Here is a 57671-nt window from a genome sequence, read left to right on the forward strand (position 1 = left end):
AGACACTGGTGCAACTGGACCTACTGGACCATCTGGATTAGGACTTCCAGCAGGATTGTATGCATTTAACTCCGCTGCAATTAGCATATCTCTTGGAGTTAATGACCCCGTCCCATTTAATACTGTTGGATCTCAGTTTGGTACAGCAATTTCTCAATTAGATGCTGATACTTTCCTCATAAGTGAAACTGGATTCTATAAGATTACTGTTATCGCATATACTGCATTAGTAAGTGTATTAGGTGGTCTTGCAATTCAAGTGAATGGTGTTGATATCCCTGGCACTGGAACAAGTTTAATCTCACTTGGAGCACCTATCGTTATCCAAGCAATTACACAAATCACAGTAACTCCATCAATGGTTGAAGCGATTGTTACAGGGCTTGGATTATCGTTAGCTCTTGGTACAAGTGCATCCATTATTATTGAAAAAATTGCTTAATTTTTACTTAGCAGTAAAACTGATATCAGTTTTACTGCTTTTCAATTATGAATTCAATCATGAAACATTCACTACTCACATAATCATATTGTTGTATGACATTTTGCGGGAGGCACCAATATGGAAAATAAATCCGCTATTCAGCTTTATCTTGAGTTATTAAAGAAAACAATTTTGTTTGAAATATGGTTAGAATATGAGGAGTACTTACCTGCATCTCTACATATATCAAAAGAACTTCAATTCGAGCCAGTTACCGTACCACTCCCTTTATTCATTAAGCAATATGCCGAAAATCATAACTTAAAAATTGTAAAGCCAGATGTTTCAAAAAGTGAACGTCATGATGGACTGGATTGGCCAAGAGCAGCACATAGTATGATTGGCCGAGAACGTATGAATCAGTTACATGATGCAATGGAAACCATTGTTCGTGAAAATATAGAAGGGGATTTTATCGAAACAGGTGTATGGCGCGGAGGTTCTTGCATTTTTATGAATGGCTTTTTACAAGCCAATAACATTACGGATCGCAATATTTGGGTTGCAGATTCATTTGAAGGTTTGCCAGCACCGGATTTAGAACAATATCCGAAAGACTACGGTGATTATTTACACACATTCGATTATTTACGTGTTTCTTTAGAACAAGTACAAGAAAACTTTAGAAAATATGATTTATTAAATGATCAAGTAAAATTTTTAAAAGGCTGGTTTAAAGATACTTTACCAACAGCACCAATAGAAAAGATTGCAATTGCAAGACTTGATGGGGATATGTATGAATCTACGATGGATGGTCTCGTGAACTTATACGATAAAGTTTCAACAGGTGGGTATATTATTATTGATGACTATGGACTACCAGCTTGTGCAGAAGCTGTGACGGACTTTAGAAATCAAAGAAACTTAAAAGCTCCTATTACTAAAATTGATATCTTTGGTGTATATTGGCGAAAAGAATAAGAAAAATTTTGATTATAAGGAGGTTCCATTCCTATTAATTAGTAACGCTCACTAATACTTGAATACATGAACCGTTTTAGGAATCTCCTTATATGTAATAAGCGGTCACATCTTATCCTCTTTCACTATCAAATAAAACTTTAATTTCCCCATACTCTTCGTTTTGAGGTGCGATTCGTCTGTAAATATCGAGATAATATGGATACTGTATTGATTTTCCTTTTTACTACAAGGAAGGAGTGTATTTATGAGCGAACTTGAAAAAGAAATAAAATTACTCCCCCCTCCTGAACTCGCCCAATATGTAGGTGGCGATTTTGAAAAGGTCGGTAAAGAATTCCTAAATCATTTCATTCAAATTGGGGCTTTAAAGTCAAACGAAAAAGTATTAGATGTAGGCTGCGGCGTCGGCCGAATGGCTGTTCCATTAATGAATTACTTAACTGATGATGGAGCGTATTATGGATTTGATTTATTTAAAGAAGGTATCACTTGGTGTAAAAATAATATTACAACTACCCGTAATAATTTTCATTTTGAACACGTTGACATATACAATCAATTTTACAATCCAGAAGGAAAAGAAGATGCCTCTCACTATAAGTTTCCACATGAAGACGAGACATTCGATTTCATCTTTTTAACTTCTGTATTTACGCACCTTCTCCCAATAGAATTAGAACATTACGTATCTGAGATTGCACGTGTATTAAAAAAAGACGGGAGATGTTTTATTACGTTCTTTTTAATAAACCCTGAGTCATCCTATTATTTAAATGCAGGACTAAGTACGTTAGGATTTTATCATCAAATTGAAAATTGTTATGTCGTAAATAAAGATATTCCTAATTTCGCAGTTGCTTATCCTGAAACAGATATTTGCGCTTTATTGAATAAATATGGCTTAGAGGTAATGAATAAACCACATTATGGTTTATGGTGCGGCCGACATGAATATACGAGTTATCAAGATATTGTTCTTACAAAAAAAAGCTTCTGAAAGGAAGTTACGTATGACAAATGAAAAAAATCTACCTCTTGTTTCCATCCTTATTCCCACCTATAATAGACCACATTATTTCAAAATCGCTCTAGAAAGTGCTTTGGCACAAACTTATCCAAACATTGAAGTTATTGTAGGAGACGATAGTACGAATGATGAAACTGAAAAATTAATGCATGAAAAATACTTACCAAACCATTCCCATATAACATATATCCGGAATAGTACTACTTTAGGACAATTCCATAATGACCTCATGCTCTTAGAACAGTCTAGTGGCGAATACATAAATTTCTTAATGGACGATGACTTATTCCATAGTAATAAAATCGAGAAAATGATGTTCTATTTCCAACAAGACTTAAATCAAAAACTCGCACTTATTACATCATATCGCACTTGGATTGATGAAAATGGAGATATAATTGAAAACCATCCCGCTGTAAATAGATTGTATAGCGAAGATACTCTGCTAAGTGGGATAGATTTTGGAAACCATATGCTTTTATCTGGACATAATATTATTGGTGAGCCTACGACTGTACTCTTTCGAAGGCGACTATTAACAGAACCTTTTGGTACTTTAAATGAAAGGAACTATTGTTGTAGTGTTGATATGGCCTCTTGGATGAGTTTACTTTCAAAAGGTGATGCATTTTATATCACTGAACCTTTAAGTTCCTTTCGCTTTCATGATGGACAGCAAGTACACCATAAATTACTTGAAGGATCTGAAGATTTTTCACATCTCGTTTTAACCTCAAAAAAGTATGGTTTCTTACAAGATTTCAATGATTATAGAACTAGTCTGCTCAAAGCCTATGAGTGGTGTATAGGCGCATTCGAGTTTTATAAACAATACCCCAATCTCATTCCAGATGCACATATACGTCTTTCTCATTGTTTAAATATCATTATAAAAGAGCTAAATCCACGATAGCTTTGCATAAGGGAGGAGCTATTCCTCCCTATTATGTATGACTTTACATAAATAGTGGAATAAATGTATGGACAATCTGCTTATATTACTTTTAGAATGACGTCATCAACATATTTACTAGGCAATAGAAAGGAATTCATACATTGAAAGATCCAAATTCTCAATATCAAATAGACTACGTATTGCTATTCATCTTATTTGCCATTGGGACTGTTAGTTGCTTTGCTATTGCAAGTGCGCAAGCCTCTTTACCACCATTTTTGCAAAACGTAAATTTTGTACTAAAGCAAATTCAATGGTATTTCATTGGATTTATTGCTATTGGCGTTATTATGATTATCGATTTCGATCGTTATCAAAAAATTGCTTGGTATTTATATAGCTTTGCATTGGTACTACTTATTGGACTAGAACTTCAAGTACCAGGTGCCGTTACAATAAAAGGTGCTACCGCTTGGTACAGGCTTCCAGGCATCGGAAATTTCCAGCCTTCTGAAATTATGAAATTATTTTTAATTATCGTCATTGGACGAATTATAGCAAATCACAATGAAAAATATTTTTCCAGAACAATACAGGGCGATTTTTTATTACTCGGAAAGATATTCGCAGCAAGTTTGCCACCACTACTCCTTATTGCAAAGGAACCGGATTTAGGGAATACGATGGTAATTTTAGCTATGCTCGCAGCAATGATACTAGTTTCCGGTATACGATGGCGTTTTATTTTCGGATTAGCCTCCGGCATTGTCACAGCGGGTTCTACATTAATATATATATTTTTTTCTCATACAGAGTTCTTTAAAACACACATTTTAAAAGAATATCAACTAAATCGCTTCTACGGCTGGTTAGCACCATACAAATATGATGCGCAAGGCTATCAACTAAGACAAGCATTCTTAGCTACTGGATCAGGGGAAATGCAAGGAAAGGGTTGGGAAAATGGACAAGTATATTTTCCAGAACCACATACAGATTTTATTTTCACTAATGTCGCTGAACAATTTGGTTTTCTAGGTGCAAGTGTCATTATTTCACTTTTTTTCTTACTCATTTTCCGGATGATTCATATCGCTTTAGAAAGTAATGATCCTTTCGGTAGTTATATTTGCGCTGGTACAATCGGAATGTTTACTTTTCAAGTATTCCAAAATATTGGGATGACAATCGGATTACTTCCTATTACAGGGATAACATTACCCCTTATGAGCTATGGAGGAAGTTCGCTGCTTACATACATGATTGCGATTGGATTTATTTTAAATGTTCACTCAAGAACAAAAATCTTTATGTTTAAATAAGCCACACAAAAAGCGGTACATTTTTATCTCTATCCTTTTTTAGATATACTAATTAAAAATATGATGGAGGTTTAAATATGAAATATGACATTATAGGGGATATTCATGGGTGCTTCCAAGAGTTTCAAAATTTAACGACGAAACTAGGATACAACTGGAATAGTGGCCTACCGATTCACCCTGACAAACGTCAGCTTGCATTCGTTGGTGATATTACAGATCGCGGTCCTCACTCATTACGTATGATTGAAATTGTATGGGAACTTGTCATAAATAAAAAAGAAGCTTATTACGCTCCTGGAAATCACTGCAATAAACTATATCGATTTTTCCTTGGGCGTAATGTAACAATCGCTCACGGACTCGAAACAACTGTCGCTGAATATGAAGCACTATCTTCTCATAAGCAAAACATTATAAAAGAAAAGTTCATCACCCTTTATGAGCAATCCCCTTTATATCACATACTAGATGAAAAAAGAGTCATCGTATGTCACGCTGGGATTCGGCAAGATTACATAGGAAGACAAGATAAAAAAGTACAAACCTTTGTATTATATGGCGATATTACAGGAGAAAAGCATGCTGACGGCTCACCTGTCCGTCGCGACTGGGCGCAAGAATATAACGGGAAAACTTGGATTATATATGGACATACTCCAGTAAAAGAACCTCGATTTGTAAATCACACAGTCAATATCGATACTGGTGCTGTATTTGGTGGAAAGCTAACCGGACTACGTTTTCCTGAAATGGAGACCGTTTCCGTCCCTTCCTCCCTGCCTTTTGTCGCTGAGAAATTCCGCCCAATTTCATAACTCCCCTTACTTAGTGCAATTCATGAATTGCGAGGGATTACCGTATTATTTAGGCATATCTCATATAAAAACTAGGTAATGTACTTAAAAAAAGATGCAATAAAGTGCATCTTTTTTTAAGTACACGGCATATACTGTCGCAGGAGGTGACAGAATGAAGAAAAAATCTTCTAAACAAAAAAGAAATTGCCCGCCTTTCTATCTGCCCATGTACGGAATTAACAATTGGTGTAGCATTCGAGCTGCAGCTCTAGAAGAACTGGACGAACAAGAATCATCAAAAAAAAGTAAAGCAAGAACAAAATATGTCTCTTTAGAAAATGCTGTAATGAGCCGCATAATCGATAATAGAAAAACAAAGATGCAGCAAAAACATAAACCTCTCTCTAATCATAATGAACAGGTAGTACAATCTGAGCAAACAGAGCAAAATACGGAAGAAAATATACCTGTAGCAATAAATAAAAAAGCGGAACCAGAAATTCCAGCTACTATTATAAATCAAGTAAAGAAAATAAAAGAAGCATTAGCTCCATCAAATGATATACAAACGGAAAAAGCTATTATAATTCAAACCCCTTCATCCGAAAATACAAAAGTTAAAAAAGGGAACCGGTATGCACATGCAGAGGGGCTTCACTCTAATGCAGAAGGTACAGCTTCACATGCAGAAGGGCTTCTTACACACGCAAAAGGTTCTTTCTCTCATGCAGAAGGATCAAAAACAAAAGCAACTGGACATAGTTCGCATAGTGAAGGAAGTGAAACGACAGCAGGCGGCTCTTATTCTCATGCGGAAGGAAAACATACAATTGCTTTAGGCGAAGCAGCACATGCAGAAGGAACCGCAACTATCGCTAACGGATTCTATTCTCATGCGGAAGGTATGCATACATCAACAGCTCATTTTGCAGGCAGCCATATTATGGGGCGCTTCGGCACGGCAGAAGAATCTTATTCTTGGTTTATTGCAAATGGTACAAATGACACCGACCATAATATCGGTGCAAAATGGCTTGCTCACAACGGAGAAATGTATATCGATGGTGCTTCTTACAATGCAAGTGGAACGGATTTTGCACAAATGTTTGAGACAGCAGATCATAGTTCTATTGATGTCGGTTATTTCGTTACATTTAGTAGCGAAGAAAAAATTCGAAAAGCTACTTCAAATGATTTATTCATATTAGGAATATCTAGTGCTACTCCTGCTCTCATTGGAAATAGCGGTGCTTTAAGTTGGCAAAAACGCTATAAAACAGATAGCTTTGGAAAACGTCAATATGTACGTACGGACACGCAAGACACACGACCTCTTTTAAATACAGAATGGGATCCAGCTTGTAAATATATATCAAGAAGAGACCGTACTGAGTGGCTTCCTGTCGGATTAATTGGACAAATGTTAGTACGTGATGACGGTACTTGTGAAACACACGGATACTGTCTTCCAAATGATGACGGTATTGCTACAAAAGCTGAAAATGGCTTTTTCATTATTAAACGTACTGGTGATAATCAAATTTTAATATTATTCCGCTAAAAAAAGGGAACAAAATTCTTCGTTCAGTAAGAATTTTGTTCCCTTTTAATTGTTATGTAAAGCGGATTGCATGTCATCTGGGATACCTACGGTAAAAGTCATTTCCTTTTCTAAAATAGGATGATAAAACGTCAAAGACGTACTATGAAGCGCTTGGCGTTTCATCACATCTCTTCGACCGCCGTATAAATCATCCCCGAGTAGCGGATGTCCTATATGCGCCATATGTACACGAATTTGATGCGTTCTTCCTGTTTCAAGCTCAAGTGCTACATGCGTCTTATTAGAAGAACTTTCCATCACTTTAAAATGAGTAACAGCCCTTTGACCATCTTCACAGACAGTTCGCTCAATAATACTATCCGCTTTTCGTCCGATTGGTGCGTCAATCGTCCCTATCTCTTCTAGGATCATTCCATGAACGAGCGCCTCATACGTTCGTTTCACTCCTTTTTGTTGATGCTGCTTTGATAAAAGGTTGTGAACGAATCGATTTTTTGCAATTAACATAAGTCCTGAAGTATCACGATCGAGTCTCGTTACAATGTGCACTGTACTTGCAAGGTTCTGTTTATCATAATGATATAACAGGGCATTTGCAACACTTCCTGACGGATGCTCCCTAGACGGAATTGTCGACATATATGCTTCTTTATTTACAACAAGCACTGCGTCATCTTCATATACAATATTTAAAGGAATATCTTCTACTTCCATCCCTTCACTTCTTTCCTCGAACGGAAAGAAAACTTGTAACTCTTCACCGGCTTGTAACTTGTGGCGAACACTCGCATGTTGACCGTTTACTTCAATAGCTCCGCCGTGAAACTTTATATCTGTTAAAGCAGCTTTCGAAATTCCTTTCGTTTTCAAAAACTCTCTAACTAAAGTCCCCTCATCTGCAAGCTGTATATCCCATTTCAATGTAAATCTGTTCAAATATATAAACCCTCTCTATTTATCTGCAACAAACGAGTCACGGACACGTTTCCAGAACGGGAACGGACGGAAACGAACAAATCGTACTTTCTCGTTTGCAACGCGATACTGAATTGATTTCACATCTTGATGAACCATCGTCAAATGATCCACCGTAATTTGCAAGTTCATTCCTGCAGCCGGCTTCAAAACGCATGTATGATGTTTCGGCAGTACGAGCGGCGAACCTACCGTACGAAATACACGATTGTTAATTGATGCCATTTCTGCAATTTGAATCGCTTCAATAGAAGGGTGAATAATCGCTCCGCCAAGTGCCTTATTATACGCAGTACTTCCTGAAGGAGTAGAAATACAAAGACCATCTCCGCGGAACGTTTCAAAATACTCTCCGCGTATTTCCACTTCTGTTACTAATGTTCCTTCTGCACTTTTTACAGTCGCTTCATTCATCGCCAAATACTGCGACTCTTTACTACCATTCACATAGCGAATAATCACCTCTAAAAGTGGGTATTCAACTACTTGGAACGGTGTTTTAGCAATCGCAATCACTAACTTCTCTACTTCCGTCGGTAACCAATCTGCATAGAAACCTAAATGCCCTGTATGTACACCAACAAATGCGGTTTCATCTAATCGATTATAGTAACGATGAAACGCATATAAAAGCGTTCCATCTCCCCCAACAGAAATTACAATATCAGGTTCCTTTTCATCCATAGTAAAACCAAAATCTAACAAGTATTCTTTCATCGTACTTGCTAATGTATCTGATGATTGATCGCCCTTTGACATAATTGTAAATTTCATCGCCCAACACCCTTTAGTTTATGATTCAGAATCTTTCGTTTCCTGCTTTCGTGAAAAGACCTTTTGCGCTTCTTGAATTTCAAGACGAATGGAAGACATTTCTTCATCTAATAAAAATGCCGCTTCCGCTGCACGTTGTAAGCGTATTTTAATATCTTCAGGAAAACGTCCACTATATTTGTAATTTAAAGAATGCTCAATCGTTGCCCAAAAATTCATCGCTAACGTGCGAATTTGAATTTCCACTAACACTTTTTTTTCTCCCTGTATCGTTTGAACAGGATAACTAATGACAACGTGGTAAGAGCGATAGCCGCTATCTTTCTTTTGCGTTACATAATCACGTTCTTCCACAATTTCAAAATCATTTCGTTTTCGAAGATATTCTACAACAGGCTTAATCTCATCAACAAATTGACACATCATTCGAAGGCCCGCGATGTCCTGCATATCTTCTCTGAGCCGGTCTAGCGGTACATTTCTCTTCTCCGCTTTATCAATAATACTTGCAACCGACTTTACCCTTCCTGTTACAAACTCAATTGGAGAATGCTCCGTTAACATTGCAAATTGAGTACGCATTCCTTTTAGTTTCACTTTCAGCTCCGCCACCGCTTGGTGATAAGGTGCTAAAAATTCTTCCCAATTACGATTCATTTCAACCACCACCAAAATCAATCCATTTGCTTATAGAAACACTTTTTCTACAGCAGTTACTAGTTCTTCTCCGTAATTTGCATTACCTTCAATATTTTCAACTAAATATTCTACTTCTTCTTTTAATCCTTCTAATTCTATTTCAACATCATTCACGTGAATAAACATCGCTGTATCTTTATTCATCGCTTCATGTATTGCTTCCCAGCATGTATGCGGAATACTTACATAAATGAAAGATGATTCGTTTTCTAAGATATATAAAAATGATAAATTGTCTGAGTCTACAAGTACGTGATTACGTGCACTTAGCTCCTTTACCTCTATTTCAGTATTTTCCGCACAAAAAATAAGCGCATTCTCTCTTGTTTCTACGCTCTTAACTTGAATTTTATTTTGCATGCTCGAACTCCTCCATCTCAACTTTCCTGTCTTACTTAACAGTATTATTGTATCATAACATGGACGCAAACAAATAAAACATTGAACCAAATTTGCGAAAAAGCGATAATGTGTAAAGAATTATTTTTCAAAAGGAGCGCATACAATGACACAAGAAATTGAAATTGAATTTAAAAACATGGTTACAGAGGAAGAATTCCAAAGCTTATGCACATCATTTTCTATTGAAGAATTCACAAAACAAGTAAATCATTACTTTGAAACACCTCAATTTTCTTTGAAAAATACGGGCTCTGCACTTCGTATTCGTCATAAAGATGGAACTTATACATTCACATTAAAACAACCTGCTGAAATTGGTTTATTAGAAACTCATCAATCTATAACTGAAAAAGAAGCAAAACTTATGATGGAAACAAACGTAATCATTCAAGGCATTGTAATGGATCAACTTCAGAAACTACAAATTCCAGTTTCCTCTTTAACTTATATGGGAAGTTTAACAACAGAAAGAGCTGAAACATTATTTGAAGGCGGAACACTTGTCTTTGATCATAGTTTCTATTACAATCACGATGATTATGAAATCGAATATGAAGTACAAGATGAGGAAGCTGGTAAAGCCGCATTTATGAGTTTACTAAAACAACATAACGTACCAGTTCGTCATACAAATAACAAAGTAAAACGCTTTTTCCTTGCCAAACAAAACAAAGAGCGCTAAAGTGAAATTTCCATCAGTGGAGAAGTGATTTACTGGTGGTCATGTTTCACCTTTTTGGAAAGTAAAGATTTATTAGCAACACATAAAATAAGCAAAGAATGTTATGAAGGCTGTTTAGTTGCTCTTCATAACATTCCATTGCTACAATAGATATACATTTCATGGAAAAAGGAGTTTATAAAGGATGAGCAAGCAACCGATGACACCATTTGAAGCAATTGGCGGTGAACAATGCATTGCAACATTAGTGGATACATTTTATTCCTATGTCAGTGAACACCCTGACTTATCTCCGATCTTCCCGGATGATTTAACAGAAACCGCTAGGAAGCAGAAACAATTTTTAACACAATATTTAGGTGGTCCTAATTTATACACTGAAGAACATGGGCATCCTATGCTAAGAGCACGCCATCTTCCGTTTGAGATTACTCCAAAACGCGCAGAAGCTTGGCTATCATGTATGGAGCAAGCAATGGATGATACAGGAGTGCACGGTCATATAAGAGAGTTTGTTTTTGAACGTTTAGCATTAACTGCTCAACATATGGTCAATACTCCAAATGAAACAGGTGAAGTGTAATGGATAAGCAGGAAGCAAAGCATATGAATATGCCTTCTCCTTCCACATGCGAGCATAAGTCTGTAGAAGCATATTTATTTATTGATCCACTTTGTAAAGATTGCTGGGATATCGAGCCATTTATTATTAAACTATGGCTCGAATATGGGAAATACTTCTCTATTCGTCATATAGTAACTGGAAAAGTGGACGGGACAAACGCTTCCTCACACAAATGGAATAAACCTGCTAATATTCGATTTGTGTGGGAAAAGACAACAAGTTTACAAGGTTTTTCATGTGATGGAAAAGTACATATGCAAGAGGCATCGTCAACGCCGTATCTAGTTTCGATGGCAATTAAAGCGGCGGAGTTGCAAGGCCGAAAAGCAGGTTCGAAGTTTTTGCGAAAACTCCAGGAATACATTCTTCTTAAAAATGTATCAAACCCAGATGGTGAACTATTGCTTACATGTGCAAAAGATAGCGGCATTGATGTAGAGGAATTTAAAAAAGACCTACACTCAGTTAGCGCAAAAAAAGCTTTCCAATGCGACCTGAAATTCACAAATGAGATGCATATTACAGAAATACCTTCCCTCCTATTTTTCCATGCAAATTCAGATGAGGAAGGTATTAAAATCGCAGGAATTTATTCCTATGATGTATACGTACAATTATTAAAAGAACTTGTAAAATGCGAGATTGAGCCAGATCCATTACCTCCTTTAGAGGTATTACTAGAAGCAACACAATTTATTTCTTCAAAGGAAATCTCATTTATATATGACTGCCCGCAGCAAGAAATAGAGCGCGAACTAAAAAAATTACAACTAAAACGAAAAGTACAAATGATTGAAGTGAAGTGCGAGCGTTATTGGAAATGGATAGCAAAAGAAAAAGACCTGGTGTAAACACCAGGTCTTCTTCTTTACGGCTTATAAAAATATTAAAGGGGATGGGAGAAATTTTCACGTTCAAACAAAGGGGTATATGTTTGTATGTGAATTCGTTCACGCTTATTATATTACAAGATTCGACGTCAGATGACAACCCCTTTTGTCGAATTTCACACTTTTGTCACATTCTAAACGTTTTCATTCTTGAATAAGCTATAAAAAAAGCAATTTAGGAGGTTTCCTTATGAAAAAGTCTCATATTTTTCTTATCTTTCTATGTGTTATTGTTTCTTTTTTCTTATATATCCTCTCTCTATTACAAGCTTTTCCTAAAATTATTGCCTTCCCTCTTTTATTCGGAGTTATCGTCATCGCTGTCTCTTATTTCAACTATAGAAAACGATTTAAAGGATTTTAATTACAAAAATAAGTCGTAAAAATTCCTTCAAATATAAAAAAAGCACCGAAAATCACCTTAATCATTCGACAAATATCGACATGGTTTACTTTTGAGCAAATGTTCCAAACAAAAAAGACGAGGATAAAATCCCTCGTCTTTTCTCATTACTTCTCTTCAAACAATAGCGCTTCTAATTCATTTAATTTCTCTTCAAACACTTGTAATGCTTCTTTTACAGGTTCTGGTGATGCCATATCTACCCCTGCTTTTTTCAGCACTTCAATTGGATAATCTGAGCTTCCTGCTTTTAAGAACTCATTAATGTAACGTTCTACTGCTGGTTGCCCCTCTTCTAAAATTTGTTTAGATAAAGCCGTTGCTGCACTAAATCCTGTTGCGTATTGGTATACGTAATAGTTGTAGTAGAAGTGCGGAATACGAGACCACTCTAAGCCGATTTCTTCATCGATCACTAACGCGTCACCGAAATATTTCTTATTTAAATCATAGTAGATTTCCGTTAACATGTCCGGCGTAACAGCATGCCCTTCTTGTACTTTCTTATGAATAATATGCTCGAACTCTGCAAACATCGTTTGACGGAATACAGTACCACGGAATCCTTCTAAATAGTGATTTAATAAGTATAGACGCTCTTTCTTATCTTCTGTCGTCTTCAATAAATAATCATTTAGAAGTGCTTCATTACAAGTTGATGCTACTTCTGCAACGAAGATTGAATAATCACCATATACGTGCGGTTGTGTCTTCCTTGTATAGTAACTATGCACGGAATGACCAAACTCATGAGCAAGTGTAAATAAATTATTTACATTATCATGCCAGTTCATTAAAATATACGGATTTGTTCCGTATGCACCAGAAGAATATGCTCCGCTTCGTTTTCCTTTATTCTCATATACATCTACCCAGCGATTCTCATATGCTTCTTTTAAAATTTCAACATATTCATCACCAAGTACATTTAAAGATTTCAATAACATTTCTTGTGCTTCTTCATACTTCACATTCATTTTCACTTCTGGTACAAGCGGTGTATATAAATCATACATATGAAGCTCATCAAGACCTAAGGCACGCTTACGAATATCAATGTAGCGATGTAGTAAGTGTAAATTATCATTTACCGATTCAACAAGTTGATCATACACCGCTTCAGGAATATTATTATTACTTAATGCAGCTTGACGTGCAGAATCGTATTTACGAACGCGTGCATTGAAATTATTACGTTTCACAGCCCCACTTAACGTACTTGCAAATGTGTTCTTATATTTTCCGTACGTTTCATATACAGCTTTGAATGCATCTTCCCGCACACGACGATCATCACTTTCTAAAAATTGAATATAACGACCATGTGTTATTTCTACTTCTTCTCCATCTTCACCTTTAATAGATGGGAATTTTAAATCTGCATTATTCAACATACCAAATGTATTACTTGATGCACTCATCACTTCAGATGCTTCTGCTAATAACGCTTCTTCAGCTTCCGATAATACATGCGGGCGTTGACGTGTAATTTCTTCTAATGCATGCTCATATACACTTAGTTCTCGATTTTGTTGTAAGAATGTTTGCAATGTATCTTCTGAAATAGCTAAAATTTCAGGCACGATATAAGCTGTGCTACTAGATACTTGTGAGTATAAATTTGTTGCGCGATCATTTAATGCTTGATACACAGAGTTTGTTGTATCTTGATCGTAACGCATATGTGCATATGTATATAGCTTACCTAATCGCATTGAAATTTCATCTTCATATTGCAATGCCTCAAGCAAATTGTCTGCAGAGTCACCAAGCTTCCCTTTAAATTCAGTTAACTTTGGCAATAGCTCTTTAATAGCTTGGAATTCTTTTTCCCATTCTGCATCAGTTTGGAAAATATCTTCTAATCGCCATGTGTTTGCTTCTTCAATCTCATTGCGATCTGGTAATGATTTTACTGTGTTTTGTTCAGCCATTCTTTAAGCCCTCCTTTAAATATCTCTACTTAAGTACAATTCGATTTTTCTTATGTAATTCCTTCACGATCAGTCTTTATTATATCCCCTTTTCCCTCTCTCATGTTGTACTTTGTCTCAAATAGAGATAGTGCATGCGCTAAGCAAATGTCATCATATTTCATAATTTCCTCCTCTGTTTTTACCAAAACAACATCTCTTATTTTTCGATACTTATTCGTACCTACTTTATTTAACACACCTATATAACATAAAAATGTCATATACTCTGCAACTGCTATCTTCCATATATGTTGTGCAAAATACGGAAGTAGACGCCTCTTTGTATATTTTGCTACATAATTACATGCGTACTGAAGGGAAATATACTCCCCTACTTTAAGCATACCTATACACTTCATATAAAGGAAAGCTTGCCATATAAATGGATTTGTTTGAAAAGCAAATGAGGACGGAAGCGGGACACCGATTTCAGAAGGAAAACTCGCTGGGGTACATTTATATTGATATAAGAGGCGTAGTAGTGACTTATGATTATAATTCCAGATAGGTAAAGCGTTTTGCCGAAAATAGTTCTTTTTTCTCTTCCATTCTTGTCCTAATACCTCTTTCCGGAAAGGAACGGGGGAAAAGAGCATTTCAACAGTAGTCGTATCGGTTGGTAAATAAATAATATGTGAGAAAGAGACATTTGTAGAAAACGGAGTGATAAACGCACATTTCATAAACGATTTTTGTTTCGGGCAAAAGAAAATAAGAAATGGCTGAGGATAAGGTTGTAAGGCGAAAGCCATAAAAGAGGAAAATGTCATCCAATGGGCGGATTGCTTTTTCAACTGATTTCCACCGATTATCCAGATGACTTGTATACTAGCTTGCCAATACGAATATGTTCGCTTATAAAGCTGCTCTATGGAGAGATTTGCACATTGATATTCAATCGCAATTTTTCTATCCGCTCTCTCTACGTAAATATCTGGTCGTTGCTGGATTACCGGCAGATAATGCTCTATATCTACATGGAAATCTTGACGTTTTAACCATCTATATAACAATTCTTTACCTTGCATATGATACACAGATTCTGCCTCATAAAACGCAAGACATGAATCTACTTTCTTATGAGCAAAATGCCAACTCTTTTGTGTCCCTAACTTCATTTGCACTTCCTTTCCGCAAGCTGTGCAAAAGAATTTTTCTCGTTTACGCATGTCGCGTAAAAGCTCTTCATCCCGGTTATATAATAGATGAATTTTCTCTCCGTTTTCTCTCCTTGCAATAAACATCACAATCACACCCTTTCAACTCCTTGTATTCTACAATTTACTACAAATTCCTCTCAAAAAAAGAGATGCCCTAAATTAGGACATCTCTTTTTATAATAAAGGTGATAATAACCGATACGTCGATTCAACAATCCGCCTATGAAGACGTCTCTTATGAAATCGATCAACATGAATTTCACTGGATTCTTCTAAATCGTCTTTAAAATCTTGCACGAGCTTTCGAATGCTATCTGTATCATACAAAAAGGCATTTACTTCAAAGTTTAAATGAAAACTTCTCATATCCATATTAGCTGTCCCAATTGAAGCGAGATCCGAATCAACGATAACAACTTTACTATGAAGAAAACCTTTTTCATATTCATATATTTTTACTCCTGCATCTAATAACTCCGGAAAGTACGATCTTGATGCATAAAAGACAGTGCGCTTATCTGGCTTACTTGGCATTAACAAACGAACATCGATACCAGCAAGTGCAGCTACTTTTAATGCAGATAAAATATCATCGTCTGGAATAAAGTATGGTGTTGCAATCCAAATCGATTTCCTTGCTGAAGCAATCATTGCAAAATATAAATGTTTAATTGTTTCCCATTTATTATCTGGTCCACCTCCAACAAGTTGGACTCCGCCCCAATGATCACCCTCAACTGCTTTCGCTTGTAAATATTCAGGTGCTAATACTGCCTCACCAGTCATATAAAACCAATCTTGAAGGAAAATTAGCTGTAAACTTTGAACTGCTTCACCGCGCAAATATAAATGCGTATCTCGCCAAAAACCGAAGTATTTATCTTTCCCTAAATATTCATCTCCAATATTTAATCCGCCTACAAACCCTTCATTTCCATCTATAATAACGATTTTGCGGTGGTTTCGATAATTAATTTTATCGTTTAAAATCGGAAAGCGCACAGGGAAAAATGGAATCATTTCTACTCCTGCATCATTCAATTCTTCAATATATGAATTTGATAATTTAAAACTTCCAACCGCATCATATAAAAAACGGACGACAACGCCTTCTTTTGCTTTTTTCATTAAAATATCTTTAATTTCTGTACCGAGCTTGTCATCACGCACAATGTAATACTCCATATGAATGTGGTGTTTCGCTCGATTTAATCCATCTAAAATTGCCTGAAACGTTTCATCTCCATTTGTTAATGTCCTCGTTTCAGTTTGAAATGAAATATTTAAAGCACCCAATCGATCAGCTAAACGAAATAACAATTCTTGATGCTTATGGTCTCGTAAAATTCGTTCTTCGTAATCTTCGTGCCCCTTATATTGTAAAAACGCCTGTTCATCGAGTAACGCCTTCTTTTGGAACATTCTTTTTCTGCGAAAGTTTTGTCCAAATAATAAATAAGCAAAGAAACCGAACACTGGAAAAATTCCTAGTACGATTAACCATGTAAGCGTTTTCGAAGGATGTCTGTTTTCTAAGAAAATAACACATCCAATTAAAAATGCGGAAACCGTAAATAAAATACTAATAATACCTAAAATCGAAACGTCTTTTATACCAATGACATCCGAATAAAATGCTACATCAATAAACATGCGTAATGAAACAAATAATGCGAACAATAGTAGAAAAAAGAAAAGTAATTTTAACGTGTTTTTCATCTCTTACCTCCTTACTAAGAAAACTTTCCTATTCTTCATAAAAAAAGCCGATTTCATACTATAGAAATCGGCCTACGTTTTAGAAGGAAAATGGTTACGAATTGTCTCAAGCGCATGCTCTTTCACAACTTGTTTTCCATACTCACTTACACGATGAATCGTTAAAGTAGATTCTTCCCCATATTCTAAAACAATACTTAAAATACGATCAATCTCTTCCTCATCATGTAGCACTTCATCGAATTCCACATATACATAATAGCGGTCCTCAAATGAATACAGTTCATCTTTTATATCTTCAAAAATTAGACGATGACTTAATGAAATTACATCTTCAAAATCATTAAACTTAATTAAAAAGCCAAACGTACCATCTTCATTAAAGTTTGTACCTGTCGGTTCTATTTCCTCTTCCTCTAATTCTTGCTGGAATAATGATTCGATTCCTTCATCTAAAGGAATATCTATAATTTTGTCTACACCTATTGGTAGTTCTAATTTTTGTCCATCCTTTGAAAGTTCTGCTTTCGTTACAAGTACTTCAATCCCTTTGTCGACTGCTTGCACTTGAATCCATAACGGTCCATCAATAAAGAAGTCATCATGATCGCGAGCTTCATCCATCATTTCCCAAAAGAGTTCTTCACTCCGTTCGCGGTCATACCAAATCTCTTCACGGTTAAACCCTCTGTCCTCTATATCAACGTACGTAATAAAAAATTTCATCGTATGATCGTTAATTCTTTCAATTTCCAAAATACAACTCTCCCTTCCTGTTTAGAATTGTTATGAAGGGATTCCCCACTCATATGACAAGTCAATAGATTCTCGTACTCTCATTTTATGATAAGATTCTCCAGAATGGAAATAAAATCGATTTATTTTACAAAAATAGTTATATACCTATCTGCATTCGGCTACTTACATAAACTGAAACTTTAATTAATGGGGTCTTTGCTCATCCACGTTGATTATTAGCCACACTAATCGGGCATTTACGGACAGGAAAGTTCAAAACTAACTACTTTGCTTTATAGCCGGATTTTGTGACGGAGTCTTACTACCCGCAGATAGTCGGCTAAATATCATTATTCCAATTCTCTGTTCACAAAAAATTTGGACATACATTTGCGTATTGCCCCGTACACTGTAATAAAGTGAAACTTCTATAAGAGAAGATTATTTAATCCCAAAGGCGCGGGATAAAAGCTAAACAAACTTTCTTCATCACATACATATCGCTTATTAAAACATCATAAACGGAGGCAGACGAATGGACTTAGAGTTTTTAACATCTGTACTAATGATCGTCGGTATCGATGTTGTACTAGGTGGTGATAACGCAATTGTTATCGCATTAGCTAGCCGAAATTTACCTGAATCAAAACGAAATAAAGCAATTTTGATTGGTACTATTTTAGCAATTGTGCTGCGAATTCTCCTCACAATACTAGCTGTCTATTTACTCGACATCCCATTTTTACAACTCATCGGCGGAGTTTTACTCACATTAATTGCAGTAAATTTACTAACTGATACTAACAACGATCTTTCTTCGATTCAAGGAAAAACGACTTTATTCCAAGCGGTGCGTACGATTGTATTCGCAGATCTCGTTATGGGGTTTGATAATGTTATTGCCATTGCGGGTGCAGCTCACGGAAGATTATTACTCGTAATAATCGGTCTACTCATTTCTATCCCGATTATCATTTGGGGCAGCAAACTTATTTTAATACTCATGGAACGTTTTCCGTTCCTCATTTTTTGCGGGGCAGCAGTTCTCGCCTATACAGCAGGAAAAATGATTACACATGAAGACAGACTTGCAACTTTTTTTCATAACAACCCAAGTTTCACGACAAGTATTCCTTACTTATTCATTTTCACCGTTTTATGCATCGGTATTATCGTCCAACGAGTTCGATTACGAAATGTGAAACATTAAAAGAAAACCTTCTACTATATAATAGGTAGAAGGTTTTCATATTATTATAATTAATTTACAAGACGCTGTGCTTCACGTAATTGGAACGTTCTTACTGTACGTGGTAAGAAACGGCGGATTTCGTCTTCGTTGTAACCTACTTGAAGGCGCTTCTCGTCAATCATAATTGGACGACGTAAAATCCCTGGATAGTCACGAATCATCTTATATAAATCTTGAAGTGGTAAAGACTCTAAGTTTACATTTAATTCTTGGAAAACTTTTGAACGAGTAGAAATAATCTCATCCGTTCCGCTTTCTGTCATACGTAAAATCTCTTTAATTTCCTCAATCGTTAATGGATCTGAGAAAATATTACGTTCTGTATAAGGAATATGATTTTCCTCTAGCCATAATTTCGCCTTTCTACAAGACGTACAGCTTGGAGAACTATATAATGTTACCATACAAAGCTCACTCTCCTTAAAGAGTACAAATTCTGTACTAATTACAGTTTAAATTTCTAACTTCCGCAATTTTTCGCGATAACTTGTCTTATAGCAAAGTAAAAAATCGCAATTCATGTAAGCAACAATAATTACTTTTAATAAGTAACTTCTATAATCATTATACAATAGTTTTTCCAAGAAATATACAGTAAATTTACTGCTAGTTGAGAAAACTTCTCCGTGTATTCCACTGCTATGTAACATGATTACACTCACTTTAACTGTCATCTAACAACAATCTTCAATCCTTTTGACACCTACTTTTTACAATATACTTCATGTTATATACGATTGTTTTTTCATAACATGAATCGCCTAAAGGAGAACGTTTTCTTACCTTTTCCCAATAATTCAATTGAGAAATGTAAGACCAAAAGCTAAAACAAAACAAGAACACTTGTTCTTATATTAACAAATCTCATCCCTCATGTCTATAAGATTTCTAAAATTAATCAAAATTTTTCTGACATTTCTTTCTTTTTCACCTTTTATCTCATACAATAAAAATACAGACAGGCAAAGGGGGAATTTGCATATGATTGCTTTTTTTACTGATTTTATCATTGTTGCTACCCTCATCATCGGAATAACAGCATTGATTGGTGTCATTACAAATAGTATCGGTGAAAAACTCTTTGGTGGAAAAGAAAAAATGAAGTTTGTTAACAAAAGTTTAGATGTACAATCTGGCTGGAATCAAGTTGGCGGAAAAGGCATTTATAAAAAGCGTACGTACTAAAAAAAGCAGGTAATCACCTGCTTTTTTTGTTATTTCTCTACTGATGCCCATTTGAAGCTTACTTCCCCGCCATATTTATGGTTGTACATATCTTTAATTGTTTCTCTTTGTAAATATGCTCTACCACGTTGATATACTGGAACAATCGCAGCATCATCAAGTAACATTTTTTCTGCTTCTAATAAGTTTTTCCAGCGAGCGTTTACGTCGCTTCCATCTTTCTTCGCTTTCATAATAATCTCATCGTACTTCGGATTAGAATACTTCATTTTATTTTGTGCCCCGTCAGTTACAAACATATCAAGATATGTAACTGGATCTGGGAAGTCTGCACTCCATCCAGAGAATGACATTACAAAGTCGCCCGCATCTTCTAATTTTAGTTTTTGCGCGAATGGCTGTTGTTTAATTTTCACTGTTAAGCCTGGTAAATTCTTTTCTAATTCACCTTTTAAATATTCACCAGTTTTCTTCGATAATTCAACATCTTCATTTAATAGCTCTAATTCAATTTCGTTTTTACCAAGCTCTTTTTTACCAGCTTCCCAATACTTTTTTGCTTCTTTTACATTTGGTTTTATAATATCTCCATTTTCAGCACGGAAATCTTTTTTATCCGGTCCTTTAATGAAATTGTCAGGAATTAATCCCGTCGCTGGCTTAGAACCGTTATTTAATAATGTATCAACGAATGGTTTACGGTCAAAACCAAGAGAAATTGCTTTACGAATATTTTTATTTGCTAAAGCTGGATCTTTTTGATTTAAGCGAAGGAAGAATACAGAAGTATCTTCTACCGTTTTGAAATCTGGTTTTCCTTTATATTTATCGATGAACTCTGCTAATAACGTCGCTCGATCGACTGCGTTTGTTTCATATAAATTAATTGGCGTAGACGTATCTTTTACAATATTAAAGTTTACTTCCTCAAGCTTCACTTCTTTATTGTCCCAATATGATGGGCTCTTTGTCATTTTGAAGCTACGTTCATGTTGCCAATCACTTAATGTAAATGGTCCGTTATAAAGTGTTGTATTTGCTTCTAAACCAAACTGTGCACCTTGCTCTTTCACATACTTTTCATTCACAGGATAGAAGATCGGGTAGACCATTAAATCAACAAGGTATGGAATAGAATTATCCAATTCTACTTCTAATGTATGATCATCAATCGCTTTCACGCCCAATTGATCTGGACTCATCTCTTTTTTATTAATTTTCTCAGCATTTTTTATATCGTACATAATATACGCTGATTTCGCAGCTGTATCTGGATTAATCGCTCTTTGCCATGCATACACGAAATCTTTCGCAGTTACAGGGTCACCATTTGACCATTTTGCATCTTCACGTAATTTGAATGTATATTTTTTACCGTCTTCTGACTTCTGGAATTCCTTCGCTACACCTGGCACTAATTTATCATCTTTACCAAGGCGGTATAGACCTTCCATCGTATTATTCATTACTTTTGAAGAAACTGCATCAGCTGATAACGCTGGGTCCATCGTTGGAATTTCTTGTGTTTCAATTAAATTAATAACTTGCTTCGCACCGCTTTTCCCGCTATCCCCTTTTGCGTTCGCTTGCGGTTCATCTTTTTGATAGCCACATGCCCCTAAAATCATGCTCATCGCTACTGTTGATGCTACAAAAACTGGTATCTTTTTTTTCATACTTCCACCCCTCCAAAAAATGTTAGCCCTTTCATTTTCAAACAGAAAGAAATATATATATGTTCTAATAATTCATATTATACACACAAATATAATCTTTGTATATTTATATTTCTATTTTATTAAAATTTTCTGTTAAAAAATAATCCCTTGAAAACGTTTCACATTGCTATTTTCCCTGACCAAAACGCCAAAAAACATTATTTTTATATTTTTCTAAATTATCAGATAAAAATAAATTTTATATTCTATAATATTTTACGTATAATTATCCTTCTCTTATTAACATAAAATGGAGGTCTCTTCATATTAAAAGTATGTAGGTTAAAATGAGTGCAATGGCTATGAAAGTATGTTACGATACACTTTGCTAAAAATAGATATCGGTAAAGAGGGGACAGATATGACAGCAATTCACTCAAAAAGTGGGCCAACTGAGAAACTAAGTTTATTCCTATTAACATGGCCTATTTTTCTAGAAGTTTTTCTTTTTATGTTGATGGGGATCGCTGATACTTTTATGTTAAGTGCATTATCAGACGATGCTGTATCTGGGGTTGGTGCAGCGAATCAATATCTCCATATCGCTATTTTGGTACTAGAAGTAATCGGGAACGGCGCTGCAATCGTCGTATCTCAATACCTCGGTTCCAAACGTTTTATGGAAGCATCTAAAATATCAGCATTAGCCGTCACATTAAACTTAGTGGTCGGACTCGTTATAAGCGCTGCTTTTCTTTTATTTTCAAAACATATGATGATGGCAATGAATTTACAAGGCGATGTACTAATGTATGCACAAAGTTATTTATCCATCGTCGGAGGAGCTATTTTCCTTCAAGCTATTATTAACTCATTAGCCGCAATTATCCGTGTTCACGGCTTTACAAAGCAGGCAATGTTCGTTTCGCTTGGAATGAATATTATTCATATCGCCGGAAACTACGTACTTATTTTCGGGAAATTCGGTTTCCCTGAACTTGGTGTACAAGGGGCCGCGATTTCTTCCGCTGTCAGTCGACTACTGGCACTTATTGTGTTCTTCTGGTTACTATACCGCGTTATGGAATACCGTGTGAAATTACAATATTACTTCACTTTATCAAAAGAATACGTTGGCAAAATATTAAAGATCGGCATTCCATCTGCATTCGAACAAGTCATGTATCAAGCTTGTCAAATTGTCTTCTTATATTACGCAACATACTTAGGTACAGAATCATTAGCAGCAAGGCAATACGCTACTAACATTTCTATGTTCACTTATTTATTCGCTATTGCAATCGGTATGGGAACAGCAATTATTATCGGGCGCCTCGTTGGCGGTGGTGAAAAAGACGAAGCGTATGAACGCGTATGGAAAAGTGTAAAGTGGGCGATTGGTGTCACTTTATGTATGGTCGCTCTCGTTATTACATTCCGCACACAATTAATGGGACTATTTACAGATAATCCGCACATTATTACATTAGGTGCGTCAGTTCTTTTACTAAGTGTACTACTTGAAACAGGACGTACGATGAACATCGTCATTATCAATTCACTTCGTGCAGCTGGTGATGCAAAATACCCAGTTTTAATCGGTGCATTCTCTATGGTGTTAATGAGTTTACCACTCGGTTACTTTTTCGCCTTCCATTTAGATATGGGGCTCGTTGGTATTTGGCTAGCGATTGCTATTGATGAATGGACGCGTGCCATTATTATGTTCTTCCGCTGGAGAAGTAGAGCGTGGGAACGTTATGCACTTGTTAAACCAAATGAGCAAGATGAGAACGTTTCTGTTCAGGCGCAGTAACACTCCTTTAATCGAGATGAAGTCATTTTTAAATGAAATTTGCATTGGAGAGTCTTTAAATAGTAGAAAAAGCTGTTCCAACAAATTGTTGGAACAGCTTTTTTTAATTATACTTTTCAATTTCTATCTTCAATTCGTCAATGTTCTTATTAGAAATCGTATCCGATATTGTATGATCCAATTGATTTTTTAAAATATATGTTTGGTTATCTTGTTTCTTTTTAACACTTAATCTCTCTTCGTCTACATGTAATAAGTTTGACTGTAAATACGCTATATCATTTTCATCAAACATTATGGAAAATGGTTCAATTGCGCCAAAGTAATGATTCATATTTTCATCTTTTTTCAAAAATAACATGTATTTCTTCCCAATCTCCGGCTTTATATAAAGAGGGTCTTCATTTACAACCTTACTATTCGAATCATCGATTTCAATTTGTTCTGCGTATCGATAATTAATTTTCACTCTATCTTGTAAGGAGTCTCCTTTTAAAACTTCTTTTACGTTAAAATTGTATAAATGGCCCTCTACATAATTCTCCTGATCTTCTTGACTAATGTCTTGTGGATTACGCGCCATATTCCAAGTTGAATGAAAGCCATCATAATTGCCTATTGCAACTACATCGGCTTCCTTAACCATGTCTTCTAATCTACTTGTGGATGGAAAATCTTTAGTTATTACAATTGTTTTATCTTCGACTTCTCCAAAATAAATACTATATCCCCCTATACTTAAGCAAATTGCGAAAGGAACTGCCAACAAAATGAATTTCAATTTTTTATTCATTATATATCCCTCCTTACTTTCACTTATAAATTGCATTTACACCATTCACATCATCTTTTTGAGGAACATGCATTTTGGTACGATCTCTATCACTATTCATAATAGATGTCCCTGTATTATGATCGAGTCCTAATGCATGTCCTAATTCATGAACAGCCGTACTTTTAGCGACATTTGATTTCGTGATATTTGTATTACCTGCATTAATGTCTCCAGAAAACTTCGTAACAATTTTATTATTTAGTTGAACAATCATTCTTCCATAATATGTGGACGAGGATTCATACCACGAATTTAATGTGTGCACCGAAGATCCGTGATAAAAGAATTTGGCATTAGCTGCACTATTTTGCCAAGATGAAATAGCATCCTGCCAACCACTCTTTATTACACTGCTTCCCGATAAACGGTCACCCCATTTAAAACTTTGGGTTTTTGTCGATAATTTGTATCCTGTCTTTTCATACGCATTTGACACATTCAAACTACTACCTACTATGAATACTATTCCAATAGCGACGAACATCGAAATAATTTTTTTCAACAAATTACTTCCTCCCCATTATTTTTAATAGATACTCGTTCTCTTTCATGATTCTATAAATCTTTTCGTTTACTATATATACACAAACGCTTCTATTTCAAAAACACATCATGATGTATATCTACATATTAGTACTATCTCTTTCACCAATCAAAATAATAAAATCAGCTTTTCCTACTAAAAAAACACTTATTTTCTAGTCTCAAAATAGAAATAAACTTATAAAAAATTCTTTTTTATAAGTTTAGATTAAGTAACAACTATTGAGATAAACTAATTTTAAAGCAACTCTATCCTGTCATCCCTTCCATCAATAAAAAAGCCACTCTTCCGTAGCGGAAGAATGGCTTTTTTATTATTGATAAATCTCTTTATATTTCTTATACTCTGCTTCAGAACATAATACGAAATGTCCTGGGCGAATTTCACGCATTGTTGGTACTTCGCTACCATAATCATGCTGCGTTGGATCGTATACGATACGTTTACGATTGCGCTCATAATCTGGGTCTGGAAGTGGAATTGCTGATAGTAATGATTTTGTATATGGATGCATTGGATTCTCATATAACTCTTCACTTGTTGTCAGCTCAACGATTTGACCACGGTACATTACACCAATGCGATCACTAATGTATTTTACCATCGATAAATCATGGGCGATGAATAAGTATGTTAAACCTTTTTCTCTTTGTAACTGTTTTAGTAAGTTTACAACTTGCGCCTGAATCGATACGTCAAGTGCTGAAATTGGTTCATCCGCAATGATAAATTCAGGTTCTACAGCTAGCGCACGAGCGATACCGATACGTTGACGTTGTCCGCCTGAGAATTCATGCGGGAAACGGTTCGCGTGTTCTTTATTTAAACCAACTGTATTTAACAGCTCGTGAACACGGTCCATACGCTCTTTTTTGCCTTTTGCCAGTCCGTGAATATCAATACCTTCTGCGATAATATCCCCTACTGTCATACGAGGATTTAGTGATGCATATGGATCTTGGAAAATCATTTGCATTTTACGGTTGAACTTCTTAAGTTCTGCGCGTGATTTTTTACCATGTACATTTTCACCATCGAACAACACTTCACCGGCAGTTGCATCGTATAAACGAATAATCGTTCTTCCAGTTGTTGACTTACCACAACCAGATTCTCCTACAAGTCCAAATGTTTCACCGCGGTAAATATCAAATGAAATATCATTAACTGCTTTAACAACACCACCACTCACATCAAAGTGTTGTTTCACATTTTTTACTTCAATTAATTTCTCACGTTGTTTAGTCATGTTGTTCACCTGCTTTCATTTGAAGAATACGTTTTTCAACAACTGCTGGTGGTTTTACTTCTGGCGCTTGCTCATGAAGTAACCAAGTTGCCGCATAATGTGTATCACTTACTTTAAATAAAGGTGGTTCCATTTCAAAATCAATTTTCAGCGCCTGCGGGTTACGTGGTGCAAAAGCATCACCCTTTGGCGGTTTTAATAAGTCAGGAGGCGTTCCTGGAATCGCATATAGTTCGTCCTCTGAACCATCTAAGCTTGGCATAGATGCGATTAAGCCCCATGTGTATGGATGTTTTGGATTGTAGAAAATTTCATCAACAGTTCCAATTTCAACAACTTTACCAGCATACATAACCGCAACTCGGTCTGCAACGTTTGCCACTACACCTAAATCATGCGTAATGAAAATGATTGCTGCTTCTGTTTTTTGCTGAATGTCCTTCATAAGTTCTAAAATTTGCGCCTGAATTGTAACGTCTAGCGCTGTTGTCGGCTCATCGGCAATTAATAATTTCGGATTACAAGCTAACGCCATCGCAATAACTACACGTTGTCTCATACCACCTGAGAATTGGTGAGGATATTGTTTTAAGCGCGCTTCTGGATTTGGAATACCTACAAGGTCGATTAATTCTAAAGCAACTTTACGTGCATCTGCTTTACTCATCCCTTGGTGTTTAATAAGACCTTCCATAATCTGATTACCAATTGTCATCGTTGGATTTAATGATGTCATTGGATCTTGGAAAATCATCGCAATATCTTTACCGCGTACTTGCTGCATTTCTTTTTCTGTTAGTTTCGTTAAGTCACGACCTTCAAATACGATTTCACCGTTTTTAATACGTCCTGGAGGATTCGGAATTAATCCCATTAACGCTTTAGAAGTAACTGATTTACCAGAACCAGATTCTCCTACAATCGCTAATGTTTCTCCTTTTTTTAAATCAAAAGTAACGCCGCGTACAGCTTGTACTTCACCTGCATGTGTATCAAAGGAGACTTGCAAATCTTTTACCTCTAGCAATGTTTTCATTTTTACTTCTCCCCTCTTTTACTTACGCATTTTTGGATCTAACGCGTCGCGTAATCCGTCTGCCATTAAGTTGAATGCTAAGATTAACATACTGATGACAACCGCTGGGATGAACATCATATGTGGATACGTTTGAATTGATTTATAACCATCGTTTACAAGAGAACCAAGTGATGCGAATGGTGGCTGAATGCCTAGCCCGATGAAGCTTAAGAATGCTTCACCAAATACCGCTGTTGGAATTGTAAACATTGTCATTACGATAATTGGTCCCATTACGTTCGGAATTAAGTGCTTCACAATTAACTGTGTATTTGTTGCCCCTAATGTACGAGATGCTAATACATATTCTTGGTTTTTTAATTTTAGGATTTGTCCACGAACGATACGCGACATCCCTATCCAGCCTGTAATTGCCATCGCGAGTGTAATCGACCATATACCTGATCCCATAATGATTACCATTAAAATAACGATGATTAAGTATGGAATACCGTTAATAATCTCCATAATACGTTGCATAATATTATCTACTCTGCCGCCATAGAACGCTGAAATACCTCCGTATGCAACCCCGATTACTAGATCAATCGCTGCTGCTAAAAGAGCGATATATAATGATACACGTGTACCTTCCCATGTTCTTGTCCATAAATCACGACCAAGATCATCTGTACCAAACCAGAAGTACTCTTTAATATCACGTTTTTCATATTGGTCAACACCATATTGATCTGTACCGTCAAATGGTAGCCAATGAATATTTTCAATCACTGGAATTTTCGGTGGCATTTTCGCACGACCTAAATCCTGCTCTTTATAAGAATGCTTACTTACCATCGGTCCTATAATTGCTAGTAGTACAATAAGCATTAATAATACGAAACCAAACATTGCACCTTTATGTTGGAACAAACGTCTTCTTACATCTTGCCAAAACGTTAAGCTTGGACGGGCAATGACTTCATTATCAACATTACTTTGATTGGCTGGTTGAAATAAATCTGGAGATAATTTTTGTACATCTTTCATCATTTTTTCCCTCCCGCTAAACGAATACGAGGATCAATAATTCCGTATAAAATATCGACAATGAAAATAACTAAGATGAAGATCGCACTATAGAAAATTGTAGTTCCCATAATAACTGTATAGTCATTTACTGTAATCGATTTAACGAATTGTTCCCCAAGTCCAGGTACAGCGTAAATTTGCTCAATAACTAGTGTCCCTGTAATTAATCCTGCAACCATTGGTCCTAAAATTGTTACAACTGGAATTAATGCGTTACGAAGTGCGTGCTTGATAATGATAACGCCTTGGCTAATTCCTTTCGCTTTCGCTGTTAAAATGTAGTCAGCTTGCATAACCTCAATTAACTCTGCACGAGCGAAACGTGCGATTGTTGCGATAACTGCCATCGATAAGGCAATTGTAGGCATTACTGTAAACTCAGGTCCTTTCCAGAATGCTACTGGGAACCAACCAAGTTTTACCCCTACGAAATATTGTAGTAATGCGGCGAATACGAATGATGGTACCGACATCCCGAGTACGGAAATTATTGTCGCCCCATAATCGACCCACGTATTGTTACGAAGTGCCGCAACGATTCCTAAAATTAATCCGATAAATGTTCCTAATATAATCGCTTGTAAACCAAGTTGTGCTGATGGTCCAATACGATCCACAATCATATCTGTTACTGGGCGGTTATCATATTGGAATGATACCCCTAAATCACCTTTTGCTAAGTTACCTAAGTAACGTGCATATTGAACTGGTACCGGATCATTTAAACCATATTTTTCAAGAATGATTTCTTTTTGTGCCGGTGATAGTTTCTCCTGGTTTTTAAGCGGAGAACCCGGAAGTAATTTCATCAAAAAGAAAGTCAGTGTAGTAATTAAAAATAATGTCAAAGCCATGTACACGAAACGTTTTAATACATAACGTCCCATAGTCAAGCACCTCCCCGTTTTTCTCAAAAGCAATAAGATAGTTTGAAATATTCTTACTTTTATTTTTTTAAAATAAGAGCACATGCCCATCATAGGCATATACCCTTATTCATGATGGAAACCATTTTTAGTTTTTGAGTTCAACCCACTTATAGCTAAATTCTCCGCCATATTTATGTTCTAATAGGCCTGTAATTGAACTACGTTGTAAATATGCCTTTCCAGGTTGATATACTGGAGCAATCGCTGCATCTTCAAGCAGTTGTTGTTCTGCTTTTAATAGAGCATCCCAACGAGCTTGTACATCTACTTCTGTTTTGGCTTTCTTAATTAGTTCATCATATACTGGATTTGCGTAATTCACTTTATTTTGCGAATTACCTGTTGTATACATTTCAAGGAATGACATTGGATCCATATAATCTGGACTCCATCCCGCATATGACATCGCATAATCTCCACTTGCTTCAAGTTTTAATTTTTGTGCAAATGGCTGCATTTTTGTTGAAACTGTTAAACCTGGTAAGTTCTTTTCGAATTGTCCTTTTAAATACTCTCCGATTTTTTTAGCATCATCAGTATCAAAGTTTAATAACTCTAACTCTACTTTGTCTACACCAAGTTCTTTTTTACCAGCTTCCCAATATTTTTGGGCTTCTTTAACATCCTCTTTTATAAGCTTTCCGTTCTCTTCACGGAAGTCTTTTCCGCTAGGTCCTTTTGCCAAACCTTTCGGAACAAAACCATACATTCCTTCTGAACCATCGTTTAAGATAACTTTTCCGATATTTTCACGTTCAAAGGACATCGCAATTGCTTTTCGGATATTTTTATTTGCTAAAAACTTATTTTTTTCATTTAAGCGAATGAATTGTGTAGATGGTCTCTTAATTGTTTTAAAATCAGCATCTGATTTGTATTTATCTACAAACTCTGATGTTAATACTACACGATCAATTGCTTTTGTTTCATATAAATTTATAGCCGTTGAACGATCCTTAACAATATTGAAGTTTACTTCCTCAAGTTTTACTACTTTATTTTCCCAATACGTCGGGTTCTTCGTCAATTTGAAACTTTGTTCATGCTTCCATTCATTTAAAACGAATGGTCCATTGTAAAGTGTCGTATTGGATTCTAATCCGAATTTATCTCCTTGTTCTTTTACAAACTTCTCATTCAAAGGATAAAATGTTGGATAGACTGTTAAACTTACAAAATAAGGAACAGGGTTGTCTAATTCCACTTCAAGTGTGTGATCATCAACGGCCTTTACACCAAGTTCTTCAACTGGTAACTCTTTTTTGTTAACTTTCTCCGCATTTTTAACATCAAATAGTATGTAAGCAAACTTGGCACCCGTATTTGAATCTACAGCTCTTCTCCAAGAATAAACGAAGTCTTTAGCTGTTACAGGCTCACCGTTAGACCATTTCGCATCTTCACGTAATTTAAATACGTACTTTTTACCATCCTCTGATTTCTCATAGGATTTAGCGACACCTGGAACGAGTTTATCATCTTTCCCCAGACGATATAATCCTTCCATTGTATTATTCATGATGTTAGAAGATGCTGCATCTGTTGATAACGTCGTATCCATTGTTGGAATCTCAGCTGTTTCAGTTAGGTTTAACACTTGCTTATTTGAGGCTTTTTCTTTTGCGCCTGCTTTGTTATCTTCTTTTTGATAACTACAAGCTCCTAACATACTCACTGTCAACGTTGATGCAATTAATAACGGTATCTTTTTCTTCATGTTGTATTGCCTCCCCTAATTGCACTTCCTGTACCCTCACTTGTAAAAAAGTAGAATTGAAAGAATAATCTCCAAGTTTCTACAATTTTCATTATACATATAATATGACGATTGTGAATATAGTTTTTTGTTTTTTTGTTAAAATTTTTAATAAATTATTTATTTTTTTATTTTTTTGTAAAGGAATACGTTAACATTGCTACCATCATCTTGCAATTAACACTTTAATTGCGTATAATTTTCAAAAAATTATTTATATTACTTATTATAGCTTTTATAGTATAATAATTCTAGTAATATTTTGACGGAGGGGAATATTTTGAATAAAGTTTTTTTTCATACTTGTATACTATTTTTTGTAGCGATAATCGCTTCTAGTGTTGGCGCATTCCTCGTTTCATCTCAGTTTTTGTTGAATTTTGTCAACATCTCATTCTATATCTCATTGTTTTTTATTCTTATAGGTGGTTTTTTATACATATTTCAAAATGGATTTTTTAACGTAACAATTTACGCATTCCAAAGAGTATTTGGTACGAACAAAAAAATTGACTCTTTAATTGAAGAAGCAGAGGAACCTACCGATAAGAAAGAGCGTATTTATAAAACATATTCATTCAAATGGACGTATCCGATTTGTATTACTGGTATCGTACTTGGTATGTTCTCGACTCTCATTAGCTTTACTATTTTGATGTAGTTTGCAAACGCTATTCCATATGATATAATAATCAGCAAAACATTTTGTTATAAAACTTTAGTTCTTTCATATTAAAAGGGCTCAGTTAACAATAAATAATTTTATATGTATGCGATGATAAAGAAGAGTACATATTGAGGCAATTTCAGAGAGCTTGTGGCTGGTGTGAACAAGTAATTGTGCAATATGGAATGGGCTTTTGAGCACCAAACCGAACCGTAAGTAGTAGGCTTTGGCGTTATATCCAGACGTTATTATGGATCTGAGAGATTTCACAACAGTGAAATAATTAGGGTGGTACCGCGGTCCATTCGTCCCTATGTAATTTGGGATGAATGGGCTTTTTTGTATGCCTTCTCTTCCCTATCACACATTCAAATTTAGGAGGAATTACTTATGTCAGTTATCTTTTCTGGTATTCAGCCAAGTGGAACAATTACACTTGGAAACTATTTAGGAGCTATGAAGCAATTTACAGAGCTTCAAAACGAACACGACTGTTATTTCTGCATTGTAAACCAACATGCAATTACAGTACCTCAAGATCCAGTACAACTTCGTAAAAACATCCGCAGTCTTGCTGCACTATATGTTGCATGCGGCATCGATCCTGAAAAAGCTACTTTATTTGTACAGTCAGAAGTACCAGCACACGCTCAACTAGGATGGATTATGCAATCAGTTGCTTACGTTGGAGAATTGGAGCGCATGACACAATATAAAGATAAAGCTTCTGGTAGAGATTCAGTTCCGGCTGGATTACTTACGTATCCACCATTAATGGCTGCTGATATTTTACTTTACAACACTGAAATCGTGCCGGTTGGTGATGACCAAAAGCAACATATGGAATTAACACGTGATCTAGCAGAGCGTTTCAACAAACGCTTCCGTGAAGTGTTCACAGTTCCTGAAATTCGCATTCCAAAAGTAGGCGCTCGTGTTATGTCATTAACAGAACCTACGAAAAAAATGAGTAAATCTGATCCAAATCCAAAATCAATGATTAGTATGCTTGATGAGCCAAAAACAATTGAAAAGAAAATTAAAAGTGCTGTAACTGACTCTGAAGGTATCGTGAAATTCGATAAAGAAAATAAACCTGGTATCTCTAACTTATTAACAATCTATTCTTCATTCTCTGGAAAAACAGTTGAAGAAATAGAAGCAATGTACGAAGGAAAAGGATACGGCGACTTCAAAGGCGACCTAGCACAAGTAGTCGTAGAAGCAATTCGCCCAATCCAAGACAAATATAACGAACTAATCAGCTCCCCAGAACTAGACGAAATTCTAGACAAAGGTGCAGAAAAAGCAAACCGCGTTGCATTCAAACAACTACGCAAAGTAGAAAACGCAATGGGATTAAGTAGAAAACGTAGGTAACTTATAAAGCGGAGGCGACTGCTTAGCCCTGACGGCTAAGGTTCTTTCCCACAGAAGGTGCTTTTTACCTTCTCGTGGGGAAGGTTCTTAGACGCGAAGGGCTAGGAGCCGGAGCTGGATTTCTATATAAAGCGGAAGCAGCTCGTTCAGCTCTGACTGGCTAAGGTTCTTTCCCACAGAAGGTGCTTTTTACCTTCTCGTGGGGAAGGTTCTTAGACGCGAAGGGCTAGGAGCCGGAGCTGGATTTCTACATAAAGCGGAGGCAGCTCGTTCAGCTCTGACTGGCTAAGGTTCTTTCGCATAGAAGACGCTTTTTGTCTTCTTATGCGGAAGGTTCTTAGACACGAAGAGCTTGCTGCCGGAGCTGGATTACTACAAAAAGCGGAAGCGGCTCGCTTAGAATGTGAGGGGGATGGAGTTCCTGACGTAGAGGCGCTTTTTGCCTCGCAGGAAGGCGCGAAGCCACCGAACATTCTTGCCAACTCCATAAAAAAAACCGCCAATTGGCGGTTTTTTTAATTTACCTTCTGCTCGTTTTCCATTTCCCATAGCTTTTCAAAAAACGGCTGTCCTTTTACAAGGCGCTCGCATAATTGTTCGTGCTTCTCAGACCATCCAGTTTTCGCTTCATCATAAAGTTTAGCCCAAATATCTTCAAATTCCATATGTTGAACCATTCCGTATGCTGATGGATCCCACTCTGTGAACCAATAGCGAATTTCAGCTGGATTTTTCGTTGTATGTAATTGATCTAACGCCATAAATAATAGTTGTTTTAGCTGTCTTTCTTTACGAGTCAAGCCATTCATAATGAAAGGCGATGGTGATAAAATATGATGTTCTTTTTCAATTTCTTCTACCTGGAACTCATACTTTTCCGCTTGCACGTTTTCTACCATCTCATATACCATCTGCTCTTGACGAGGTATAAGCCTACTTTTTCTAATTGGCACATTATAGCCGATTGAATCAATCGCGATGATTCCTTTTCCATCTGTAACTACAAAACAATATTCTTGTTGCAAACGTTCGTGATTTTTACGAATATAAGCCTTATGATGTACGTCTTCCAATAACTTTTGCGGAAGCTCTAACAATTCGTTCTCGATGTAATGATATAATGTGGAATCTACTTTTAATAATGGCACTTGATCTAATAGCTCAATCGTATCATCTTTCCGCCATTCGTAAAAATGACAAACGTTATACCCATTCTCTTCACCTTCAAACCAATTTACCCATACATCATGTAGATATAACATTCACTACCCCTCACTTCACTACTGTTTGTATCAATCATTATGTTCATTTTTGCTTAACTTTATTCCACCTAAGGAAATATATTCTAATTATTATTTTTTCTTCTATAATATAAAAAAACAAGAGATAGCTCTCCTGTTTTTTTATGAAACATGAAATGTATTTGCTTTATTCAATATTTCTTTCGCATCTATAGATAATAAAGAAAGTGTATCTTCTCCTTCAAAAGCTACACAATCTTTTACAATATGGAATCCAAGTGCATAGCCAAGCATTTTCGGATACGGGTGCAGTCCATTTAATACAACATCGTGCTCCCTCGTACCTCTCTTTACATCTATTCGTTTTTGTATTGAATTTTTCCAATAATAAATAGCATCTTCTTTTGAAATGTAAGTAGTCCACGGTGCGCATCTTTTTTCTGTATACCTTTCATATACAGCTTGCTCAGCTAACCCTTCCATAATCATCGTATCAAGTAATGTATACTCTGTTTCTTTCGTCTCAATTTGATGCAATCTACATATATGGTGATATTCATGCGTTAATAGAGCTTTTAATTCCTCTACTGAATTACGCCCACATACGAATAAGAAAATAACGTGACGCATAGATAAACCAGCCTTCCCGTTATACTCTTCTTGTACAGTTCGATTATATGAATCTGATAATAAAATAAAGATAGGAACATCCGGACCTTTTAGCCAACTTTTTAATTTTTCATACTCCATGCTAAGTTCTTTCCAAATTTCTTTTTTCTCTAATTCTTTAATTTCCTGCTCCCCCCGCATTACCGGGCGATACATACCTCTAGAGATTAAAAATCGATACAACCTCTCTTTTGGCAATGGTATATACTTTGTAAATTTCTCACAAAGTTTTTCTGGGCGTCCATAATACAGGTGTAGCCATTTTGCCGTATCAACAACCCCCATCTTCATCCCTCCTTTTTTTATGTATATGCGAAAAAAGGAAAGAGCGTAAAAATAAATAAGGTGTTTTTTCGTAATTTTTTACGAAAAAACACCTTATTTCATCTATTATTTATACGATTTAAATACTAATACTGCGTTATGACCACCGAATCCTAATGAATTACTCAATACCGCGTTTACTTCTTGATGTCTCGCTTCATTTGGTACGTAATCTAAATCACAATCTGGATCTGGCGTTTCATAGTTAATTGTCGGAGGAATCACTCCGTCTGTAATTGTTTTAATAGAGAAGATCGCCTCAACAGCACCCGCTGCTCCTAATAAGTGACCTGTCATTGATTTCGTTGAGCTGATCGCTACTTTATATGCATGCTCGCCGAAAGTTTCTTTAATTGCCATCGTTTCATACTTTTCATTCGCATCTGTACTTGTACCATGCGCATTAATGTAATCAATATCTTCTGGCTTTAGACCTGCATCAGCTAAAGCTTGACGCATTGCACGCACTCCGCCTTCACCGCCAGGAGCAGGCATTGTAATATGGAACGCATCACCCGTTGCACCATAACCAGCAATTTCCGCATAAATATGGGCTCCACGTGCTAATGCGTGCTCTAATTCTTCAAGAATAAGAATTCCTGATCCTTCACCCATTACGAAACCGCTACGGTTTTTATCGAACGGACGGCAAGCCGTCGCTGGATCTTCATTAAATGTTAATGCTTTCGCTGAACTAAATCCAGCAAATGCCATACTTGTTAACGGTGCTTCTGCTCCGCCCGTTATCATCGCATCAGCATCACCACGCTGAATTGCTTTAAATGCATCACCAATTGAGTTTGCACCAGATGCACAAGCCGTTACAGAACAAGTGTTAATTCCTTTTGCTCCTGTAGCGATTGATACTTGACCTGCTGCCATATCTGGAATCATCATTGGTACGAAGAATGGACTCACGCGACGCGGACCTTTTTCAGTAAAAATCTTAAATTGTTCTTCGTATGTTTCCATACCGCCAATACCAGAACCAATCCATACACCAATTCGAGGTCCGTTTTCTTCTGTAATTTCAAGCTTCGCATCCGCAACTGCCATTTTCGCTGCTGCTACTGCATATTGTGTAAAGCGATCCATACGGCGCGCTTCTTTTTTATCAATATATTTCTCGACTTCAAAGTCGTTAATTTCTGCTGCTACTTTTGCTGGAAACAGTTCTGGATCAATTCTTGTAAGTCGTCCGATTCCAGATACGCCCTTTTTAATGTTTTCCCACGCTGTTTCAACATCTGTTCCGATCGGTGTAACAGCTCCTAATCCTGTAATTACGACCCTCTTTTTTTCCATACAAAATACACTCCTTTTTTTCTCTCAGTCCTTATTTACCCCAACGAAGAGCGACTGCTCCCCATGTTAATCCGCCGCCAAAACCAACTAGTATAATTAAATCACCGTCTTGAATACGTCCATTTTGCAATTCCTCTACCATCGCAATTGGAATTGAAGAGGCCGATGTATTACCGAACTTTTCAATTGTCATACTCATTTTTTCTTTCGGTAAATTTAATCTCTCTCTTGCAGATTCCATAATACGAATATTCGCTTGATGTGGTACTAAGAAGTCCACATCCTCCTTCGTAAGTCCTGCTTTTTCTAACACACGAAGGCAAGAATCACCAAGTTGACGAACGGCAAATTTAAAGACTTCTCTGCCATTCATCATAACATACTCATCTTGATAAAGATGCTTACCGCCACTTCCATCCGCTCCTAATTCGAATGAAAGTACACCTTTTCCTTCCGAAACAGCTCCCATTACGATAGCACCTGCTCCGTCCCCAAATAGTACTGCTGTATTTCGGTCGTTCCAATCTACAATTTTAGATAGTTTGTCACTACCAACTACTAATACATTTTTATAAGTTCCCGTTTGAATAAATTGCTGCGCTGTAATCATTCCGTACATAAAGCCAGCACACGCTGCACTTAAATCCATTGCAGCTGCATGTTTTGCGCCAATTGCTTCTTGGATTACACAAGCTACTGCCGGGAATGCGCGATCCGGCGTTACTGTTGCGACTAAAATAAGATCGATATCCTCTCCGCTAATCCCTGCATCTTCAAGTGCTTTTTTAGAAGCCTCTACCGCCATATATGAAGTATCTATTGTATCATCGGCAATGCGTCTTTCTGCAATTCCCGTTCTCGTACGAATCCATTCATCAGATGTATCTACGATTTTCTCTAAATCGTGATTTGTGACTACTTTTTCTGGCACATATCTTCCGATCCCTAAAATGCCCACGTTCACATCGCAGCCCTCCGTTTTATATCAATTATTATGACTTGGTACTAATTTTAAAACATAAATGTACTTTTGTCTAGAATATATTTCAGCTAAAAAATAAAGACAGCGTATTACCAACTTTATTTTTCATTAAAAGAAACAGAAAAATCCCTGCTATTTTGAAATACAAATTATTCCATCACCATATCCTTACTTCACTCAAAACAAAAAAGCCCTTACCGCTTCTACTCACAGCTTGGGCCTCCTCCCCTTCAAAAGACGGGTTAATTCTTTATCAGCTTCCCTTCAAAACTAAGACCTTCTTCTCATCACCGCTCTGGCCTTACCTCGCTCGAAACAAAAAAGGCCCTTACCGCTTCTACATACGGCTCGAGCCTCTCTCCTTCTCAAAAAAGAAGGTTTCTTTATTCTTTATCAGCTTTCCCAAGCTCATATGCTTCGCCCATTACTTTCATCAATAGCTCTAGCACCGGCTGTGCTTTCTCCATATCAAGTGCAATTCCATTATCATCTAAAATTGCCTTAGCTTCTGGTAAATGCTTCATTGCGATTTGTAAAAATTGCATGCTTTTTTCGTTCATATATGCTCTTCCTCTCCAATAAAACTTTCAATTTATAGTCCATACAATAGTGTAACACGTACACTACCCTTCGTATAACTCTTTATACTTTTTCATATGTGCCAATTGTTTATTTAAACCAAATTCTAACGGCGTATTTCTTTTAAGAGAAACAACCTCTACCGCTTCATTTCTTATATCCTCATCTTTTTTGTTTACCTTACCATCTGCATGTAAAAGGCTCATACCTTTTTCCCATAATGCTTCTTTTCCACTAAGTAAATTATATATACCGAGGTGCTTTACATTCATTCCATTTTCCCATAAGTATTCACATACATCTTCAACGTAAAGTAAATCACTTCCTTTTTCTCCACTTATACAACGGCACTCTTTTTCATCAAGTTCTGATAAAATGAGCTGATGATACATCATAAACGACGGTTGCCATGGCCCATATAATGTAGGAACTCGATATGCACTATACTGCAATTCTCCTTTTTTCAACCCTTCTTCCACTTTCGAAAACAGACGTTTGTTTTCAGATTCTTCAGTGCTTCCTATTTCAATAGAAGAAATTAGATTTAACTTTACTTTATTTTTTTCACACATTCTTACGATTCGTTTTAAATATTGTAATATGACTCTTTCATTCCGAAAGCCACTTTGCTGATTTGGCTCATACAAACAAAAATAAACTGTATCGAAACTCTCTTCCTCTACCGATCGCCATCCGTCTTCATCCCTTATAGAATAGTACGTAAATAATGCATTTCGCCCAATCAACAATAATTTCTCTTCATTAATTTTTGTCATACTATCAAATTCATCAAAATCAAGACCATATACTTCTACTTCTTCTGCAATCATTTTATTCACAAGGTGATAACCTACAAACGTAAGTGCACCTATAATCAGCACGCGTTTCATACCACCAACCCTTTCCTTTTGAAACAAATAGCTCCTCATTTATGTATATGGGAGCTTCACAATTCTTCTTCATATTTTTTAAAGAAATCAGTCGTTTGTCTAACCATTTTATATTTCACATCTTGGAGATGGAATAAGACAGAAGTATCACATTGATTGAATTGCCTCATTTTCTCGTATTTGCGTAACAATTGTTTTCTTCCTCTTTTTTCTTGTGTTGATACGAAAATTTTAACCGGTACACACGACGGAAGAAGCGCAAATGATTTCTTATTTATTTTTGATTCTAATTCTTCTTCTTTGGAATCATACGCCAAACTTAATTCTTTCACTAATCTTTTGTAAAAAAACTTATGCTCTTTCTCAAACTCCACATATTCTGGTAAATCTAAACACGGATTTAACATAACGACAGAACGTATACATTCAGGGTATTTATTCATCATCTCAAGTGCTACAAGCGCTCCCATACCATCTGCCATAATGTGCATTTTCGCATTTAATGTCTCTTTTCTTAGTACGACATCATACAAACGTTTCGCTAAACGTACAGCTCGATCGTTTCCCCAATGTCTTCCGTATAAGTTAGATGAAAAGACTGTATAGCCTTTTTCAACAAGACCCTGTAAAAAATAAGCTCTCCCTGCATGCTGTGTCCATAAACTTGTACCATTCTCAATAAAGTAGTTGTAATCACCAAGAAGCATTACAGAAAATCCATTTGGCTTCTCCGGTAAATAAATTACACATGGTTCTTTTTCTAAGTAAAAAAAACGTTCCGTAATACTCATTTTTCCCCCGCCTTATTTTCTAAACGTATAAAAGTACTCTTTTATAATGTATGAACAGAATGCAAATTTGCGTTGAAAAATCTACAAATATTTTTCTATATTCTTTTTTCAATTGTGTTACAATAAGGACAGATTGAACGAATAGAGGTGTAAAATATGCGTTTCATTTGGGCATTAATTTGGTCGTTCGCGCTTGTACATATGATGAGCTACGTAATCGGCTCTATGACTGGCGGTACATACGACTTTAACCAAGCGTCTATTTTCTCAGTTGTTCTTGCGGTTTTAGTATTAGCGATTTCAGCTGCGATTCCAAACGAGCCAGTAGAACAACACTAAAAAAAGAGTCCGGATTTTATCCGAACTCTTTTTTTATTTCACATGAACGACTAATTCGTTATTTTCTACATCAACTACTACATGACTATTGTCAGTAATCGTTCCTGCAATTAATTCTCTCGCTAATTTCGTCTCAACTTGACGCTGTACATATCGTTTTAACGGACGAGCTCCGTACATTGGATCAAATCCAGCTTCTACAACGAATTCTTTCGCTGCATCTGTTAATTCTACTGTAATGTGACGGTCAGCTAAACGGCCTTGTAGTTCTTTCACAATCTTATCAACAATGCCTTTAATTTCATTCGTTGTAAGAGGTTTGAATAAAATAATTTCATCGACACGATTTAAAAATTCTGGTCGGAAATGTCCCCTTAATTGTCCCATTACAAGTTCTCTTGACTCTTCTTTAATAGATCCATCTTCTTCTAGCCCTTCTAATAAGTGAGCAGATCCAATATTTGAAGTCATAATAATAACCGTATTTTTAAAGTCTACTGTACGACCTTGTGAATCTGTAATGCGTCCGTCATCTAACATTTGTAATAAAATATTAAATACTTCTGGATGTGCTTTTTCGATTTCGTCTAACAAAATAACAGAATATGGTTTACGTCTTACTGCTTCTGTTAATTGTCCGCCTTCCTCATATCCAACATATCCAGGAGGCGCACCAATTAAGCGTGACACCGCGTGTTTCTCCATGTACTCAGACATATCGATACGAATCATTTGCTCTTCACTGTCAAATAACGTTTGTGCTAATGTTTTTGCAAGTTCAGTTTTACCAACACCTGTAGGACCTAAGAAAATAAATGAACCAATTGGACGATTCGGATCTTTAATACCAGCGCGCGCACGAAGAACTGCGTCTGATACAAGGCTTACCGCTTCTTCTTGACCGATAACACGCTCTGATAAAATTTGTTCTAGACGCAATAATTTCTCACGTTCACCTTCAACGAGTTTTGCGACAGGAATACCAGTCCAGCGTGAAACAATATCTGCAATTTCTTCTTCACTTACTTCCTCACGTAATAAGCGATTCTCTTGTTTATTATGTGCACCCATTTCTTCCGCTTCTTTTAACTCTTTTTCGATAGCTGGAATTTTCCCATGACGAAGCTCAGCTGCTTTATTTAAATCGTAATTTCCTTCTGCTTCTTCTAACTCACGGCGCAAGCGTTCTAAATGTTCACGTAAGTCACGAACTTTGTGAATATCTTCTTTTTCTTTCTCCCATTTCGCTCTCATACCACTTGCAACTTCTTTTAAATCCGATAATTCACGTTGCAGTACTTTTAGACGTTCTTGACTACCTAAGTCCTTTTCTTTCCCAAGAGCAGCTTCTTCAATTTCTAATTGCATAATACGACGCGTTACTTCATCTAATTCTGTTGGCATGGAATCAATTTCTGTTCGAATTGTTGCGCAAGCTTCATCGACAAGGTCAATTGCTTTATCTGGTAAAAAACGATCAGAAATATATCGATCTGATAAAACGGATGCTGCTACAATTGCACGGTCATGAATATTTACACCGTGATAAATTTCAAAACGCTCTTTTAAACCACGTAAAATTGAAATTGTATCTTCAACAGTTGGCTCTTCTGCTAATACTTGTTGGAAACGTCTTTCTAACGCTGGATCTTTCTCGATATATTTACGATATTCATCTAACGTTGTCGCCCCGATACAATGTAGTTCACCACGAGCTAGCATCGGTTTTAACATATTCCCTGCATCCATCGCTCCTTCTGTTTTACCAGCGCCGACGATTGTATGAAGTTCATCAATGAATAATAAAATACGCCCTTCACTCTTTTTAATTTCATTTAATACAGCTTGCAGACGCTCTTCAAACTCACCGCGGAATTTTGCTCCGGCCACAAGTGCACTCATATCTAAAGCGAAGATTGTTCTATCTTTTAATCCTTCTGGGACATCTTTTTTCACAATACGCTGTGCTAATCCTTCAACGATTGCTGTTTTACCAACACCTGGTTCTCCGATTAAAACCGGGTTATTTTTCGTTTTACGTGAAAGAATGCGGATTACGCGGCGAATTTCACTATCTCGGCCAATAACAGGATCAATTTTCCCTGCTCTCACTTCAGCCACTAAATCACGGCCATATTTTTCTAACGCTTCATAAGTTGCTTCTGGATTTTGACTAGTCACTCTTTGATTCCCCCGAACTGTCATTAAAGACTGTAATAAGTTATCTTTCGTAATATGAAATCTCGTAAATAATTGATTTATATCGCCTTTTTCTTCAGAAAAAGCAAGCAATACATGTTCGATTGAAATGTAGTCATCCTGCAATTTCTCTGCTTCTTTCCCTGCTCTTACAAGCAGTTGTTGCAAAGCACCTGTTACATATAATTTTCCCGCCTCTGCCCCGCTTCCAGTTACAGAAGGCTTTTTCTTAATTAAACTTTCTACACCTTGCTTTAACGCTTCTATATCGACATTCATTTTTTGAAAAATACGTACTGCTAATCCGTCTTGCTGCTCTAATAACGTAAGCAATAGATGAACAGTATCTACTTCTTGATGATGGTGAGATACCGCTAAAGACTGAGCACTCATAATCGCTTTCTGTGTTTTCGTTGTCATTTGATTTAAGTCCATCTTTACCGTCCTCCAAATGTTTGACTTTCTTTGACCTTTGATTTGATTATACGCCAACTGACTTTTTTATACAATAATTTTGCTTATGTATTTCAAACTTATTATTGGAAAATGCAAAAGTAACATTCATTTTCCTAATCAAAAAGCCGCAATAACGATTGCGGCTTCTGTTACGGTTTTCTTTTATATGTCCACTGACGGTTATGATTCGTGTTATCTGGAAACTTTTCACCGGCAGTTAATTGTACCATTTGCGGATTTTTCACCATACTTCCCGTTTCACCAATTTCTACGTAAATGCCATCATTTGGCGCTTTTTGCCCCGAACGAAACCTGCGATTTTGTCCCATTTCCATTCTCCTTCCATGACGTCTTGCCTCATTAGTATATCCATTTTAAAAGAAAGCTTTTCTGTCATGTTTAGGAAACAAGTACTACGGTTTACCCATGTACATATATATAATTACACAAGCTTAAGCAGGAATTATTGGCATATTTGTTGAAAAAAAAGAAACCAACCTACTTTAGGCCAGTTTCAAAGGAGAGTCAAACATATACGAGAAGATTACATGTTCATTATAAGTCGCATTGTTCAAACAATGTAACCCTTTTCACAAATTGTACATAACGAAAGAAACATTGTTTGAACTTTCTAAAAAGATGTTGACTTTTCCTAATTTCCAACGAGAAATAGTAGACACCACAGCGCTTCGCGACGTAAGATGGATATATAGTGAAACTTTCATCTACAGTAGTTTCACCCAGTCTAACCTCTTATTTCTGCATATTAAAAACGGAAATACAGATAGAAACAAAAAAATTATTATAAGAGGTGAAATTATGAACAAACAACATTTAATCGCATTAGACTTAGACGGAACATTATTAACAGACAACAAAATAATTTCTCCAAGAACTAAAAACACAATTGCAAAAGCAAAAGAACAAGGACATATTGTCGTTATTTCAACAGGGCGTCCATTCCGCGCTAGTTACGACTATTATAAAGAACTTAGCCTTAACACACCAATCGTAAATTTTAATGGCGCTTACGTGCATCACCCACTTGATTCAAGTTGGGGAACACATCACTCTCCTCTTGAACTTTCAACAGCGCAAGAAATCGTCCGAGCTTGCTTTGATTTCGGCGTGAAAAATGTCTATGCTGAAGTCATGGATGATGTGTATGTCCGTGAAATTGATGAAGATAAAAAACATATTTTTGAATTCGGTTCTCCAAAGATTTTCACAGGAGATTTATTAAATATTTTAAACGACCACCCAACTTGCTTATTAATCGATGCACATGACGAGCATTCTGCTGCAATTCGTCAGCATTTAACAGATATGCATGCTGAAGTCATCGACCATAGAAAATGGGGTGCCCCTTGGCCCATTATTGAAATTGTAAAAAGCGGATTAAATAAAGCTGTCGGATTACAAAAAATTTCAGGCCATTACAATATTCCTAAAGAGCGAATTATCGCTTTTGGTGATGAAGATAACGACTTTGAAATGATCGAATTTGCTGGTCATGGAATCGCAATGGGTAATGCAATTCCTGAATTAAAATCACTCGCAAATCATACGACATTAACGAATGAAGAAGATGGGATCGCTCTATATTTAGAAGAGGTTCTTGGGTTGTAATCTAAAAATTCCCTGCTTATAGTTTCTCGCCAAACGCTCATACTATTATTAGACGCACAGAAGCGCGTCAATTGTTTTCAGCTAAATAAGGGGGGTTTTTCGAATGGGTAAAAAGAACAAATCAAAACGTTTTATCCAGCAAGGAGCCGATTCTATTATGAAGCATGATGCAAGATTCCCGTACAGAGGTACATTAGCTGAGGCAGAAAAAGCAAGAAGTAACTCTTCATTTGGAGGGGTTTAAATGGGGAACTTACTATTCCAACAAGCTAGAGACGCTGTTGCAAGTGCCGTTTCTTGTTCAAGTGGCGCTGAACAACAGGAACTCGTTTATAGAGCAAAAAACTCTTTGCACTCTGCTTATGCAAACTCTTCAACCGCTGAAAAAGTTCAGCTACGTGAAATGCAGGAGCAATTGCAAAACATTACGAATTCGCATTAAAAAAGAGGACCAGCTTTGGTCCTCTTTAATCTTTTCTAAACAACCCAAACACCCCGACCGTTTGCAGTATATTTGTAAATGCACCTGGGTCCACCTGTTTAATAACCCTCTCTAATTCGTACAACTCGTAACGAGTAATAACAATCATTAACATTTCTTTATTTTCATTTGTATAAGCACCTGTTGCCGGTATAGTTGTAATCCCTCTCACTAAACGAGAGTGAATCGCTTTTCTCACATCTCCCCCGTTCTTTGTAACAATTAATGCCGTAATTTTCACGTGACGGGTATGAATTGCATCAATAATTCTCGTTGATACATACAAAGTGACTAAAGTATATAATGCCTTTTCCCATCCATATACGTAGCCAGCAGCGATAATGATAAGTGCATTAAAGAAGAAAAAATACGTACCGACAGGCTTATCTTTTATTTTAGATAAAATCATGGCGATAATATCTAGGCCCCCTGTAGAAGCACCCCACTTTAAAGCAATCCCTACCCCAAACGCTGAAATAATACCACCAAAAATCGCATTCAATATGATATCGTTCGAAACCGCTCTAACTGGGATAATTTCTAAAAACAAAGTCATAAATACAACGCAAAGAAAACTAAAAAATGTAAAAGCCTTCCCAACCTTTTTCCACGCTAAAATAACGACAGGAATATTAAATAAACTAAACAATACACCCGTAGATATGTGAATAGATAAAAAGTCACCTAATATTTGTGATAATAATTGAGATAGTCCAGCAAAGCCACTCGCATATACTTTCGCTGGCGTTAAAAATAAATTCATCCCAATCGCATTTAATAAACCTGCAACAATTACAACGACTAACTTCTTAATAAGTTCGGTATAATTCAGCTTCAAATCCATTTTCTAATCCACCTTTATTATTCATGAATGCACCGCTATACATAGTCTTTACGAAAAAGGAAATGATAAACGTACAACGTTTAGAAATGGAGTTGATACATATGCCACATACGAGCGATAACGACAAAAAAGCACGCGATAATAATGCAAAGCGCACTCAAAAAAATGAACAAGAGCAAAAAAATATTCAACAAGGAAAACGTGCATATTCTAAGAAAACCGATCACCTTTGATTACATCGTACATCAACATTAATGTTGATGTACTTTTTTTACATTTTACAGGAAAAAAACATTAAAAATTCACTTCATGTTCACTTCTATATTCTACAATAGCGATAACATATTCGGATGAGGTGTTAGCATGAAAGGAAAAAGTATATTCATTATCACTGCACTAATAAGTATAATAATGCTATCTGCTTGCGGACAAAAAAATGACTCGGCCACAATCGCCACAACAACCAACTCAACCATTACGAAGAGCGATTTCGAAAAGCAATTAAAAGATCGCTATGGAAAAGACATGCTATATGAAATGGTAGCACAAGATGTTATCACTAAAAAATATAAAGTATCTGATGATGCGGTAGATAAAGAAGTAGAAAAAGCAAAAAATCAATATGGAGACCAATTCAAAGCAGCACTAGAAAATAATCGTTTAAAAGATGAAAAAGATTTCCAAGATCAAATTAGATTCAAACTCGCATTGAATGAAGCGATTAAACAAAGCGTTACAGAAAAAGATATAAAAGACCACTATAAACCAGAAATTAAAGCTAGTCACATTTTAGTAAGTGACGAAAACGAAGCAAAAGAAATAAAGAAAAAATTAGATACCGGCGCTTCATTTGAAGAGTTAGCAAAACAAGAATCTCAAGATTCATTATCAAAAGATAATGGCGGAGACCTCGGATACTTCAGAGCAGGAAAAATGACACCTGAATTCGAAAAAGCTGCCTATAAGTTAAAACCCGGCCAAATTAGCAATCCCGTTAAATCACCAAACGGCTATCACATTATTAAACTAACTGATAAAAAAGATTTAGAGCCTTACGATGAAGTGAAAGGCTCTATACGTAAAGACTTAGAGGAAGAGCGTATTACCGACCCTTCCTTCGGTCAAAAATTATTACAAGATGAGTTAAAAAAGGCGGATATTAAAATAAACGACAGTGACTTAAAAGATACATTTTCTCATCTTTTTGGGAAAGAGAACTAAAAAACAAGAGTGCAAACTTTTTAAACAGTATACATGATGATAGATGAGATTATATAAGCATTGTTTAAAATATATCGATTTGCCGACCAAAATCGACAACATAAAGAAGTAGGCTGCTTGAGCAGCCTACTTCTTTTATTCTTTCATTAATACTTTCAGCTTTTTCTTCAGACTTTTATAATGCCAATTGATGTGATCTAGTTCTATCTCTACTTCAATTAATATATCTATTAAGTCATCTTTATTTTGCTGAAAGTTCACCATACTCTCAAGCAACTTTTCAAACCTTTGACTACTCTCATATATATCACTTAAATCAACTGCCGCTATTTCACGTTCTTTTTCGGGGGATAATACGGAAAGGCTCTTTATTAATTGTTCCAGTACATTATCTTGCACTTTCATACCTCCCTTAATTCGATGCTTATACCTCTTTCTTTAACATTTCAAAATTAACCACGGATACCACAATACCTCTTCTGCCTCAATTTCCCCACCATCAATTAAATGGATAATCTGCTTTGCATCTTCATACTTATCAACAAGTGATAATTCATTTAATTTCTTCCCAAAACCCTCTTGTAAATTGTTATGAAGAAAAGAATAAAAATCATTGTTACTAAAGCCACATATATCAAATCCTAATATTTCATCGTTTTCAACATCAACAGGTAATGCACTTTCGAGAAAATCATATATAGAAACTTTAAAGTCATTTTCTTCTCGCTCATTTATTAAAAAATCCGTCCGATACTCTTCTGAAAGATGCAAACTAATAATCTCTAAATTTTCTATCCCTTTTAAATAATTTCGCTTAAAGAATCTCGCATCTTCTAAATTTTTAAAAGCATTCGGCCACGAGAACTTTTCTTCTTCCATTAGTGTATCTAAAAAAGATTGTCCACTTTCATGTTCCTCTTTACTAATCTTCAACCTTCCATTTATCATCTGAGCAATAGGATCATTTTTATTTGAATTACACCAAGGGAAAAACCAATAATCCGGAAATGTAGGCCGAATCCCATTACATATCGTTAAAATCGTTTGTGATAGTCCCTCAATAATACAATCTTCATAGATAAGTTCCCTATCATAGGAAATTATGAGGTATCCAGCGTTATAATATTTCATTTACACACCTCTTTTCTTTTCCATTAAAAATAAATTCAAATTCTCTTTCATATAGATATAACTATCTATCCTTTCTATATTCTTTAAAATATTCCTCTTCCAACGATTCTCTTACTCCCCCTCTCAATTTTTGCTAAACGCAAAAAGAACTATCTCTTCCCTAATAATTTTAGAGAAAAGATAGTTCTTTTTAGTCCACTTTATTTCTTAAAGTAAGTCCAACCTTCTTCTTGGTAAACCTTCTCTTCTTTCATCAACTTACCAAGTGCACGCTTAAATGCAGCCTTACTCATATTGAAACGTTCTTTAATGTCTTCTGGGTGGCTCTTATCCCAAAACGGCATTGCTCCGCCTCGTTCTTCCATATATGCATAAACTACTGCAGCATCATCTTCCATTCCTTCTTCTTTACGAGGAAGAAGTGAAATGTTAATTGTACCGTCATCTTTTACGTCAATAATGCGACCTGTTACACGTTCGCCGATGCGGACTTGTTCTTTTCTTTCTGTATGGTGTAAGAAAGCACGGAAATGCTCGTCAGTTAGTATGAACGAACCAACTTGAAGTGAGCGATACACACGTCCATTTACGTTTTTATTACGCATAGATGGCGTTGCATCTACGATAATTTCTTGCATATCTGAATCTCTTGCCGGAAGAGCAATTAAACGATCACGATTCGTTAATTTTAACGTACAATATAACTCGTCGCCTTCTTGAGGCCATACTGGCATATAAATCGGAAACTCATCAAGTGGAATTAGTATATCTTTTGATACACCAATATCAACAAACACACCTAAACTAGGAATAACTTCTACGACCTTTACCCAATTCCAATCATGTGTTGTAATAATTGGCTCCTTCATTGTTGCTGAAATACGATTTTGGTGATCAAGGTATAAGAATACATCAATTGTATCGCCTTCTGCTATTTCTCCAGCTAATTCGTTTTTATGTAGGAAGATTTCTTCCTCTTCGTTTCCAACCATATATCCGATTTCCGTTTCGCGTAAAACAGTTACCTGTTCAATCGATCCTAATTGCAAATACATATTTTTTAATTCCCTTCTATATATATAAAGTTATCTTTTTTATCATTCCAAACAAAAGTTAATTATAACACGATTTTTCCTTTATTTGTCCAACTGTCCAAAATTCACTATAATTAAATAAAGACTTTATCTATAGGACTATATTACCCTACGGATGATCCGTCAAAACACTTAATTTGCAACACTCTATCTAATCGATGTATTTTCCGCTATACTTTAATATGTATATTACATAGCCTATTTAGGTACATGAAAAGATAGAAATTTATTTGGAGGTGCTAACTATGGCAAAAGAGAGTTCTTTTGACATCGTTTCGAAAGTAGAATTACCTGAAGTAACAAACGCAATTAACATCGCATTAAAGGAAATCCAAAACCGATATGACTTTAAAGGTAGTAAAAGTGATATTAAATTAGAAAAAGAAGTACTTGTTTTAACTTCTGATGACGAGTTCAAATTAGACCAAGTAAAAGACGTTCTAATTGCTAAACTTGTAAAACGTAACGTTCCAATCAAAAACTTGGACTACGGAAAAGTTGAAGCTGCATCTGGTAACACTGTTCGCCAACGTGCAACTCTGCAACAAGGTATCGATAAAGATAACGCGAAAAAAATCAACAACATCATTAAAGAAATGAAATTAAAAGTGAAAACACAAGTGCAAGATGACCAAGTACGCGTAACAGCGAAAAGCCGTGATGACTTACAAGCAGTAATCGCAGCCGTTCGCAGCGTTGACTTACCAATCGACGTACAGTTCATTAACTACCGCTAGAAAGAAACCTCCTCTATTCAGAGGAGGTTTTATACTTATTACGAGCAACAAAATATTGCTTTATCCAATGATTTTTCTGGAATGTACACTTTATCATTTTCAATTTTGTATTTAATATTATTTCTCTTAAGAACCGCTGTATCGGCAGAATGAACACTATCGCCCCACTGAACAAATTCCCCATCGTCACCGTTGTCCCAAAAATACAGACTTACGAATACGATAAGAAGGCTCAAACATAAAGCGAACAACTTCTTTCTCCTCAAACATTTCACCTCATCTTGAACTGTAAACGGACTACCAAAAAGAAGCGTTATTCATTTCCGTTTCCTTTTAACCGCAATTAAAAAAGCAATAAATAATACGTTCACACCAACTATTAAGGAGATAAATAACCAATTCACACCTGTTTCTTCACTAACTTTATACACATTCGATTCTTCACGCTTTAAAACGAGATAAAAATTCCCGTTTTCTTCTCTTATAATTTCGTCTTCTAACAAGCCTCTTAACTCTTGTTTTTCACCAATTGCACTTGCAGGTAAGGAAACTTTTTGTGTTTCTTTCGTATTATTAATCGCTACTAGTGTTACTTCGCCTTTATACTTTCGTTTTAATATACTCATTCCATCTTTATCATACAGAGGTTCAAACGTACCGCGTCGTAAAGATGGTCTCGTTTGTCTAAGTTCACCTAGCTTCGTTATGTGCTGCATAAACTTTTCATCCGATTTGAAATCCATTAATCGTCTATTATCTGGAACATCCCCTCCATCTAATGCGATTTCAGTTCCGTAATAAAAATTCGGTATCCCCGGGGATGTATATAAGTAAGTGAGCGCTAGTTTTAAACGAGACGGCGGGTAATACATATTTTCTTTTGCAATACGTGCAAATCGCTTTGTTTCTTGATTATCTAAAAACGTAGCGAATTCCCCTTCTTTTCCGCTCACATCATATAAAGGTTTCACAGACATATCTGGTTTTGAAAATGAATCTACTATTTTTTTATAGTACTCATTATCTTCCCTTGTCATAATGCGAAAATCTTTCTTTACCTTCTGCAAATCCTTTTGCACTTCATCCCAAAAAGCACGTGGCTTTTTTTCACTATGTATCACATAACTTCCGTCTAAATCAACTTCTTTTATCCACCATTTCATCGAGTCTATTAATTGTTGTTCATTTTCTTCATACGGAAATTGAAAGACAACTTTCATTCCTTTTTGGTGAGCCACTTTTACAAGTTCTTTCACATCATTTTCTGTTCCGAAATGTTCATTTACTTTTTGAAAGTTTCGAACGCCTAATCCATCATACTTTTCACTTTCAAAAAGCGGCGAAAGCATAATAGTAGTAAATCCCATTTCTTTTATGTAGTCCAATCTTTTTATAATCCCTCGTATATCTCCGCCCTGATAGCCTTCTAAATTACCAACGTCTAACTGTTTGTCATTTTTCGGTTCCCCGTTATTGAAGCGATCAATCATAATGGAATATATAACTTCATCTCGCCATTCCCTTTTTTCTTCCGCAAAAGTATGTACTGGTACAAACAAAATAACAGCTAAACAAAAACAAATGAATAGTTCCTTAGTCCATATTTTTTTCACACGCATCCTCCAAACTTCTAATTGTAAGAATATTATACCAATTATTAGAACAAATCGCATACGTTGATTTTATCCCTCCAAAATACTTAATGTAAGGTTTTCTAACATCACATAAAAAGTTTTCTGAATTTTTAGTTGATTTTTCTTTTTATTTCGAATATGATATGAAACATAACAAGACGATGTTATTTTTTCTAACATCATAGGAGGAGAGAGAATGAATACGGGAGATACAGTTTTTATGTTTGTAACGACAGTAATGGTCATGTTGATGACACCAGGATTGGCACTTTTTTACGGGGGCATGGTTCGCAGTAAAAACGTACTCAGCACGACAATGCACAGTTATAGCGCAATGGCTATCGTTTCAATTCAATGGATTGTTATCGGTTATTCTTTATCATTCGGACCAGATTGGCACGGACTTATTGGCAATCTCGATTGGTTCGGTCTAAACGGAGTTACCTACGCACCAAATCCAGACTACTCATCTACTATTCCTCACAATTTATTTATGATGTTCCAACTCATGTTCGCCATTTTAACTCCCGCTTTAATTTCAGGTGCATTCGCCGAAAGAATGCGATTTTCTGCCTTTCTTATTTTTATCCTTCTTTGGACAACAATCGTTTACAATCCTGTCGCTCATTGGGTGTGGGGCGTTGGCGGGTGGCTAAGAGAACTTGGTGCGTTAGACTTCGCTGGCGGTAATGTCGTTCATATCACATCTGGAGTTGCTGGTCTTGTATTAGCTATTTTCCTTGGAAAACGAAAAAACATAAGCGGCACCTCTCCTCATCATTTACCATTTACAATGTTAGGCGCAGGCTTACTCTGGTTCGGCTGGTTCGGTTTCAACGTCGGTAGTGCATTATCTTTAAATGACGTAGCTTTAACTGCATTTATTAATACAAATATAGCCGCTGCTGCTTCAGCTCTAACTTGGATGCTTTCTGAATGGTTCTTCCAATCAAAGCCGACTGCGATGGGAGCTGCTTGCGGAGTTGTTTCTGGTTTAGTCGCAATTACGCCAGCTTGCGGATTCGTTACACCTTTCTCCGCTCTTCTTATCGGAGCAATTGGCGGTATATTATGTTTCGGTGCTGTCTTCTTCTTAAAAAACAAATTCGGGTACGACGATACACTTGATGCATTTGGATGCCACGGCATCGGAGGAACTTGGGGTGGTATTGCAACTGGACTTTTCGCAACAACTTCTATAAATAGCGATGGCGCTAACGGATTATTTTACGGAAACGCAGCTCTCCTTTTCAAACAACTTGTAGCAATCGGAGCAACATATGCATTCACAATCATAATGACGTACGCCATTATTAAAGCGATCAACTTCTTCCTCCCTGTTCGCGTCGATGAGCACGAAGAACAAATGGGGCTTGATATTTCGATGCATGGGGAGAAAGCTTACGAGTATACTGAGCGAGTAAATTAAAAAAAGAGATGCAATCTATCGATAGTAGATTGCATCTCTTTTTATCGCACTGATTAGCATACCCCGCCCTGTATTCCCATAAATATATCGATCATTTCTTTCAATATATCGATTTACCGATGAATTCAGATATATCTAAAATGAAAAATACCCCTGCATGATTTCACACAAAAAAGACGACCGTTTAACAGTCGTCTTTTCCTATTTACTTCGGAGCATTCCCCACATATTGCGTAATATCAACATTTAAAGACTGCGCTAAACGCATTCCATACTCTTGATCTGCACGGAAGAAGTTACAAACAGCTAGTAATTTCGTGCGCTCATTTACGTCTTTTAAGTCATTGGTTAAGTTTGCAATTAAGTTGTCTTGCTCTTCTTTAGAGAATGAACGGTAACGCTCACCCGCTTGCTTGAAGTCATTTGGTTTGTCAATTTTTTCACGAGATACGTAGCCTTCTACTTTCATAGTTGAATCGCGGTAATTTGGGTCTTCAACTGGATTTTCAGCATGACGGCTCGGTTCGTAGTTGATTGTAGATGGGTTTTGATTCATTTGCATCGCACCATCACGTTGTTGGTTATGAACAGCTGCATATGGGCAGTTTACAGGAATTTGTAAGTAATTTGCACCAAGACGATAACGCTGTGTATCTGGGTAAGAGAATAAACGACCTTGTAATAATTTATCTTCAGATGGTTCAATACCATTTACAGTTGCACTTGGAGAGAACGCCACTTGTTCTACTTCCGCAAAGAAGTTTTTTGGGTTACGATTTAACGTCATCGTCCCTACTTCCATTAACGGGAAACGATCTTCTGGCCATACTTTCGTTGGGTCTAGTGGATCAAAGTCTAAAGAATCCGTTTCATCTAATTGCATCACTTGTACGTGTAAATCCCATTTCGGGTGATTTCCTTTTTCAATTGCATCGAATAAATCACGAGTTGCATGGTTGAAGTCTTTCCCTTGCACTTCTTGCACTTCTTTTGCACTTAAGTTACGTACACTTTGTTGTGGTTTCCAGTGATATTTAATGTAGACAATTTTACCTTCTGCATTAATCCATTTAAATGAATGGACACCGAAACCTTCCATTTCGCGATAGCTTGCTGGTGTACCGTAATCAGAGAACACCCATGTCATCATATGTGTAGATTCTGGACTTAATGTCATAAAATCCCAATAACGGTCTGGGGTTTGAATATTTGTATCAGGTGCTGGTTTTAAAGAATGCACCATATCAGGGAATTTAATTGCATCACGAATGAAGAAGACCGGTAAATGGTTACCTACAATATCGTAATTTCCTTCTTCTGTATAAAATTTAACAGCGAACCCGCGTGGGTCACGAGCTGTTTCTGGAGAACCTTGACCATGAATAACCGTTGAGAAACGAACAAATACAGGCGTTTCAGTTCCTTCATTTTGTAAAAATGCTGCCTTTGTATATTGCTTCATGCTGTTTTTCGTTACGAATACACCGTGAGCACCTGCACCACGTGCATGTACAACGCGTTCTGGAATACGTTCACGATCAAAGTGAGCCAGTTTTTCTACTAAATGATAGTCTTCTAATAATACCGGTCCACGGCGACCAGCTGTACGAGAATTTTGGTTATCTCCAACCGGAGCACCTTGGTTTGTTGTTAAGCGATTATTTGGATTCGTCATGGGGGATCCTCCTCTTTCTCTCTTAATAATTATTATTTATTTAAAATTATTATAAACTAATTATTATTCAAAACTAAATCCTTGTCAACTATTTCCTTCATTTTTTTGGAAACAATTTCAGCTAAGCAATCAATAAATACAGATTGTGAATTAGGCATATTCGGTCTAAAATATGCGGCATTTAATTCATCAGTTACAACTTTACATTCATAGTCGTTGTCATATAAAACTTCTAAATGCTCTGCCACAAAGCCAACTGGACAATATACGAAAGACTCATAACCATACTCTTCATATAAATCTCTCGTTAAATCTTGCACATCTGGCCCAATCCATGGATCTGGTGTATTTCCAGCGCTTTGCCAACCCGTTGTATAATGCTTTATACCGGCTTCTGCCGCAATTAAATCCGCTGTCTGCTGTAATTGCTCTACGTAAGGGTCTCCATCAGCAATAATTTTCTCCGGTAAACTATGTGCAGAGAAAATAACAATTGCCTTCTCTTTATCTACAATGTTAGCAAACGTTTCTTCAATTTGATTTGCCCAATAAGAAATAAACTTCGGTTCATCGTACCATTGCTCAATCGGTTCAATAACAGGCCCACCTATTTCTTTTGATAGGCGAATTGCACGGTCATTATACGCTTGAATGCTAAATGTAGAATAGTGCGGTGCTAATACGATACTAATTGCCTGCTCAATTCCATCTTTCTTCATCTCTTCTACTGCATCTTCAATAAACGGAGTAATATGTTTTAAACCTAAGTAACAAACAAATTCATACTCTGTATATATTTTATTCAATGAATCTGTTAATTTATGTGCCTGCTCTTTCGTTATTTTTGCAAGTGGTGAAATTCCGCCAATCGCTTTATAGCGCCCGATTAAATCTTGAAGCGCTTCTTCAGACGGCTTACGCCCATGACAGATATGTGTATAATACGCTTCTACATCATCTAATGACTCTGGCGTTCCATACGCCATTACAAGCAAACCTATTTTCTTCTTCGTCATCTATATAACACCTCAATTTTGTCCCGCGTTAACGGGCAGTAAGACTCCCACCTCAAAATTCGGCGAGTGCAAAAAATTTAGCTGGGAGATCAACTGCCCGTAAACGCCCGATTAGTTCAACTAATAATCAGCGGGGAATGTCCCCTCACTAATTAAAGTTTCACCTTATAAATGAGAATCTTTTTCAAGAACATTTGTTTCCAATTATAACAAGCAATAATAAGTATGTCAAAATAATTATTCTAAATAAGTATTATTTCTAATATGATTTTGAATTTTATATGACAATTTCTTTAATAAAATAGCGGCTCACATAAATGTAAGCCGCTTTTCTTCTATTCCTTAATATTTACCCCATATTCTTTAAACCAAACATGAATTTGGGCTAAATGGGCTAAAAGCTGAGGTCCAGTCATTAATTGACCAAACCAAGGTTTTTGAAATGCACTGCCACCAGACTCAATTAACCCACTCAGCTGCTCTTTATCGAATAGTTCGTGTAAAATTGATCCTTTATCCGTTAATAAATCTTGTAGCCATACTGTTACTGCTTTCGTATAGTATGGATTATGCGTTTTCGGATACGGGCTTTTCTTTCTATACAATATATCATTTGGAAGTAATCCTTCTAATGCCTTACGCAATAGACCTTTTTCGCGGTTTTTATACATTTTCATTTCCCAAGGAATATTCCACGCATATTCGACAAGTCGGTGGTCTGCAAATGGAACGCGTACTTCTAAGCTTGCCCCCATACTCATACGGTCTTTTCTGTCTAATAATGTTGTCATAAACCAAACCATGTTCAAATAAAATAATTGTCGTCTCTTTGCTTCTAGCGGGCTTTCTCCCTCTAAAATCGGAACTTCTTGAATGGATTCTTCATAGCGTTGTTGCACATATTGTTGTAAATTTAATTTATTTCTCCATTCTTTCTTTAGAAGTTGTTCGCGCGCCTCTGTAGAGCGCATCCACGGAAATGCACTTGATTGTAAATCATCTTCTCTATAAAACCACGGATAGCCACCAAATATTTCATCTGCACATTCTCCAGATAAACCGACGACAAAATCTTGTTTTATTTCACGGCAAAACCATAATAATGAAGAATCAATATCTGCCATACCTGGCAAATCACGAACGAGCACTGCTTCTGTTAAATACTGTGCTAGTTGTTCATTTGAAATGACACAACGGTGGTGGATTGTTTGAAATGTCTCAGTCATTAAGTTAATAAATGGAGCATCTGAATTAGGCTGAAATGCATTCGCTTTAAAATATTTTTCGTTATCTTCATAGTCAATAGAATACGTGTGCAATTGACCCTTCCCTGATCTTTCATATTCTTTTGCGGCAATTGCTGTTATTGCACTTGAATCTACACCGCCCGATAAAAATGTGCATAACGGTACGTCAGAAACGAGTTGCCTTGTAATTGCATCTTGTAATAAAAAGCGTGTTTTCTCTACTGTTTCTTCAAAGGAATCTTCATGTTTTTTACTTTCTACATTCCAATATCTCCATATACATAAACCGTTCTTTGAAAATGTCATCGCATGGCC

The 57671-nt window shown here is 36.2% G+C and carries 59 protein-coding genes, 1 pseudogene and 1 other annotated feature (1 of these 61 running past the window's edge); of the genes and pseudogenes, 24 read left to right on the plus strand and 36 right to left on the minus strand.

All coding sequences use genetic code 11. The features are described from left to right. The 7 genes and pseudogenes from bclA to BAU23_RS20450 all read left to right on the plus strand — a co-directional run. A pseudogene (gene bclA / locus BAU23_RS20420) lies at window positions 1-442 on the plus strand (collagen-like exosporium glycoprotein BclA); the annotation flags it as partial. Window positions 443-562: 120 nt separating this feature from the next. Further along, window positions 563-1408, plus strand: coding sequence for a TylF/MycF family methyltransferase (locus tag BAU23_RS20425; RefSeq protein ID WP_000428762.1), 846 nt, complete (start codon window positions 563-565; stop codon window positions 1406-1408). A 247-nt stretch (window positions 1409-1655) separates the two neighbouring features. Continuing rightward, the gene (locus tag BAU23_RS20430) at window positions 1656-2408 is read left to right on the plus strand and encodes a class I SAM-dependent methyltransferase (protein ID WP_001292081.1); all 753 of its coding nucleotides are present in this window, start codon (window positions 1656-1658) and stop codon (window positions 2406-2408) included. 13 nt (window positions 2409-2421) lie between these two features. Then, window positions 2422-3351, plus strand: a complete 930-nt coding sequence (locus BAU23_RS20435) for a glycosyltransferase family 2 protein (protein WP_016128944.1) — start codon at window positions 2422-2424, stop codon at window positions 3349-3351. A gap of 143 nt (window positions 3352-3494) precedes the next feature. After that, window positions 3495-4655 carry an FtsW/RodA/SpoVE family cell cycle protein gene (locus BAU23_RS20440; RefSeq protein ID WP_016128943.1) on the plus strand — a complete coding sequence of 387 codons (1161 nt, stop codon included), beginning with the start codon at window positions 3495-3497 and terminating at the stop codon, window positions 4653-4655. 77 nt (window positions 4656-4732) lie between these two features. Beyond that, window positions 4733-5473: a bis(5'-nucleosyl)-tetraphosphatase PrpE gene (gene prpE / locus BAU23_RS20445; protein ID WP_000872709.1), complete on the plus strand. Its 741-nt coding sequence runs from the start codon at window positions 4733-4735 to the stop codon at window positions 5471-5473. A 154-nt stretch (window positions 5474-5627) separates the two neighbouring features. Then, window positions 5628-7016 carry a peptidase G2 autoproteolytic cleavage domain-containing protein gene (locus tag BAU23_RS20450; protein WP_071735084.1) on the plus strand — a complete coding sequence of 463 codons (1389 nt, stop codon included), beginning with the start codon at window positions 5628-5630 and terminating at the stop codon, window positions 7014-7016. A gap of 45 nt (window positions 7017-7061) precedes the next feature. Here the strand turns inward: BAU23_RS20450 and BAU23_RS20455 are convergent, their stop codons facing one another. Genes BAU23_RS20455 through BAU23_RS20470 form a run of 4 tightly spaced genes read right to left on the minus strand, consistent with a single transcriptional unit; the run spans window position 7062 to window position 9827 of the window. Beyond that, window positions 7062-7955 carry an RluA family pseudouridine synthase gene (locus BAU23_RS20455; RefSeq protein WP_001079144.1) on the minus strand — a complete coding sequence of 298 codons (894 nt, stop codon included), beginning with the start codon at window positions 7953-7955 and terminating at the stop codon, window positions 7062-7064. Window positions 7956-7970: 15 nt separating this feature from the next. Continuing rightward, window positions 7971-8768: an NAD kinase gene (locus BAU23_RS20460; protein ID WP_000673196.1), complete on the minus strand. Its 798-nt coding sequence runs from the start codon at window positions 8766-8768 to the stop codon at window positions 7971-7973. An 18-nt stretch (window positions 8769-8786) separates the two neighbouring features. Then, complete coding sequence (gene yjbM / locus BAU23_RS20465; protein WP_001081481.1) at window positions 8787-9425, minus strand: GTP diphosphokinase; 639 nt, start codon at window positions 9423-9425, stop codon at window positions 8787-8789. Window positions 9426-9455: 30 nt separating this feature from the next. After that, complete coding sequence (locus BAU23_RS20470; protein ID WP_001180016.1) at window positions 9456-9827, minus strand: UPF0738 family protein; 372 nt, start codon at window positions 9825-9827, stop codon at window positions 9456-9458. Window positions 9828-9972: 145 nt separating this feature from the next. On the opposite strand from BAU23_RS20470, the gene BAU23_RS20475 reads away from it, so the two are divergent. The 4 genes from BAU23_RS20475 (at window position 9973) to BAU23_RS30295 (ending at window position 12430) form a co-directional block, all read left to right on the plus strand. Further along, window positions 9973-10551 carry a CYTH domain-containing protein gene (locus BAU23_RS20475; protein ID WP_000191130.1) on the plus strand — a complete coding sequence of 193 codons (579 nt, stop codon included), beginning with the start codon at window positions 9973-9975 and terminating at the stop codon, window positions 10549-10551. Window positions 10552-10735: 184 nt separating this feature from the next. Beyond that, window positions 10736-11134: a globin domain-containing protein gene (locus tag BAU23_RS20480; protein WP_000043388.1), complete on the plus strand. Its 399-nt coding sequence runs from the start codon at window positions 10736-10738 to the stop codon at window positions 11132-11134. Beyond that, the gene (locus BAU23_RS20485) at window positions 11134-12027 is read left to right on the plus strand and encodes a ClpXP adapter SpxH family protein (protein WP_000360668.1); all 894 of its coding nucleotides are present in this window, start codon (window positions 11134-11136) and stop codon (window positions 12025-12027) included. The genes BAU23_RS20480 and BAU23_RS20485 overlap by 1 nt, the downstream gene beginning before the upstream one ends. Before the next feature lie 229 nt (window positions 12028-12256). After that, window positions 12257-12430, plus strand: a complete 174-nt coding sequence (locus tag BAU23_RS30295; RefSeq protein WP_000748141.1) for a hypothetical protein — start codon at window positions 12257-12259, stop codon at window positions 12428-12430. Between the two features lie 146 nt (window positions 12431-12576). Here the strand turns inward: BAU23_RS30295 and pepF are convergent, their stop codons facing one another. From pepF to mecA, 4 genes are all read right to left on the minus strand, one after another. Further along, the gene (gene pepF / locus BAU23_RS20490) at window positions 12577-14403 is read right to left on the minus strand and encodes an oligoendopeptidase F (protein WP_000840533.1); all 1827 of its coding nucleotides are present in this window, start codon (window positions 14401-14403) and stop codon (window positions 12577-12579) included. 50 nt (window positions 14404-14453) lie between these two features. Further along, the gene (locus tag BAU23_RS20495) at window positions 14454-15689 is read right to left on the minus strand and encodes a competence protein CoiA (protein ID WP_002074938.1); all 1236 of its coding nucleotides are present in this window, start codon (window positions 15687-15689) and stop codon (window positions 14454-14456) included. 90 nt (window positions 15690-15779) lie between these two features. Beyond that, window positions 15780-17324 (minus strand): cardiolipin synthase, encoded by a 1545-nt coding sequence (locus BAU23_RS20500; RefSeq protein WP_000799215.1) that lies wholly within the window; start codon window positions 17322-17324, stop codon window positions 15780-15782. A gap of 72 nt (window positions 17325-17396) precedes the next feature. Beyond that, window positions 17397-18080: an adaptor protein MecA gene (mecA, locus tag BAU23_RS20505; protein ID WP_000402127.1), complete on the minus strand. Its 684-nt coding sequence runs from the start codon at window positions 18078-18080 to the stop codon at window positions 17397-17399. A 517-nt stretch (window positions 18081-18597) separates the two neighbouring features. On the opposite strand from mecA, the gene BAU23_RS20510 reads away from it, so the two are divergent. Continuing rightward, a complete protein-coding gene (locus BAU23_RS20510) occupies window positions 18598-19272 on the plus strand; it encodes a TerC family protein (protein WP_000362599.1) in 675 nt (224 codons plus the stop codon). A 50-nt stretch (window positions 19273-19322) separates the two neighbouring features. Here the strand turns inward: BAU23_RS20510 and spx are convergent, their stop codons facing one another. After that, window positions 19323-19718, minus strand: coding sequence for a transcriptional regulator Spx (gene spx, locus BAU23_RS20515; protein WP_000258267.1), 396 nt, complete (start codon window positions 19716-19718; stop codon window positions 19323-19325). A gap of 450 nt (window positions 19719-20168) precedes the next feature. Then, window positions 20169-20369 carry a dithiol-disulfide isomerase gene (locus tag BAU23_RS31055; protein WP_406910695.1) on the minus strand — a complete coding sequence of 67 codons (201 nt, stop codon included), beginning with the start codon at window positions 20367-20369 and terminating at the stop codon, window positions 20169-20171. Between BAU23_RS31055 and BAU23_RS20525 the strand changes: the two genes are divergently transcribed. Further along, the gene (locus tag BAU23_RS20525) at window positions 20296-20499 is read left to right on the plus strand and encodes a hypothetical protein (protein WP_000559981.1); all 204 of its coding nucleotides are present in this window, start codon (window positions 20296-20298) and stop codon (window positions 20497-20499) included. The genes BAU23_RS31055 and BAU23_RS20525 overlap by 74 nt on opposite strands. Window positions 20500-20528: 29 nt before the next feature. Here BAU23_RS20525 and BAU23_RS20530 read toward each other — a convergent pair whose 3' ends face one another. Next, on the minus strand, window positions 20529-22175 hold the full coding sequence (locus BAU23_RS20530) for a peptide ABC transporter substrate-binding protein (RefSeq protein WP_000727241.1): 1647 nt from the start codon (window positions 22173-22175) through the stop codon (window positions 20529-20531). Between the two features lie 352 nt (window positions 22176-22527). Here BAU23_RS20530 and BAU23_RS20535 point away from each other — a divergent pair, with 352 nt between their 5' ends. Then, complete coding sequence (locus tag BAU23_RS20535) at window positions 22528-23973, plus strand: MATE family efflux transporter (protein WP_002074941.1); 1446 nt, start codon at window positions 22528-22530, stop codon at window positions 23971-23973. A gap of 103 nt (window positions 23974-24076) precedes the next feature. Here the strand turns inward: BAU23_RS20535 and BAU23_RS20540 are convergent, their stop codons facing one another. The 7 genes from BAU23_RS20540 to BAU23_RS20570 form a co-directional block, all read right to left on the minus strand. After that, complete coding sequence (locus tag BAU23_RS20540; RefSeq protein WP_001035554.1) at window positions 24077-24766, minus strand: hypothetical protein; 690 nt, start codon at window positions 24764-24766, stop codon at window positions 24077-24079. Between the two features lie 19 nt (window positions 24767-24785). Continuing rightward, window positions 24786-25292, minus strand: coding sequence for a matrixin family metalloprotease (locus BAU23_RS20545; protein WP_002074942.1), 507 nt, complete (start codon window positions 25290-25292; stop codon window positions 24786-24788). Window positions 25293-25665: 373 nt separating this feature from the next. Further along, on the minus strand, window positions 25666-26601 hold the full coding sequence (locus tag BAU23_RS20550; protein ID WP_000166341.1) for an ABC transporter ATP-binding protein: 936 nt from the start codon (window positions 26599-26601) through the stop codon (window positions 25666-25668). After that, entirely contained in the window at window positions 26594-27637 is a 1044-nt protein-coding gene (locus BAU23_RS20555; RefSeq protein ID WP_000854345.1) for an ABC transporter ATP-binding protein, read from the minus strand. Before BAU23_RS20555 ends, BAU23_RS20550 begins: the two co-directional genes overlap by 8 nt. Before the next feature lie 18 nt (window positions 27638-27655). After that, window positions 27656-28672 carry an oligopeptide ABC transporter permease gene (gene opp3C / locus BAU23_RS20560; protein WP_000974094.1) on the minus strand — a complete coding sequence of 339 codons (1017 nt, stop codon included), beginning with the start codon at window positions 28670-28672 and terminating at the stop codon, window positions 27656-27658. After that, window positions 28669-29598 carry an oligopeptide ABC transporter permease gene (opp3b, locus tag BAU23_RS20565; RefSeq protein ID WP_000534165.1) on the minus strand — a complete coding sequence of 310 codons (930 nt, stop codon included), beginning with the start codon at window positions 29596-29598 and terminating at the stop codon, window positions 28669-28671. The genes opp3C and opp3b overlap by 4 nt, the downstream gene beginning before the upstream one ends. A gap of 127 nt (window positions 29599-29725) precedes the next feature. After that, a complete protein-coding gene (locus tag BAU23_RS20570) occupies window positions 29726-31357 on the minus strand; it encodes a peptide ABC transporter substrate-binding protein (RefSeq protein WP_000727201.1) in 1632 nt (543 codons plus the stop codon). Between the two features lie 319 nt (window positions 31358-31676). Between BAU23_RS20570 and BAU23_RS20580 the strand changes: the two genes are divergently transcribed. Next, window positions 31677-32057, plus strand: coding sequence for a DUF3899 domain-containing protein (locus BAU23_RS20580; protein WP_001044983.1), 381 nt, complete (start codon window positions 31677-31679; stop codon window positions 32055-32057). Window positions 32058-32162: 105 nt separating this feature from the next. Beyond that, window positions 32163-32379: a binding site (T-box leader), on the plus strand. Window positions 32380-32453: 74 nt separating this feature from the next. Further along, a complete protein-coding gene (gene trpS / locus BAU23_RS20585) occupies window positions 32454-33443 on the plus strand; it encodes a tryptophan--tRNA ligase (RefSeq protein ID WP_000110997.1) in 990 nt (329 codons plus the stop codon). A gap of 515 nt (window positions 33444-33958) precedes the next feature. On the opposite strand, the gene BAU23_RS20595 is transcribed toward trpS, so the two are convergent. The 7 genes from BAU23_RS20595 to BAU23_RS20625 form a co-directional block, all read right to left on the minus strand. Beyond that, window positions 33959-34705, minus strand: a complete 747-nt coding sequence (locus BAU23_RS20595; RefSeq protein WP_000966130.1) for a YjbA family protein — start codon at window positions 34703-34705, stop codon at window positions 33959-33961. A gap of 141 nt (window positions 34706-34846) precedes the next feature. Then, window positions 34847-35638: a DUF2268 domain-containing putative Zn-dependent protease gene (locus BAU23_RS20600; RefSeq protein ID WP_000539312.1), complete on the minus strand. Its 792-nt coding sequence runs from the start codon at window positions 35636-35638 to the stop codon at window positions 34847-34849. 105 nt (window positions 35639-35743) lie between these two features. Beyond that, window positions 35744-36982, minus strand: a complete 1239-nt coding sequence (gene fabF / locus BAU23_RS20605; RefSeq protein WP_000412642.1) for a beta-ketoacyl-ACP synthase II — start codon at window positions 36980-36982, stop codon at window positions 35744-35746. 31 nt (window positions 36983-37013) lie between these two features. After that, the gene (gene fabH / locus BAU23_RS20610) at window positions 37014-37946 is read right to left on the minus strand and encodes a beta-ketoacyl-ACP synthase III (protein ID WP_001100550.1); all 933 of its coding nucleotides are present in this window, start codon (window positions 37944-37946) and stop codon (window positions 37014-37016) included. 401 nt (window positions 37947-38347) lie between these two features. Then, complete coding sequence (locus BAU23_RS20615) at window positions 38348-38524, minus strand: ComZ family protein (RefSeq protein WP_001003333.1); 177 nt, start codon at window positions 38522-38524, stop codon at window positions 38348-38350. A 63-nt stretch (window positions 38525-38587) separates the two neighbouring features. Continuing rightward, window positions 38588-39460 carry an NAD-dependent epimerase/dehydratase family protein gene (locus BAU23_RS20620; protein WP_000486588.1) on the minus strand — a complete coding sequence of 291 codons (873 nt, stop codon included), beginning with the start codon at window positions 39458-39460 and terminating at the stop codon, window positions 38588-38590. A gap of 29 nt (window positions 39461-39489) precedes the next feature. Next, window positions 39490-40224 (minus strand): lipase family protein, encoded by a 735-nt coding sequence (locus tag BAU23_RS20625; RefSeq protein ID WP_000028695.1) that lies wholly within the window; start codon window positions 40222-40224, stop codon window positions 39490-39492. A 156-nt stretch (window positions 40225-40380) separates the two neighbouring features. Here BAU23_RS20625 and BAU23_RS20630 point away from each other — a divergent pair, with 156 nt between their 5' ends. Beyond that, window positions 40381-40563, plus strand: a complete 183-nt coding sequence (locus tag BAU23_RS20630; protein WP_001211112.1) for a YjzD family protein — start codon at window positions 40381-40383, stop codon at window positions 40561-40563. Between the two features lie 33 nt (window positions 40564-40596). Here the strand turns inward: BAU23_RS20630 and clpB are convergent, their stop codons facing one another. Then, window positions 40597-43197 carry an ATP-dependent chaperone ClpB gene (gene clpB, locus BAU23_RS20635; RefSeq protein WP_071735087.1) on the minus strand — a complete coding sequence of 867 codons (2601 nt, stop codon included), beginning with the start codon at window positions 43195-43197 and terminating at the stop codon, window positions 40597-40599. Between the two features lie 170 nt (window positions 43198-43367). Further along, window positions 43368-43547: a YjzC family protein gene (locus tag BAU23_RS20640; protein ID WP_000531422.1), complete on the minus strand. Its 180-nt coding sequence runs from the start codon at window positions 43545-43547 to the stop codon at window positions 43368-43370. A 490-nt stretch (window positions 43548-44037) separates the two neighbouring features. Between BAU23_RS20640 and BAU23_RS20645 the strand changes: the two genes are divergently transcribed. From BAU23_RS20645 to BAU23_RS20655, 3 genes are all read left to right on the plus strand, one after another. Continuing rightward, window positions 44038-44847: a Cof-type HAD-IIB family hydrolase gene (locus BAU23_RS20645; RefSeq protein WP_001041222.1), complete on the plus strand. Its 810-nt coding sequence runs from the start codon at window positions 44038-44040 to the stop codon at window positions 44845-44847. A 103-nt stretch (window positions 44848-44950) separates the two neighbouring features. Continuing rightward, a complete protein-coding gene (locus BAU23_RS20650; RefSeq protein ID WP_000516818.1) occupies window positions 44951-45091 on the plus strand; it encodes a hypothetical protein in 141 nt (46 codons plus the stop codon). Beyond that, on the plus strand, window positions 45092-45289 hold the full coding sequence (locus tag BAU23_RS20655; protein ID WP_000527405.1) for a DUF3813 domain-containing protein: 198 nt from the start codon (window positions 45092-45094) through the stop codon (window positions 45287-45289). A gap of 25 nt (window positions 45290-45314) precedes the next feature. Here the strand turns inward: BAU23_RS20655 and BAU23_RS20660 are convergent, their stop codons facing one another. After that, on the minus strand, window positions 45315-46172 hold the full coding sequence (locus BAU23_RS20660; RefSeq protein WP_071735088.1) for a YitT family protein: 858 nt from the start codon (window positions 46170-46172) through the stop codon (window positions 45315-45317). A gap of 101 nt (window positions 46173-46273) precedes the next feature. Here BAU23_RS20660 and BAU23_RS20665 point away from each other — a divergent pair, with 101 nt between their 5' ends. Together BAU23_RS20665 and prsA are read left to right on the plus strand one after the other, a co-directional pair. After that, a complete protein-coding gene (locus BAU23_RS20665) occupies window positions 46274-46405 on the plus strand; it encodes a DUF3941 domain-containing protein (RefSeq protein WP_001120851.1) in 132 nt (43 codons plus the stop codon). Between the two features lie 130 nt (window positions 46406-46535). After that, window positions 46536-47393: a peptidylprolyl isomerase PrsA gene (gene prsA, locus BAU23_RS20670; protein WP_071735089.1), complete on the plus strand. Its 858-nt coding sequence runs from the start codon at window positions 46536-46538 to the stop codon at window positions 47391-47393. A gap of 135 nt (window positions 47394-47528) precedes the next feature. Here the strand turns inward: prsA and BAU23_RS20675 are convergent, their stop codons facing one another. The 3 genes from BAU23_RS20675 to BAU23_RS20685 all read right to left on the minus strand — a co-directional run bounded on the left by BAU23_RS20675 (window position 47529) and on the right by BAU23_RS20685 (window position 49579). Further along, complete coding sequence (locus tag BAU23_RS20675; RefSeq protein WP_001153800.1) at window positions 47529-47792, minus strand: hypothetical protein; 264 nt, start codon at window positions 47790-47792, stop codon at window positions 47529-47531. A gap of 39 nt (window positions 47793-47831) precedes the next feature. Beyond that, window positions 47832-48524, minus strand: coding sequence for a hypothetical protein (locus tag BAU23_RS20680; RefSeq protein ID WP_071735090.1), 693 nt, complete (start codon window positions 48522-48524; stop codon window positions 47832-47834). A gap of 200 nt (window positions 48525-48724) precedes the next feature. Next, entirely contained in the window at window positions 48725-49579 is an 855-nt protein-coding gene (locus BAU23_RS20685; protein WP_000281277.1) for a CvfB family protein, read from the minus strand. A 284-nt stretch (window positions 49580-49863) separates the two neighbouring features. Here BAU23_RS20685 and BAU23_RS20690 point away from each other — a divergent pair, with 284 nt between their 5' ends. Next, a complete protein-coding gene (locus BAU23_RS20690; RefSeq protein ID WP_001051113.1) occupies window positions 49864-50355 on the plus strand; it encodes a YajQ family cyclic di-GMP-binding protein in 492 nt (163 codons plus the stop codon). A gap of 38 nt (window positions 50356-50393) precedes the next feature. Here the strand turns inward: BAU23_RS20690 and BAU23_RS20695 are convergent, their stop codons facing one another. Both BAU23_RS20695 and BAU23_RS20700 read right to left on the minus strand, forming a co-directional pair. Continuing rightward, the gene (locus BAU23_RS20695) at window positions 50394-50621 is read right to left on the minus strand and encodes a hypothetical protein (protein ID WP_071735091.1); all 228 of its coding nucleotides are present in this window, start codon (window positions 50619-50621) and stop codon (window positions 50394-50396) included. Between the two features lie 51 nt (window positions 50622-50672). Further along, window positions 50673-52028, minus strand: coding sequence for an alpha-amylase family glycosyl hydrolase (locus BAU23_RS20700; RefSeq protein ID WP_071735092.1), 1356 nt, complete (start codon window positions 52026-52028; stop codon window positions 50673-50675). 157 nt (window positions 52029-52185) lie between these two features. Here BAU23_RS20700 and BAU23_RS20710 point away from each other — a divergent pair, with 157 nt between their 5' ends. Then, a complete protein-coding gene (locus tag BAU23_RS20710) occupies window positions 52186-53418 on the plus strand; it encodes an ammonium transporter (RefSeq protein ID WP_001091656.1) in 1233 nt (410 codons plus the stop codon). Window positions 53419-53623: 205 nt separating this feature from the next. Here the strand turns inward: BAU23_RS20710 and katB are convergent, their stop codons facing one another. From katB to asnB, 3 genes are all read right to left on the minus strand, one after another. Further along, a complete protein-coding gene (gene katB, locus BAU23_RS20715) occupies window positions 53624-55093 on the minus strand; it encodes a catalase KatB (RefSeq protein ID WP_000184218.1) in 1470 nt (489 codons plus the stop codon). A gap of 56 nt (window positions 55094-55149) precedes the next feature. After that, window positions 55150-56109: a ferrochelatase gene (gene hemH, locus BAU23_RS20720; RefSeq protein ID WP_071735094.1), complete on the minus strand. Its 960-nt coding sequence runs from the start codon at window positions 56107-56109 to the stop codon at window positions 55150-55152. A gap of 335 nt (window positions 56110-56444) precedes the next feature. After that, a protein-coding gene (asnB, locus tag BAU23_RS20730) for an asparagine synthase (glutamine-hydrolyzing) (protein WP_000333965.1) crosses the window boundary here: on the minus strand, window positions 56445-57671 show its 3' portion. 621 nt of this gene lie beyond the right edge of the window; the window shows 1227 of its 1848 coding nt (coding positions 622-1848); its start codon lies off the right edge, out of view; its stop codon occupies window positions 56445-56447.

The organism is Bacillus nitratireducens, from assembly GCF_001884135.1.
GTDB lineage: Bacteria > Bacillota > Bacilli > Bacillales > Bacillaceae_G > Bacillus_A > Bacillus_A nitratireducens.

Coding starts and splice junctions, on each gene's coding strand:
- BAU23_RS20425 (WP_000428762.1), top strand. CDS start 563: ATGGAAAATAAATCCGCTATTCAGCTTTATCTTGAGTTATTAAAGAAA.
- BAU23_RS20430 (WP_001292081.1), top strand. CDS start 1,656: ATGAGCGAACTTGAAAAAGAAATAAAATTACTCCCCCCTCCTGAACTC.
- BAU23_RS20435 (WP_016128944.1), top strand. CDS start 2,422: ATGACAAATGAAAAAAATCTACCTCTTGTTTCCATCCTTATTCCCACC.
- prpE (WP_000872709.1), top strand. CDS start 4,733: ATGAAATATGACATTATAGGGGATATTCATGGGTGCTTCCAAGAGTTT.
- BAU23_RS20450 (WP_071735084.1), top strand. CDS start 5,628: ATGAAGAAAAAATCTTCTAAACAAAAAAGAAATTGCCCGCCTTTCTAT.
- BAU23_RS20460 (WP_000673196.1), bottom strand. CDS start 8,768: ATGAAATTTACAATTATGTCAAAGGGCGATCAATCATCAGATACATTA.
- yjbM (WP_001081481.1), bottom strand. CDS start 9,425: ATGAATCGTAATTGGGAAGAATTTTTAGCACCTTATCACCAAGCGGTG.
- BAU23_RS20470 (WP_001180016.1), bottom strand. CDS start 9,827: ATGCAAAATAAAATTCAAGTTAAGAGCGTAGAAACAAGAGAGAATGCG.
- BAU23_RS20475 (WP_000191130.1), top strand. CDS start 9,973: ATGACACAAGAAATTGAAATTGAATTTAAAAACATGGTTACAGAGGAA.
- BAU23_RS20480 (WP_000043388.1), top strand. CDS start 10,736: ATGAGCAAGCAACCGATGACACCATTTGAAGCAATTGGCGGTGAACAA.
- BAU23_RS20485 (WP_000360668.1), top strand. CDS start 11,134: ATGGATAAGCAGGAAGCAAAGCATATGAATATGCCTTCTCCTTCCACA.
- BAU23_RS30295 (WP_000748141.1), top strand. CDS start 12,257: ATGAAAAAGTCTCATATTTTTCTTATCTTTCTATGTGTTATTGTTTCT.
- pepF (WP_000840533.1), bottom strand. CDS start 14,403: ATGGCTGAACAAAACACAGTAAAATCATTACCAGATCGCAATGAGATT.
- BAU23_RS20495 (WP_002074938.1), bottom strand. CDS start 15,689: ATGTTTATTGCAAGGAGAGAAAACGGAGAGAAAATTCATCTATTATAT.
- BAU23_RS20500 (WP_000799215.1), bottom strand. CDS start 17,324: ATGAAAAACACGTTAAAATTACTTTTCTTTTTTCTACTATTGTTCGCA.
- BAU23_RS20510 (WP_000362599.1), top strand. CDS start 18,598: ATGGACTTAGAGTTTTTAACATCTGTACTAATGATCGTCGGTATCGAT.
- spx (WP_000258267.1), bottom strand. CDS start 19,718: ATGGTAACATTATATAGTTCTCCAAGCTGTACGTCTTGTAGAAAGGCG.
- BAU23_RS20525 (WP_000559981.1), top strand. CDS start 20,296: ATGATTGCTTTTTTTACTGATTTTATCATTGTTGCTACCCTCATCATC.
- BAU23_RS31055 (WP_406910695.1), bottom strand. CDS start 20,369: ATGACACCAATCAATGCTGTTATTCCGATGATGAGGGTAGCAACAATG.
- BAU23_RS20530 (WP_000727241.1), bottom strand. CDS start 22,175: ATGAAAAAAAAGATACCAGTTTTTGTAGCATCAACAGTAGCGATGAGC.
- BAU23_RS20535 (WP_002074941.1), top strand. CDS start 22,528: ATGTTACGATACACTTTGCTAAAAATAGATATCGGTAAAGAGGGGACA.
- BAU23_RS20540 (WP_001035554.1), bottom strand. CDS start 24,766: ATGAATAAAAAATTGAAATTCATTTTGTTGGCAGTTCCTTTCGCAATT.
- BAU23_RS20545 (WP_002074942.1), bottom strand. CDS start 25,292: ATGTTCGTCGCTATTGGAATAGTATTCATAGTAGGTAGTAGTTTGAAT.
- BAU23_RS20550 (WP_000166341.1), bottom strand. CDS start 26,601: ATGACTAAACAACGTGAGAAATTAATTGAAGTAAAAAATGTGAAACAA.
- BAU23_RS20555 (WP_000854345.1), bottom strand. CDS start 27,637: ATGAAAACATTGCTAGAGGTAAAAGATTTGCAAGTCTCCTTTGATACA.
- opp3C (WP_000974094.1), bottom strand. CDS start 28,672: ATGATGAAAGATGTACAAAAATTATCTCCAGATTTATTTCAACCAGCC.
- opp3b (WP_000534165.1), bottom strand. CDS start 29,598: ATGGGACGTTATGTATTAAAACGTTTCGTGTACATGGCTTTGACATTA.
- BAU23_RS20570 (WP_000727201.1), bottom strand. CDS start 31,357: ATGAAGAAAAAGATACCGTTATTAATTGCATCAACGTTGACAGTGAGT.
- trpS (WP_000110997.1), top strand. CDS start 32,454: ATGTCAGTTATCTTTTCTGGTATTCAGCCAAGTGGAACAATTACACTT.
- BAU23_RS20595 (WP_000966130.1), bottom strand. CDS start 34,705: ATGTTATATCTACATGATGTATGGGTAAATTGGTTTGAAGGTGAAGAG.
- BAU23_RS20600 (WP_000539312.1), bottom strand. CDS start 35,638: ATGGGGGTTGTTGATACGGCAAAATGGCTACACCTGTATTATGGACGC.
- fabF (WP_000412642.1), bottom strand. CDS start 36,982: ATGGAAAAAAAGAGGGTCGTAATTACAGGATTAGGAGCTGTTACACCG.
- BAU23_RS20615 (WP_001003333.1), bottom strand. CDS start 38,524: ATGAACGAAAAAAGCATGCAATTTTTACAAATCGCAATGAAGCATTTA.
- BAU23_RS20625 (WP_000028695.1), bottom strand. CDS start 40,224: ATGAGTATTACGGAACGTTTTTTTTACTTAGAAAAAGAACCATGTGTA.
- BAU23_RS20630 (WP_001211112.1), top strand. CDS start 40,381: ATGCGTTTCATTTGGGCATTAATTTGGTCGTTCGCGCTTGTACATATG.
- clpB (WP_071735087.1), bottom strand. CDS start 43,197: ATGGACTTAAATCAAATGACAACGAAAACACAGAAAGCGATTATGAGT.
- BAU23_RS20640 (WP_000531422.1), bottom strand. CDS start 43,547: ATGGGACAAAATCGCAGGTTTCGTTCGGGGCAAAAAGCGCCAAATGAT.
- BAU23_RS20645 (WP_001041222.1), top strand. CDS start 44,038: ATGAACAAACAACATTTAATCGCATTAGACTTAGACGGAACATTATTA.
- BAU23_RS20650 (WP_000516818.1), top strand. CDS start 44,951: ATGGGTAAAAAGAACAAATCAAAACGTTTTATCCAGCAAGGAGCCGAT.
- BAU23_RS20655 (WP_000527405.1), top strand. CDS start 45,092: ATGGGGAACTTACTATTCCAACAAGCTAGAGACGCTGTTGCAAGTGCC.
- BAU23_RS20660 (WP_071735088.1), bottom strand. CDS start 46,172: ATGGATTTGAAGCTGAATTATACCGAACTTATTAAGAAGTTAGTCGTT.
- BAU23_RS20665 (WP_001120851.1), top strand. CDS start 46,274: ATGCCACATACGAGCGATAACGACAAAAAAGCACGCGATAATAATGCA.
- prsA (WP_071735089.1), top strand. CDS start 46,536: ATGAAAGGAAAAAGTATATTCATTATCACTGCACTAATAAGTATAATA.
- BAU23_RS20680 (WP_071735090.1), bottom strand. CDS start 48,524: ATGAAATATTATAACGCTGGATACCTCATAATTTCCTATGATAGGGAA.
- BAU23_RS20685 (WP_000281277.1), bottom strand. CDS start 49,579: ATGTATTTGCAATTAGGATCGATTGAACAGGTAACTGTTTTACGCGAA.
- BAU23_RS20690 (WP_001051113.1), top strand. CDS start 49,864: ATGGCAAAAGAGAGTTCTTTTGACATCGTTTCGAAAGTAGAATTACCT.
- BAU23_RS20700 (WP_071735092.1), bottom strand. CDS start 52,028: ATGCGATTTGTTCTAATAATTGGTATAATATTCTTACAATTAGAAGTT.
- BAU23_RS20710 (WP_001091656.1), top strand. CDS start 52,186: ATGAATACGGGAGATACAGTTTTTATGTTTGTAACGACAGTAATGGTC.
- katB (WP_000184218.1), bottom strand. CDS start 55,093: ATGACGAATCCAAATAATCGCTTAACAACAAACCAAGGTGCTCCGGTT.
- hemH (WP_071735094.1), bottom strand. CDS start 56,109: ATGACGAAGAAGAAAATAGGTTTGCTTGTAATGGCGTATGGAACGCCA.